Source organism: Bacteroidota bacterium (genome assembly GCA_020402865.1).
Classification (GTDB): Bacteria; Bacteroidota; Bacteroidia; order Palsa-965; family Palsa-965.
On record JADBYT010000036.1, the window covers coordinates 1 to 57,607 of the forward strand.

At 49.7% G+C, this 57,607-nt stretch carries 54 protein-coding genes; 28 read left to right on the forward strand and 26 right to left on the reverse strand.

Features of this window, described 5'->3' with window-relative positions:
* Positions 1-228: 228 nt before the first annotated feature.
* Positions 229-858 (reverse strand): hypothetical protein, encoded by a 630-nt coding sequence (locus tag IM638_18850; protein ID MCA6365097.1) that lies wholly within the window; start codon positions 856-858, stop codon positions 229-231.
* Positions 859-1,001: 143 nt separating this feature from the next.
* Here IM638_18850 and IM638_18855 point away from each other — a divergent pair, with 143 nt between their 5' ends.
* A complete protein-coding gene (locus tag IM638_18855) occupies positions 1,002-2,339 on the forward strand; it encodes an MFS transporter (protein MCA6365098.1) in 1,338 nt (445 codons plus the stop codon).
* Between the two features lies 1 nt (position 2,340).
* Here IM638_18855 and IM638_18860 read toward each other — a convergent pair whose 3' ends face one another.
* The gene (locus IM638_18860) at positions 2,341-2,508 is read right to left on the reverse strand and encodes a hypothetical protein (GenBank protein MCA6365099.1); all 168 of its coding nucleotides are present in this window, start codon (positions 2,506-2,508) and stop codon (positions 2,341-2,343) included.
* A gap of 77 nt (positions 2,509-2,585) precedes the next feature.
* The gene (locus tag IM638_18865) at positions 2,586-3,173 is read right to left on the reverse strand and encodes a DUF479 domain-containing protein (protein MCA6365100.1); all 588 of its coding nucleotides are present in this window, start codon (positions 3,171-3,173) and stop codon (positions 2,586-2,588) included.
* A gap of 126 nt (positions 3,174-3,299) precedes the next feature.
* Between IM638_18865 and IM638_18870 the strand changes: the two genes are divergently transcribed.
* The 13 genes from IM638_18870 to IM638_18930 all read left to right on the forward strand — a co-directional run bounded on the left by IM638_18870 (position 3,300) and on the right by IM638_18930 (position 16,255).
* Complete coding sequence (locus IM638_18870) at positions 3,300-4,736, forward strand: TolC family protein (GenBank protein MCA6365101.1); 1,437 nt, start codon at positions 3,300-3,302, stop codon at positions 4,734-4,736.
* 14 nt (positions 4,737-4,750) lie between these two features.
* Complete coding sequence (locus IM638_18875) at positions 4,751-6,121, forward strand: efflux RND transporter periplasmic adaptor subunit (protein MCA6365102.1); 1,371 nt, start codon at positions 4,751-4,753, stop codon at positions 6,119-6,121.
* A 4-nt stretch (positions 6,122-6,125) separates the two neighbouring features.
* Positions 6,126-6,824, forward strand: coding sequence for a tRNA (adenosine(37)-N6)-threonylcarbamoyltransferase complex dimerization subunit type 1 TsaB (gene tsaB, locus IM638_18880; GenBank protein ID MCA6365103.1), 699 nt, complete (start codon positions 6,126-6,128; stop codon positions 6,822-6,824).
* A 306-nt stretch (positions 6,825-7,130) separates the two neighbouring features.
* Positions 7,131-7,643, forward strand: coding sequence for an RNA polymerase sigma factor (locus tag IM638_18885; protein ID MCA6365104.1), 513 nt, complete (start codon positions 7,131-7,133; stop codon positions 7,641-7,643).
* Between the two features lie 11 nt (positions 7,644-7,654).
* Entirely contained in the window at positions 7,655-7,909 is a 255-nt protein-coding gene (locus IM638_18890; protein ID MCA6365105.1) for a hypothetical protein, read from the forward strand.
* Entirely contained in the window at positions 7,902-8,369 is a 468-nt protein-coding gene (locus IM638_18895) for a periplasmic heavy metal sensor (GenBank protein ID MCA6365106.1), read from the forward strand. The genes IM638_18890 and IM638_18895 overlap by 8 nt, the downstream gene beginning before the upstream one ends.
* The gene (locus IM638_18900; protein MCA6365107.1) at positions 8,366-9,049 is read left to right on the forward strand and encodes a hypothetical protein; all 684 of its coding nucleotides are present in this window, start codon (positions 8,366-8,368) and stop codon (positions 9,047-9,049) included. The genes IM638_18895 and IM638_18900 overlap by 4 nt, the downstream gene beginning before the upstream one ends.
* Positions 9,046-10,101: a c-type cytochrome gene (locus IM638_18905; protein ID MCA6365108.1), complete on the forward strand. Its 1,056-nt coding sequence runs from the start codon at positions 9,046-9,048 to the stop codon at positions 10,099-10,101. Before IM638_18900 ends, IM638_18905 begins: the two co-directional genes overlap by 4 nt.
* 17 nt (positions 10,102-10,118) lie before the next feature.
* A complete protein-coding gene (locus IM638_18910; GenBank protein ID MCA6365109.1) occupies positions 10,119-11,468 on the forward strand; it encodes a YHYH protein in 1,350 nt (449 codons plus the stop codon).
* A 169-nt stretch (positions 11,469-11,637) separates the two neighbouring features.
* On the forward strand, positions 11,638-12,051 hold the full coding sequence (locus IM638_18915; protein MCA6365110.1) for a hypothetical protein: 414 nt from the start codon (positions 11,638-11,640) through the stop codon (positions 12,049-12,051).
* A gap of 27 nt (positions 12,052-12,078) precedes the next feature.
* Positions 12,079-14,445: a TonB-dependent receptor gene (locus tag IM638_18920; protein ID MCA6365111.1), complete on the forward strand. Its 2,367-nt coding sequence runs from the start codon at positions 12,079-12,081 to the stop codon at positions 14,443-14,445.
* On the forward strand, positions 14,445-15,485 hold the full coding sequence (locus tag IM638_18925; GenBank protein ID MCA6365112.1) for a histidine kinase: 1,041 nt from the start codon (positions 14,445-14,447) through the stop codon (positions 15,483-15,485). Before IM638_18920 ends, IM638_18925 begins: the two co-directional genes overlap by 1 nt.
* Positions 15,482-16,255: a response regulator transcription factor gene (locus tag IM638_18930; GenBank protein MCA6365113.1), complete on the forward strand. Its 774-nt coding sequence runs from the start codon at positions 15,482-15,484 to the stop codon at positions 16,253-16,255. Before IM638_18925 ends, IM638_18930 begins: the two co-directional genes overlap by 4 nt.
* Here the strand turns inward: IM638_18930 and IM638_18935 are convergent.
* Together IM638_18935 and IM638_18940 are read right to left on the reverse strand one after the other, a co-directional pair.
* Entirely contained in the window at positions 16,252-17,166 is a 915-nt protein-coding gene (locus IM638_18935) for a hypothetical protein (protein ID MCA6365114.1), read from the reverse strand. The genes IM638_18930 and IM638_18935 overlap by 4 nt on opposite strands.
* Before the next feature lie 209 nt (positions 17,167-17,375).
* Positions 17,376-19,403, reverse strand: a complete 2,028-nt coding sequence (locus IM638_18940; protein ID MCA6365115.1) for a thioredoxin domain-containing protein — start codon at positions 19,401-19,403, stop codon at positions 17,376-17,378.
* 70 nt (positions 19,404-19,473) lie between these two features.
* Here IM638_18940 and IM638_18945 point away from each other — a divergent pair, with 70 nt between their 5' ends.
* From IM638_18945 to IM638_18980, 8 genes are all read left to right on the forward strand, one after another.
* The gene (locus tag IM638_18945) at positions 19,474-20,394 is read left to right on the forward strand and encodes a CPBP family intramembrane metalloprotease (GenBank protein MCA6365116.1); all 921 of its coding nucleotides are present in this window, start codon (positions 19,474-19,476) and stop codon (positions 20,392-20,394) included.
* A 27-nt stretch (positions 20,395-20,421) separates the two neighbouring features.
* Entirely contained in the window at positions 20,422-21,078 is a 657-nt protein-coding gene (locus IM638_18950; protein MCA6365117.1) for a TatD family hydrolase, read from the forward strand.
* Positions 21,079-21,092: 14 nt separating this feature from the next.
* Positions 21,093-21,809 carry a tRNA threonylcarbamoyladenosine dehydratase gene (locus tag IM638_18955; GenBank protein MCA6365118.1) on the forward strand — a complete coding sequence of 239 codons (717 nt, stop codon included), beginning with the start codon at positions 21,093-21,095 and terminating at the stop codon, positions 21,807-21,809.
* A gap of 148 nt (positions 21,810-21,957) precedes the next feature.
* Complete coding sequence (locus tag IM638_18960) at positions 21,958-22,338, forward strand: hypothetical protein (GenBank protein MCA6365119.1); 381 nt, start codon at positions 21,958-21,960, stop codon at positions 22,336-22,338.
* 53 nt (positions 22,339-22,391) lie between these two features.
* The gene (locus IM638_18965) at positions 22,392-22,676 is read left to right on the forward strand and encodes a hypothetical protein (protein ID MCA6365120.1); all 285 of its coding nucleotides are present in this window, start codon (positions 22,392-22,394) and stop codon (positions 22,674-22,676) included.
* Positions 22,677-22,686: 10 nt separating this feature from the next.
* Entirely contained in the window at positions 22,687-23,484 is a 798-nt protein-coding gene (locus tag IM638_18970; GenBank protein ID MCA6365121.1) for a hypothetical protein, read from the forward strand.
* 6 nt (positions 23,485-23,490) lie between these two features.
* Entirely contained in the window at positions 23,491-24,510 is a 1,020-nt protein-coding gene (locus IM638_18975) for a hypothetical protein (protein MCA6365122.1), read from the forward strand.
* A 155-nt stretch (positions 24,511-24,665) separates the two neighbouring features.
* The gene (locus IM638_18980; GenBank protein ID MCA6365123.1) at positions 24,666-25,901 is read left to right on the forward strand and encodes a T9SS type A sorting domain-containing protein; all 1,236 of its coding nucleotides are present in this window, start codon (positions 24,666-24,668) and stop codon (positions 25,899-25,901) included.
* A 56-nt stretch (positions 25,902-25,957) separates the two neighbouring features.
* Here IM638_18980 and IM638_18985 read toward each other — a convergent pair whose 3' ends face one another.
* The 8 genes from IM638_18985 to IM638_19020 form a co-directional block, all read right to left on the reverse strand.
* Positions 25,958-26,686 carry a DUF2807 domain-containing protein gene (locus IM638_18985; protein ID MCA6365124.1) on the reverse strand — a complete coding sequence of 243 codons (729 nt, stop codon included), beginning with the start codon at positions 26,684-26,686 and terminating at the stop codon, positions 25,958-25,960.
* Between the two features lie 55 nt (positions 26,687-26,741).
* Positions 26,742-27,437 (reverse strand): DUF2807 domain-containing protein, encoded by a 696-nt coding sequence (locus IM638_18990; GenBank protein MCA6365125.1) that lies wholly within the window; start codon positions 27,435-27,437, stop codon positions 26,742-26,744.
* Between the two features lie 115 nt (positions 27,438-27,552).
* Entirely contained in the window at positions 27,553-29,376 is a 1,824-nt protein-coding gene (locus IM638_18995; protein MCA6365126.1) for an AAA family ATPase, read from the reverse strand.
* A gap of 71 nt (positions 29,377-29,447) precedes the next feature.
* Positions 29,448-30,704, reverse strand: coding sequence for a 2-oxoglutarate dehydrogenase complex dihydrolipoyllysine-residue succinyltransferase (odhB, locus tag IM638_19000; protein ID MCA6365127.1), 1,257 nt, complete (start codon positions 30,702-30,704; stop codon positions 29,448-29,450).
* Positions 30,705-30,731: 27 nt separating this feature from the next.
* Positions 30,732-33,485: a 2-oxoglutarate dehydrogenase E1 component gene (locus IM638_19005; GenBank protein MCA6365128.1), complete on the reverse strand. Its 2,754-nt coding sequence runs from the start codon at positions 33,483-33,485 to the stop codon at positions 30,732-30,734.
* 86 nt (positions 33,486-33,571) lie between these two features.
* Positions 33,572-33,934: a hypothetical protein gene (locus IM638_19010; GenBank protein ID MCA6365129.1), complete on the reverse strand. Its 363-nt coding sequence runs from the start codon at positions 33,932-33,934 to the stop codon at positions 33,572-33,574.
* Positions 33,934-34,116, reverse strand: a complete 183-nt coding sequence (locus tag IM638_19015; protein MCA6365130.1) for a hypothetical protein — start codon at positions 34,114-34,116, stop codon at positions 33,934-33,936. The genes IM638_19010 and IM638_19015 overlap by 1 nt, the downstream gene beginning before the upstream one ends.
* 3 nt (positions 34,117-34,119) lie before the next feature.
* Positions 34,120-34,461: a (2Fe-2S) ferredoxin domain-containing protein gene (locus IM638_19020; protein MCA6365131.1), complete on the reverse strand. Its 342-nt coding sequence runs from the start codon at positions 34,459-34,461 to the stop codon at positions 34,120-34,122.
* Positions 34,462-34,571: 110 nt separating this feature from the next.
* Between IM638_19020 and IM638_19025 the strand changes: the two genes are divergently transcribed.
* A complete protein-coding gene (locus IM638_19025; protein ID MCA6365132.1) occupies positions 34,572-35,486 on the forward strand; it encodes a TIGR01777 family protein in 915 nt (304 codons plus the stop codon).
* A 110-nt stretch (positions 35,487-35,596) separates the two neighbouring features.
* On the opposite strand, the gene IM638_19030 is transcribed toward IM638_19025, so the two are convergent.
* Together IM638_19030 and IM638_19035 are read right to left on the reverse strand one after the other, a co-directional pair.
* The gene (locus IM638_19030; GenBank protein MCA6365133.1) at positions 35,597-37,765 is read right to left on the reverse strand and encodes a PKD domain-containing protein; all 2,169 of its coding nucleotides are present in this window, start codon (positions 37,763-37,765) and stop codon (positions 35,597-35,599) included.
* A 69-nt stretch (positions 37,766-37,834) separates the two neighbouring features.
* Positions 37,835-39,757: a choice-of-anchor L domain-containing protein gene (locus IM638_19035; GenBank protein ID MCA6365134.1), complete on the reverse strand. Its 1,923-nt coding sequence runs from the start codon at positions 39,755-39,757 to the stop codon at positions 37,835-37,837.
* A 350-nt stretch (positions 39,758-40,107) separates the two neighbouring features.
* Between IM638_19035 and IM638_19040 the strand changes: the two genes are divergently transcribed.
* Entirely contained in the window at positions 40,108-40,620 is a 513-nt protein-coding gene (locus tag IM638_19040) for a gamma carbonic anhydrase family protein (protein ID MCA6365135.1), read from the forward strand.
* A 60-nt stretch (positions 40,621-40,680) separates the two neighbouring features.
* The gene (locus IM638_19045) at positions 40,681-41,094 is read left to right on the forward strand and encodes a hypothetical protein (protein MCA6365136.1); all 414 of its coding nucleotides are present in this window, start codon (positions 40,681-40,683) and stop codon (positions 41,092-41,094) included.
* Between the two features lie 5 nt (positions 41,095-41,099).
* On the opposite strand, the gene IM638_19050 is transcribed toward IM638_19045, so the two are convergent.
* From IM638_19050 to IM638_19095, 10 genes are all read right to left on the reverse strand, one after another.
* Positions 41,100-41,924, reverse strand: coding sequence for a glutamate racemase (locus IM638_19050; protein MCA6365137.1), 825 nt, complete (start codon positions 41,922-41,924; stop codon positions 41,100-41,102).
* A 117-nt stretch (positions 41,925-42,041) separates the two neighbouring features.
* Positions 42,042-42,635 carry an OmpH family outer membrane protein gene (locus tag IM638_19055; GenBank protein ID MCA6365138.1) on the reverse strand — a complete coding sequence of 198 codons (594 nt, stop codon included), beginning with the start codon at positions 42,633-42,635 and terminating at the stop codon, positions 42,042-42,044.
* A 58-nt stretch (positions 42,636-42,693) separates the two neighbouring features.
* The gene (locus tag IM638_19060; GenBank protein ID MCA6365139.1) at positions 42,694-43,230 is read right to left on the reverse strand and encodes an OmpH family outer membrane protein; all 537 of its coding nucleotides are present in this window, start codon (positions 43,228-43,230) and stop codon (positions 42,694-42,696) included.
* A gap of 118 nt (positions 43,231-43,348) precedes the next feature.
* Complete coding sequence (gene bamA / locus IM638_19065; protein ID MCA6365140.1) at positions 43,349-45,838, reverse strand: outer membrane protein assembly factor BamA; 2,490 nt, start codon at positions 45,836-45,838, stop codon at positions 43,349-43,351.
* A gap of 33 nt (positions 45,839-45,871) precedes the next feature.
* Positions 45,872-46,636 carry an isoprenyl transferase gene (locus IM638_19070; protein MCA6365141.1) on the reverse strand — a complete coding sequence of 255 codons (765 nt, stop codon included), beginning with the start codon at positions 46,634-46,636 and terminating at the stop codon, positions 45,872-45,874.
* Positions 46,637-46,658: 22 nt separating this feature from the next.
* Positions 46,659-47,462 (reverse strand): outer membrane beta-barrel protein, encoded by an 804-nt coding sequence (locus tag IM638_19075; protein ID MCA6365142.1) that lies wholly within the window; start codon positions 47,460-47,462, stop codon positions 46,659-46,661.
* A 141-nt stretch (positions 47,463-47,603) separates the two neighbouring features.
* On the reverse strand, positions 47,604-48,479 hold the full coding sequence (locus IM638_19080; protein ID MCA6365143.1) for an NAD kinase: 876 nt from the start codon (positions 48,477-48,479) through the stop codon (positions 47,604-47,606).
* A 1,234-nt stretch (positions 48,480-49,713) separates the two neighbouring features.
* Positions 49,714-51,519: a gliding motility-associated C-terminal domain-containing protein gene (locus tag IM638_19085; GenBank protein MCA6365144.1), complete on the reverse strand. Its 1,806-nt coding sequence runs from the start codon at positions 51,517-51,519 to the stop codon at positions 49,714-49,716.
* Positions 51,520-51,603: 84 nt separating this feature from the next.
* Positions 51,604-51,936, reverse strand: coding sequence for a gliding motility protein GldC (gene gldC, locus IM638_19090; GenBank protein MCA6365145.1), 333 nt, complete (start codon positions 51,934-51,936; stop codon positions 51,604-51,606).
* A 44-nt stretch (positions 51,937-51,980) separates the two neighbouring features.
* Complete coding sequence (locus IM638_19095; GenBank protein MCA6365146.1) at positions 51,981-53,000, reverse strand: hypothetical protein; 1,020 nt, start codon at positions 52,998-53,000, stop codon at positions 51,981-51,983.
* A gap of 54 nt (positions 53,001-53,054) precedes the next feature.
* On the opposite strand from IM638_19095, the gene IM638_19100 reads away from it, so the two are divergent.
* Entirely contained in the window at positions 53,055-53,834 is a 780-nt protein-coding gene (locus tag IM638_19100; GenBank protein ID MCA6365147.1) for an outer membrane beta-barrel protein, read from the forward strand.
* 70 nt (positions 53,835-53,904) lie between these two features.
* Here the strand turns inward: IM638_19100 and IM638_19105 are convergent, their stop codons facing one another.
* Positions 53,905-54,435, reverse strand: a complete 531-nt coding sequence (locus IM638_19105; GenBank protein MCA6365148.1) for a hypothetical protein — start codon at positions 54,433-54,435, stop codon at positions 53,905-53,907.
* A 110-nt stretch (positions 54,436-54,545) separates the two neighbouring features.
* On the opposite strand from IM638_19105, the gene IM638_19110 reads away from it, so the two are divergent.
* Together IM638_19110 and IM638_19115 are read left to right on the forward strand one after the other, a co-directional pair.
* Complete coding sequence (locus IM638_19110; GenBank protein ID MCA6365149.1) at positions 54,546-56,180, forward strand: NAD+ synthase; 1,635 nt, start codon at positions 54,546-54,548, stop codon at positions 56,178-56,180.
* Positions 56,181-56,338: 158 nt separating this feature from the next.
* Positions 56,339-57,397 (forward strand): VOC family protein, encoded by a 1,059-nt coding sequence (locus tag IM638_19115; GenBank protein ID MCA6365150.1) that lies wholly within the window; start codon positions 56,339-56,341, stop codon positions 57,395-57,397.
* Positions 57,398-57,607 lie beyond the last annotated feature (210 nt).

Here is a 57,607-nt window from a genome sequence, read left to right on the forward strand (position 1 = left end):
ATTTTTTCTTACTAATGATTTTGCGTCTTTTTTGACCGCTCTTCGTTGCTTTTTTCGCCAATCCCGACAATACTGTCGGGACAGGTATTGACTCAAAAAGCGCCTCAATCGGCCAAAAAATCCTGTAAAATCAAAGCGCAATAAAAAATCCTAACAAGCTCTTATAGAAAAAGCCCCCGAACGCGCTGCGATGCGAACGGGGGCTTCTACAATTAAAAAAAGGAAACCTTACTTTTTCTTACGATCAAAAATACTACCCATATTATAACTTACCCCGATTTCAACCATAGAAGTGGCACTAAAAACCCTGAAACGCGGAACCGAACCATAAACCGAAAATTTTGAATACACACTAACCGGCAGCGGACGTTTGGCTATTGAAAAATCGCGCCCCACACCGAATGACACACCACTTACCAGACGACGATTTGATGTGCCGGAAAAGAGGCCCGGCCAGTTACTGTTTTCTGTGGAAGCACCAAAGGCCCGGCGCACCCCGAACATAGGTTCAATACTGGTAAACCAGCCACTCTGCCGTGTTTTCTGAAACTGATAACCAATGGTTAGCATGCTGTTTGCCTGATTTAAACGGCGGTAGAAAAGTGAATAATTTAATGTAAGATGTGTGTTCTTGAGCACCGTTTGCGGCAACTTCCCGCGTTTGGTTTGCGTAGCTGTTTTAGCGGTAAGCACATAGTCGCCGCCTATTTTAACACCATTCCAGCCACCGATGCCTATATCGGCAATGTGCAAAATAACATTGCCCGGTTGTGCTGTGGCAATTTCCTGAGCCTGAATGCGAGTAACAATAAGTGATGCTGTAATAAGCGCAAGCGTGAGGGGAAAAGAGGTTTTCATAGCTGTATAATTAACTTGTTTACTGCTATGACCGGAAAAACTAATTACACCCCTATGTATAGTTAGATTTTTTTCAGGTAATGGAATTTATGCGCCGGAAATAATTGAAACACACTATCAAAAGTGTAATCTTGTAAACGCTTATGCAGGCACATGCACATTTTCCGTTAAGGTTACAGCTGGTTTATGCATCGGGTATGACCGGGTGGAGTATTCTGGTTAATCTTATCGGTGTGCTGCTGCCTTATTTTTATTTACCTCCTGACAATGCAGGCTGGCAGCCGCTACTACCTCAGATAATGGTGCTGGGTGTATTCAGTTTGCTGGCGGTAATTACGTCGGCGGGGCGTTTGGGCGATGCGGTGTATGATCCGCTCATCGGGCAGTGGAGCGACCGCAGCACACACCGGCGCGGGCGGCGTATTCCGTTTATGATGTGGAGCATACTGCCTTCGGTGCTGACGTGTGTGCTGGTGTTTACACCGCCTTCCGATGCCGCTTCCAACGCCAATGCGTGGTGGCTGGGCATTTCGCTGGTGCTTTTTTTTGTATCGTCAACCACCTACATCATTCCCTGCAATGCGTTGCTGCCCGAACTGGCTCACACGCCCGAGGCACGGGTGCGGCTTTCGACGTTGCAGCAGGCGGGTTTTACGCTGGGCATTGTGATTTCGGCATTCAGCAACAACCTTGCGGCTTTGCTGTATGATGCATTTAGCCTGAGCAGCCGCCGCGAAGCCCTGCAGGCGGCCATTGCCGTGCTGAGTGTGCTGGCCGGAATTTTCCTGCTGCTGCCCGTGCTGTTTATTAACGAACGCAAATACTGCACCGCACAGCCTGCGCACCAGCCGTTGTTTAAGGCCATACGCTCGGCGCTGAGCAATGCTTCGTTCCGTATATATATTGTGGCCGATTTTGCCTACTACATGGCGCTGTACATAATTACAAGCGGACTGCTGTATTATGTAACCGTGCTTACCGGCCAGCCCGAGTCGTTTGGCGTGGTGCTCATGGCATCTATGGTGGGTGTATCGCTGCTGTTTTACCCGCTCATCAATTGGCTGGCGCGCAGGCTGGGTAAAAAGAAATTAGTGCTGGCGGCTTTTGCCGTGCTGGCAGCAGTGTGCGGCAGTGTGTACGGGCTGGGGCATTTTCCGGCAGCAGCCAAAGTACAGCTCTTTGCCTTTGCGGCTCTGGCGGCTTTTCCGCTTGCCGCGCTGGGCATTTTACCCCCCGCCATACTGGCCGATATTGCCCGCCGCGATGCCGAACTAAGCGGCGAAAACCGGGAAGGACTTTACTTTGCCGTAAAATACTTTGTGGTAAAACTCGGGCAAACGCTGGGCATTGCCGTGTTTGCCACGCTGGCCGTATTGGGTAAAGACCCCGGAAACGACCACGGACTAAGGCTTACCGGCGTGGCCGGCGCCATACTTTGCATTCTTGCCCTGCTGGCATTTTTACGCTTCCGCGAAAAATAACTCAGGCTGCGCTGTGCTGCGGACTTACAAGCGTATCATTAAGCACCGGACAATCGGTTTCCATACCGGCCACATCAGTATAATCTTCCACTTTTACTTCGTAGGGAAGAACCGCAAGCGCCAGCACGGCGAGGCATACAAGAACAAGCGTAAGGGCAGAAACAAACATAGTGACTGAGGTTTGCCTGCAAATTTCATTGCGCAAAATGAAGCCGGTATGAACGGGAGATTATGTTTGCTTTATCCCTACAAACCTTCTTCGCGAAATGCCCGTGTATGCTCAACAAGCGAAGGAAAGAAAATTTCAAAATCCTGTTTGTAAAAACTGTAATCGCGCTCCAGAAATTTTGCGGCTTCTTCCATGTGCGACACAAATGCCGTGCGTTTGGCCATACCGCTGAGGGCGCGGTGAATGCCCTGAATACCGGCATAGCCGAGCAGCCAGTTGTTTTGTTTCATGTAGGGAAACATAAACTGAATGCGTGGCGGAAACAGCAGCCAGTGCCGCTCAAGCAAACCGTAAATGCGGTGGGTGTAAGCTTCAAGCGGCTCGTCGGAGTAATCGCTCCAGTTGGTGGCAAGGATGTGGTCGTAAAACACATCGGTAATTACACCGGCATAGTGGTTGAAATGCGGACGCAGCCTGTTTTTGCTTTTCGAAACAGCCGGATGCGTATCGGTAAAATAGTCGATGGCGCGGTGCATGCGTATTCCCTGCTGCACAGGCTCGGGAAAGGCGGCCAGACTGCGGCCTTTTACGGCATCGCCGATGAGGTTGCCTACCAGTAAAGGTTCGCTGTTGGCTGAAAGATAAAAGTGTGCGAGGAAATTCACTTGTTAAAGGTAAGCAAGAGCTACACATGAATACATGGCGCAATTCAAAACTATCTCATATAAGTGTATTAATCAGGTTTGATTGCCTGCTTTCCTGTACCTTTGCATGTCTCTGAAAATCTACACATGCGCAAACTGCTTTCTTCACTGTGTATCGCGCTGATAACTCCGGCCGTGCTTATGGCACAGGCAGCCACTCCGGCAGCCGGCCAGCCCTGGAATCTTCAACAATGCATTGAATACGCACTGAGCCACAACATACAGGTGCAGCAAACGCGCCTCAATGCCGATCTGGCGCAGGCCAATTTGCAGCAAAGCAAGGCCAATGTGCTGCCCAACCTCAATGCCACGGCCGCGCACAGCTACCAGTTTGGCCGCACGGTTGACCGCTTTACCAACACGTTTGCCGATGGTACCGTGCTTTCGCAAAACTTTTTTGTGAGCAGCAACATTACACTCTTTGCCGGCGGACAGAACTACAACACCATACGCCAGAACCAGTATGCTGTGCAGGCGGGACAGGCGCAGGTGGCACAAACGCAAAACGACATAAGCCTGAACGTAGCTACGGCCTACCTCAATGTGCTTTTTGCCGAAGAGCAGTTTGCCGTGGCCGAAGACCAGGTGGCACTTACACTTACTCAGGTTGAACGACTACGCAAATTAGTGGATGCCGGAGCTAGCGCAAAAGGTCCGTTGCTTGATCTGCAGGCGCAACTTGCGCAGGAAGAACTCACCCGCGTAAATTCGGGCAATAATGTAACGATGGCCTACCTCAGCCTCACCCAGCTCATGAACCTTGACAGCACCGAAGGCTTTCGCATTCTGAAGCCCGACCTGCCGATGCCTTCGGAAAACATTGCAGCCAATTCGCCCGCTCAAATTTACCAGACTGCCATGGGCACCATGCCCATGATTAAGAAAGCACAACTTGACCTGCGCGGCGCCGAGCGCGGACTGAAAATTGCTTATGGCGCGCTGAGTCCGCGTTTAAGTGTGCAGGGCTCGCTCGGAACGGGTTATTCGGGGCTGGCCCGTGATATTTTGAGCACCTCCGTATCGGGCAGCAACGCCATCGGATTTACATCAACCGGCGATATTGTATATGTGCCGCAGCTGAGCTACGAAACGCGTGTAACACCGTTTATGGATCAGTACCGGAACAACGTAAACCGCGTAATCAGTTTCCAGCTTACGGTGCCCATTTTCAACAACCTGCAAACGCACACCGCCATTACACGCGCCCGCATACAGCAGGAAAATGCGCGACTCACACTCGAACAGCAGGAGCAGCAGCTGCGCCAGCAGGTTGACAAAGCCTACACCGATGCGCAGGCTGCGCTGCAACGTGTAAAAGCATCAGAAGCCGCGCTGGGTGCTGCCGAAGAAGCATTCACCTATGCGCAGAGCCGCTTTGAAGCCGGCGCCATCCAGGCCATTGATTACGGCACGGCAAAAAACCGTGTGACACGTGCAAAAGCCGATTTGCTGCAGGCCCGTTTCGATTATATTCTCAAACTTAAAGTCCTCGATTTTTACCAGGGCAAACCACTTACCTTCTGATTCAAATTACGTCTATGAAACGCTTTCTGATAATCAGCGGAATTTTAATCGTCGCCCTCATTGTAGTGGTGATGATTGTAAAAGGCGACGGCAGCAAGGCCATACGCGTGGCTACCGAAAAAGCGTCGCGACGCAGTATTACTGAACTGGTGTCGGCCAGCGGTAAGGTGCAGCCCGAGCAGGAAGTAAAAATTACTTCAGATGTGTCGGGGCAGATAGTAGAACTGCTGGTGAAAGAAGGCGACACGGTAAAGAAAGGTCAGTTGCTGCTGCGTATTAACCCGAACGTTTATGAATCGGCAGTGGAACGCATGCAGGCCACGGTAAACGGCGCACGCGCCAATCAGGCCACCAGCGAAGCCCGCCTTGCCCAGTCGAAAGCGCAGCTTGCCAATGCCGAACTGGCATTTAACCGCAGCAAAAAACTGCACGATCAGAAAGCCATTTCGGATGCCGAGTTTGAAACCGCCAAGGTGCAGTTTGAAACCGCCAAAGCCGATGTGCAGGCAGCAACCGAAAGCGCCCGCAGCGCCGAGTTCAGTGTAAGCAGCAGCGCCGCATCACTCAAGGAAGCCAATGAAAATTTAACGCGCACCAGCATTTACGCACCCGTTTCAGGCACCATTTCAAAACTTGCCAAACGCAAAGGCGAAAGTGTGCTGGGCAACGCACAAATGGCCGGTGAAGTAATTTTAACCATTGCCAACCTGCTTGAAATGGAAGTGCAGGTGGATGTAAACGAAAACGACATTCTGCGCGTACACCTGAACGACACGGCGCTGATTGAAGTGGAAGCGCACGACAACCGCAAGTTTAAAGGCATTGTAACCGAAGTAGCCAACTCGGCCACCTCATCGGGCCTGAACACCGATCAGGTGACCAACTTCTCGGTTAAAATCCGCATCCTGCGCGAGTCGTACAAAGACCTGATGAAAGCCGACCGCCCCAACGATTATCCTTTCCTGCCCGGCATGTCGGCCACGGTGGATATACAAACCCGCTCGGTGCGAAATGCCATAGCGGTGCCCATTCAGGCAGTAACCACACGTACTGACACGGCTGCACAAAAAGGCACTGACGAAGAGCTTGCCAAAGGCAGCGATGCCGGCGGTCCGCCCCCGGCCATGGAAACCGGCGACAAGCGCGAAACAAAAACAGAAACCCGTGAGCCGGTGGAATGTGTGTTTGTGCTGCGCGAAGGAAAAGTGAAGTTAGTGGCCGTAAAAACCGGCGTGCAGGACAATCAGTATATTGAAATAGTTTCGGGATTGAAGGAAGGGGATGAAGTAGTGAGTGCGCCGTTTAGTGCGATACGTACCAAGCTGTTTAACGGAGCGGCGGTGGAAAAGGTATCGAAGAATGAGCTGGTGACGGATACGGAATAAACCCATGCGCATTCTCCACATAGAAACCGCCACCGGCGTATGCTCCGCAGCCCTTTCTGATGGCGAAAAGCTGCTGGCCGAACGTACGGTGAACGAAGCGAACGTGCATGCCGAGCGGCTTACTGTATTTTGCGAAGAAATTATGCAGGAAGCCGGTCTTGCTTTTTCACAACTGGATGCGGTGTGTGTGAGCAAGGGGCCTGGTTCGTACACCGGGTTGCGCATTGGCGTATCAGCCGCAAAAGGTTTTTGTTATGCACTAAACATTCCGCTGCTGGCGGTGAATACGCTTGAAGCACTGGCGCATGGCATGCAGGCCGGGGCTGCGCCGGGCACCTTGCTTTGTCCGATGCTGGATGCGCGGCGTATGGAAGTATATCATGCCATTTACAACTACGATTTACAGGAAGTGCAGCCCACGGCGCCGCTGGTGGTGGATGCCGGCAGTTTTACGGCTGTGCTGGAAAAGCAAACCGTACTTTTTGCCGGTGATGGTATGCCCAAATGCAGGCCGCTGCTGGAGCCGTTTGCCAATGCACAATTCAGCAATGTGCTGCCTGCTGCCCGGCATTTGATTGCCCCCGCACTGAAAAAGCTGGCGGCAGGCGAGGTGGAAGATATTGCGTGGTTTGAGCCTTTTTACCTGAAAACGTTCCAGCCCGGGCCGGTGCGTTCGGGGGGCGGGGGTGCGCAGGTTGTTTGAAACACCTGACGGTTTGAATTTCCAGCCGGGATTGCTCCCGCAGAAATTGCGGGAGGAAAGCGCGCAGGATACAGGATGTTTTTTGTAGAAATTACCGAGCACTTGGAGCGCAAAGCCCGAGCCTAGCGGTTTTTAGATTGCACAACTGATTCGCTCCAGATTATTTTTTGTACTTGAGCTAAATAGGCGAAGGATTACTTTTTGTAAAACGTCTCACCAGTGAGACGAACATTTAATTACCTTTTTACTCCCAAACCACACTGCGCCGCTTTGAATCTGGAAGAGCTTTACGGAGCCTATAAAAACATGGTGTACAACCTGGCGCTTCACTATGTACAAAACGTGGAGGATGCAGAGGAAATTACACAGGATGTGTTTCTGGCGGTGCATCAGTCGATGGACAATTTTGAGCAGCGGGCGGCGGTGAGTACGTGGATGTACCGGATTACGATAAACAAATCGCTTGATTTTATACGAAGCCGGAAGCGGAAAAAGCGGTTTGCTTTTCTTACGGCCTTGTTTGGCGACGACGGGCGGGAAACGGTGCAGCTGCATTCGGAATTTAATCACCCCGGCGCGGCACTGGAGCAGAAAGAAGCCCTGCAGCGCATTTTCGGCTGCATAAATGATTTGCCCGACGGCCAGAAGACGGCGCTGATACTGATGAAAATAGAAGGCCGCAGCCAGCAGGAAACTGCCGAAATAATGAACACCACAGCCAAGGCCGTAGAATCGCTGGTGCAGCGGGCCAAGGTAAATCTTTCAAAAAAACTGGGGCAGGCCGAAGGAACTGCACACGAAAAACGTTCAACTGAATAAGCATACAAGCCATGAAAACCGACCTGGAACTTTTAACCACGCTGCAACGCGCCGAAATATCGCCGTATGTGTGGACACGCATACAGGCCCGCATTGCAACCCGCGTGCAGATGAACATGAAGCCGGCCCTGGCATGGACCATGCTTGGTGCAGCGGTGGTGCTGCTGGCTGTAAATGTGGCGCTGGTGGCTTTCCCCGCACAAAAAAATTACAGCGAAAGCGCAAGCGGACTCTCCTCTACTTCCAATTATCTGTACAATGAATAAGAACCGGCTTTTTATTACCCTCATTGTACTGCTGCTTACTGCGAACGTGGTGCTGCTTGTGTTTGCCTTTGGCGACAGGCGCCACCACCCGCCGCGACACCACGGGCCAAAAGATAAAATTGTGCGCCGCCTGAATTTTGATGAAAAACAGGCCGGACAGTTTGAAATACTCATTCATGAGCACCGCCAGGCGTTGCATGCGCAGGACGATTCTATAATGAACCTGCGCCGCGAATTATACCTGGCACTGAACACACGTGATGCAGTGATGAGCGATTCGCTGCTGAACGAACTGGCAAAGCAGCAAATGCGCATTGAGCGCATTCACTTTCTGCATTTCAAAAGCATTCGCGCATTGTGCAGGCCCGAACAGTTGCCCGCCTTTGATTCGTTCGTACCCGAATTATCGTCGATATTCAACCGCCCCGGCCCGCCACCGCCGCCGCCGCACGAACGATGAAACAAGCAGCACTGCTCATATTCTTTTGCATACTTGCACAAACTGTGCGGGCTGCTGCCACGCTGCTTAATTTTATGCCGGTTTTTGGCAGCGAAAAATTAATACTTGAAAAAACATACTACCACGCCGCCACGCACGACAGCGTACGCATAGATGTGTGCCGGTTTTATGTGTCGCAAATAAAGTTTTTGCGCGATGATAAGGTGACTTTTGATACCGGCAGCAGCGTGTTTCTGATTGATGCCGCCGACAGTGCATCGCAGCAATTACAATTTACTTTGCCCGACAGTGTGACGTGGGATGCCATTACGTTTTGCTTAGGCACCGACAGCATTACAAATACTTCGGGCGCACTGGGCGGATGCCTTGACCCGGCAAACGGCATGTACTGGGCCTGGCAGAGCGGCTACATTAATCTGAAGCTGGAAGGCCGGTCCGCAAACTGCACCACACGAAAAAAGCAGTTTCACTATCACCTGGGCGGCTATACATATCCGTATGCCACCATTAAAGAAGTGTTGTTGCCCTGCGCACAAAGCAGCAACACTACAATTGTGTTTAACGCCGGGCATTTTTTTGAAACTGCCGATGTGAAAAGCAGCCCAACGGTAATGTCGCCCTGCGCGCAGGCAGTGGAGCTGAGTTGGGCGGCAGCGGGCATGTTTACGATAAGGCCATGAGGAGAAGCACGGTTATACTCTGCCTGCTATGCGCAGTGATTGTGGCTTTCCGCAGTTGGGAGCCGGGGCCTGAGTGGCCTGCACACTTTCCGAAGCCGGTGTATGATTTCAGGCACAATGCACTGCGCAGTGAAACCGTGCAGCTTGGCCGTGCGCTGTTTTACGACCCGCTTCTGTCGGCCAGCAATGCGGTGTCATGTGCCTCCTGCCACTCGCAGTACAATGGTTTTGCGCATGCCGACCATGCCCTGAGCCACGGCATTTATGATTCGGTTGGCACACGCAATGCACCTGCGCTGATGAACCTGGCCTGGCAGCGGAGTTTTATGTGGGATGGTGCGGTAAACCATCTCGACGTGCAGGCACTGGCACCCATTACACACCCGAAAGAAATGGGTGAAACGCTGCCGGGTGTAATAAAAAAGCTGAATGCTTCGCCGCTTTATCCCGCCTTGTTTTTTGCAGCTTTCGGCGATTCGGCCATAACCGGCCAGCGCATACTGCTTGCCCTTTCGCAGTTTCAGCTCACACTTATTTCGTCCAATTCGAAATACGACAGTGTGAAAGCCGGCAAAGCGACTTTCAATCCGCAGCAGGCGCGCGGCTATGCGCTGTTTAAAACACATTGCAACACGTGCCACCGCGAGCCGCTTTTTACCACCGGCGCATTCAGCAGCAACGGGCTTCCGGTTGACACCACACTTAACGATTTTGGCCGGGGCGCAATTACGCACCGCAGCAGCGATTCATTGCAATTTAAAATCCCCACACTGCGCAACATCGAGTTTACCTTTCCATACATGCACGACGGGCGATTTACGCGCCTTTCGCAAGTACTTACACATTACACATCGGGCGTCGTTCAGCATAAAAATCTTCCTTCATCACTCCAAAAACCAATAACACTCACACCTGACGAAAAAGTAGATCTCACCGCATTTCTCCTCACCCTTACCGATAAAAAATTCCTTTACAACCCAGCATTTTCCTATCCGAAAGAAATATTCACTTCTCCGCGAAGGATGCCAGAAATTTCATCGTCACAGCAATAAACCAAACCCTGCCACCAATGAAAAGTAAATTCCTTTTTGTTTCGCTTGCCATTACTGCAGTTGCTCAGGCACAAGGGCCCGTAATTACGAGCTGGTTGCAAAACACCACGCTTACGGGCCAGTACTATGTACAGAACAACTCCACACCCATAAACAACAACATTGTAGCCAATGTGCAAAGTGTGCAATATTCCACCAACTGGGTATATGTGAGCACAAACGGCATTCCCGCCTACATTACCGGCCCGTTTCTGGACGGTAATCCGTCGCAGGCAAGCGACCAGAATGCTATTTTCCGCATTCCGCAAAATCCGCAACCCAACACCGGCTCACCGGTGAGCACCACGCCGGGAAATATTGGTGTATTTATTAATGGAGTAGCCTTGTTTGATTACCGCGACGGTGTGTCGTGGCGCAACGCATCGGGCACCGAGCAGGGCGGCCCGATACAAGGCCCGCCGGGCGACGGTGTGTGGAACCGCGATGCCGTGGTGGCCGAACGATCGGGCTTTGACTGTGCAAAAGGGCATCCGGCTATGGGTAACTATCACCATCATCAAAACCCGTCGGCCTTTGATCTTGATCTCAGCGTGCTTTCCACCATTTGCTCCACTTATGATGCCGACGGATTGTATGTAATTGACAGCACTGTTCACGCGCCGCTTATTGGCTATGCGTATGACGGCTATCCGATTTACGGGGCATACGGCTACCTGAACACCAACGGCACAGGAGGCATTGTACGCATGAAATCAGGCTATCAGCTGCGCAACATTACCGTGCGCACACACTATGCCGACGGCAGCGATGTAACCGACGGGCCACCGGTGAACAGCACCTATCCGCTGGGCCGCTACCGCGAAGATTACGAATACATTGCCCATCCGAACGATCCCGATTACTTAGATGAACACAACGGCCGTTTTTGTGTTACCCCCGAATACCCGAACGGCACGTATGCGTACTTCTGCACGGTGGATGCAAACTGGAATTCGGCTTATCCGTACGCGGTAGGACCTACATTTTACGGTACAATAACGGTAACAAAAGTAACCAGCATCAACGAGCCGGTTACAGTGTACAACGCGCCGTCGGGCTTGAATGAAGCCGAATTCGGGCAGCTGGAGTTCAAACTCTTTCCCAACCCGTCGAACGAATTTGCCATTGTACAGGCCGGCAGTCTGGTTACCTCAAACCTGAGTGTAAAAATATTTGACGCTACCGGCCGCATGGTGCAGGAAACACAGCTAAATCAGGGCAGCACGCTGGCCTATATTGATACCCGCACCTTATACAACGGTATGTATTATGCCGAAATTTCGTCGGGCAGCCACAAGGACGTGCTTCAGTTTGTAGTGGCGCATTAACATCATATTACTTACATCCCCCGTTTAAAAACCGGCGGCACAATTATGTGTCGCCGGTTTTTAGTTTTTCGGGAGATGAGCGAACCGATTAAAACGGTTCGGGGTTATTTTTTTACGGTTCGCGCAGCAGGTGGTTGGGGAAGCTGAAATGCCTGTTCATTTTTGCCACATGAATTTAAGCCCAAACACTCAACTCATGTGCGGCATCCTGCTTATTACGGTGCCCACGATAGCTTTCGGAGGCAGTTTTCTGCTTCGCGTACTTTCAGGCTCAATAGCCTTGCCGCTCACGGCATTTCAAAAGTCGATGTTCAGGGCCGGCCATGCGCATGCGGGTGTGCTTGTGCTGCTGGCATTGATTGTACAGCCGCTTATTGAGGCCGTGCAGTATGAAACAGGCATGGAATGGTTTCTGCGCGCATCGTTTGGTGCTTCGGCATTGCTGGTGAGCGGCGGATTTTTTGCCGCTGCAGGGCATAAAAATGCCGAAAAGCCCAATAAGTGGATTGCCCTGCTTTGGGCGGGAGCACTGCTGCTTTCGGGCGCACTTATTACGCTTGGTCTTGGTTTACTGCTTAATTGAAACGCATTTAATAACTTCAAACTCGCAATGAAAACGTTTTTTCACCTTCTGCTTTTCGTTTTTGCACTGCCCCTTTCCGTTGCAGCGCAAACGCCCTCTCAAACCGTTCGTGGAAAAGTAATTGACAACCAAACCAAGGCGGCGTTGCCCGGCGTGGTGGTTATTCTGGGCGACAGTGGTTCTGCGCTGCGCACCACGGCAAGTGATGTGGCGGGAAATTTTCGTTTTGAAAATGTAGAAGTAGGCCGCCGCCTGTTGCGCTTTAAACTGCTTGGTTACCGCGAACGTGCCATGAACATTGTGGTAAGCGCAGGTAAAGAAGTGGTGCTTACCGTGGAACTCGAAGAATCTGTGGTGCAGGCAAAAGAAGTGGTGATTACTGCACAGGACTCCAAAGGAAAGCCCAACAATGAAATGGCGACGGTAAGCTCGCGTTCGTTTTCAATTGAAGAAACACAGCGTTACGCAGGAAGCCTCGGCGACCCGTCGCGCATGGCGGCCAACTACGCCGGTGTGAGTGGTGCGCAGGATTCGCGAAATGATGTAGTGGTGCGCGGAAATTCGCCGCTGGGTGTGCTCTGGCGCCTGAACGGACTGGATATTCCGAACCCGAATCACTTCGGCTCGTTTGGCAGTACCGGCGGACCAGTTAGCATTTTGAACAACAACGTACTCGACAATTCGGATTTCATGTCGGGCGCTTTTCCGGCTGAATACGGCAATGCCACAGCTGCCGCATTTGATCTGAAACTGCGCAACGGCAACAACGAGAAATTTGAATTTCTGGGGCAGGTTGCATTTAATGGATTTGAAGGGGGAATTGAAGGGCCACTGAGCAAAAAGCACAATGCTTCGTTTCTGGTGAACTACCGCTATTCCACACTCGTACTTTTCAAACAGCTGGGCATAAATTTTGGCACCGGCACCGCAGTTCCAAAGTATCAGGATCTTTCGTTCAAGCTGAATTTCCCCACCGAAAAACTCGGTACATTTTCAGTGTGGGGCATTGGCGGCCTCAGCTACATTGAACTGCTCGACAGCCAGCGCGACACCACACAGCTTGACCTTTACACCATTGGCGGATTTGACACTTATTTCCGTACCAATATGGGTGTAGGTGGTTTTACTCACATCATTTCTTTCGGCGAGCGTTCCTACGGCCGACTGAATATTGGTGTAACACTGCAGCAAAACAAAGTGCGCCTTGATTCGGTTTCGTTTTCCGACAATTCCTTCTGGCCAAGCTATGGCAGTAAATTCAGCCAGACACGCATTACGGGCAATTACACGGTAGTCACTAAATTCAACGCACGCAACACACTTAAATCCGGCGTATATGCTGATCTGTTGAATTTCATACTGCTTGACAGCACCAACATTACAGCCACTACATTTCGCCGCCTGCGCGATACGGAAGACGGCACTGCACTTATACAGGCTTATACACAGTGGCAGCACAAGTTTACCGATTTACTTACCCTCAACACAGGCGTTCACTACCAGCAGCTGCTGCTCAACAATTCGGTGAGCATTGAGCCGCGTGTGGGATTGCGCTGGCAATACAACGAGAAAAATGCGTTCAGTTTCGGCTCAGGCCTGCACAGCCAGATGCAAACCATTTTCACGTACTTCAACCAGACTTATCTGCCAGATGGCAGTTACCTGCGCACTAACGAAGCACTCGGCTTTACCCGAAGCATTCATGCGGTGCTGGCCTGGGACAGAACGTTAGGAAAAAATGCACGCATCAAAGTAGAAACCTACTACCAGCATTTGTATGAAGTACCCGGTCTTGAGCGCGTATCAATTTACTCTGGCTTAAACGAAGGTGCCGACTTCAACGCACCCAACACTGACAGTCTCGTAAACAACGGCACAGGCCGCAACTACGGCATTGAACTCACTGCCGAGCGTTTTTACAACAAAGGCTGGTATTTCCTCACCACCGTTTCGCTCTTCGAATCGAAATACACGAGTTTTGGCAGCAGCGAACGAAATACAGCATTTAACGGCAACTACGTAGTGAACCTGCTGGGCGGAAAAGAATTTAAGTTCGGAGCAAAAAATATGCTTTCACTTGATTTGCGCACCAATGCCGCCGGTGGAAAACGTTACATCCCTATCGACCTGAATGCCTCATCGCTTGCCGGAGAAGCAGTGTATGATAATAGCCGAGCTTATGAACTGCGATACACCGACTATTTCCGTATAGACCTGCGCGTTGGGTACACACGCAACGGAAAACACATTACCCAAACCTGGGCCATTGACCTGTTGAATATTACCGACAACAAAAACGTATTTACTCAGGAATATAATGCAGCCAGCAACAGTATAAAAACCAATTACCAGACCGGTTTTTTGGTAATTCCTCAATACAAAATCACATTTTAATGAGTACCACGGAAAATAAAACATCGGAAAAAATCAATGATCTGCGCGAGCGGATCATTGGTATTCCGCTGGTAGGTTTGCTGGGCATGCTGATGAGCCGGGGAGGAAATATGGTGAGCTATCTCGAATCGTTTCTGCTCTCCCTGTTTTTCACCTTTTCGCTCTGGCATCTTATCCGGTATCTGGTAATAAAATTGCGCACTAAATTCCCGGGGTTGCCGAATACACGAAAACGAATCATTTATCAGCTGGGGGTTGGCATTCCGCTCACAATTCTCTTTATGTCGGGCTTTTGCATTAACTACGGCTTATTCAAATATGGCGCTCAGTTTCCGCTGAAACCCGTAATTATCAATACCATTATCGGATTGGCAATTACGCTTTTCATCTCAACGATTTACGAATGTGTTTATTTTTTCCAGCAATGGAGACTTAGTCTTCTGGAAGCACAGGAGTTGAAACGTCAGAATATCCTTTCGCAGTTTGAAACATTGAAAAGTCAGGTCAATCCGCATTTTTTGTTCAACAGTTTAAATACGCTAACCGCATTAATTGAGGAGTCGCCACCGCAGGCTGTGCAGTTTGTACAGCAACTATCACAGGTGTACCGTTATGTGCTTCAGGCACGCGAAAAAAACACGGTGGCGCTTTCGGAAGAGCTGGATTTCATCAGGGCGTATTTATATCTGCAACAAATCAGGTTTGGCGATCATCTGAAAGCCGAAATACATACCGACCTGCATTCAGAACAGCTTCACCTTCCTCCGCTGGCATTGCAACTGCTGGTGGAAAATGCCATTAAACACAATGTAATTTCCTCGGCACAACCACTTCGACTGATTATCAGCAGTGATTCATCGGGTGAACTTACCGTGAAAAATGTACTTCAGAAAAAGAGCACACCGGAAATACCGGGCGGATTCGGACTGAGTAGTATTACACAGCGTTACCTGCTGCTTGGCGCCAAACCGGTGCGTATTAATCAGGACAATGACTTTTTCAGTGTAGTGCTTCCCTTACTTCAACCTGCACAACGATGAATATTTTCATACTTGAAGACGAAGCGCCGGCGCTACGACGTATCACCAAATTAGTACAAGAAATACTACCGCAGGCCGTAATTACAGGGACTGCCGACAGTGTAAGCGAAGCCATTCAACGACTGGAACGGATTGCGGAACCGGATCTGATTCTTGCCGATATTCAACTTGCAGACGGGCTCAGCTTTGACTTATTTGAGCAGAAAACACTAAGCTGTCCGGTAATTTTCACCACTGCATTTGATGAATACGCCATTCGCGCATTTAAACTCAACAGTATCGACTATCTGCTCAAGCCCATTGACAGAGCGGCATTGAATAAAGCTCTGGAAAAACACCAGCGGCTTTTCAGTTCAGGCAACAATGGAATTCAGATGCCGCAATGGCAAGACATTATCAGACAAATCCGTTCGGGAAATATCTCCTATAAAAATCGTTTTCTGGTAACCAAAGGAGCGCAGCTTTTACCGGTTTCCGGCGACGACATTGCGTGGTTTGTGACCGAAGACAGACTCGTGTTTCTGCACACGCTTCAAAACCAGCGATACATTTGTGACCATACGCTTGATGAACTGGAAACACTGCTTAATCCCGAACAGTTTTACCGTGCCAACCGCCAGTATATTATCGGTATAAAAACAGTGAAGGTCGCTGAAAACGGTTTTAACGGGAAACTGCATCTTCACCTCCACCCCGCTCCTCCCGAACAGGTAATTGTAAGCCGCGAAAAAGCATCACAGTTCAAAGAATGGCTTGCCGGCGAACGTTAATTCCGGGAGCGTGTTTCTTCTGCGGGCTCGTTGTAAAACAACTTCACAATATCAATCCCCTGCTGCTGATGGCGCCGGTTGATAAATGCATACGGTAATGACGAAACCGACTGATAGAGATATGTGTATTCGTCATGCAACACCGCATTCTGATACAACCTTACATGTTCAAGCCGTCCGAGACTGTCTCTCGTGTATTTAAGCAATTCTTCACCGGAATTTATACCCGTCATTGAAAACAGCCGGCTGCTCAAACGTCCAAGACTGTCATACACATACCTGTACGTATTGTAATGTCCGCCTACAATAAACGACAATCGTTCTTCGAGCACACGGCCAGCCTCGTCGTAATCTGAAATCATTTGCCGGTAGGGCTTACCTTCGTCGTTAAGTGCAATTTGTGTAAGCTGACGCGGCGAATAACGTTCATACCGGAACTGTTCTTCGGAGATTACGGTTTGCACACCAAGCACAAAATTGGCGTGATTGCGGCCTGTATTTGTTTCACGCACGTGTATGCGTACTGCCAGTGTGTTGTCTTTGTTCCACGTATAATACCATGTATTGTAATAATCACCATCGCAGAGGCGGCGCATGTTCAGGCGGTTAAGGCTATCGTATGCGTAGTGAACAAATATGGTATCATATACATAGAAGTTTTTATACTCAATACGTTCCGGACGGATGCGGCGGCCACGGCGGTAAATGGCAGGAATAACAATTTCTTCGGTGCGGGTGGTGCGCACACGATTGCGCCAGTATAGTTTCAGATTGCCGAGTGAATCGAACTGATAATACTCGCGCAGCCCTTTATCGCTGATGAGCTGCTGATCAGGTTTGTATTGAATGGCAATATTGATGAACCTGATTTTATTGGCTACAATGCTATCGCGGTTAAATGCAAAAGGCACGGCAAAAGGATCATCGCTGACAGGGATGAATAACTGCGCCGATGCCTGAAAAAAGCAACAGAGCGTAAAAACGAGAAGCCGCAAAATTCTGAAACCCATACACACGCAGCCATGCAAACACCACAGTTTGCATCACTTTACAAAGATTGCCCATGGCAGCCGGAAGCACATCATTCCGGTTGATGTTTTATTAACAGGCACCTGTGTATTTAACCGTTGCGTAGTAGGGCTAATGCTTCTTCCAGGGTATTCACAGGTTGCAGGCAGGCGTTATTTTCGCACACGTAGGCCTTTTTCTGTTGCGGCTTTACACGCCCTTCGAGCAACGGAAGAGCAGAGGGCGAAAGGCTTCCGGCGGCAAGCATATTGGGCTGATACTGTAAACGCAAAGCCACGCAGGTTTCGGAAGCGGTAAAACCGGCCACTGCCAGCTCACGGAAGGGGAAGCAGAAATGTAACTGCAACAGCATCCAGTTTGAATGGCCTGCACCGTAGCCGATAATTTCGCGCTGCATCATGCGCAGCATATCAGCTGCCCGATTTGTCCATGTAGCATTACCGAAGTAATGCCCGAGGTAAAACAGGTTGCGCGCCATTACCGAATTGGAAGCCGGAATTACATTGTCGGAAATTTCCTGCTTGCGCGCAATCAGCGCCGGATCTTCGTTTGAAGTAAACCAGAACAGGTTGTTTTCATCGTCGCTGAAATGTGCAAGCGTATATTCGGTAAGCTGTTTGGCCAGTTGCAGCCAGTCTTCATCAAACGTTACCTGATACAGTGCGGTAAAAGCATCAATAACAAACGCATAATCTTCGAGAAAGCCGTTTACCGTGCTGCGGCCGTTTTTCCAGCTGTGCCACAAACCACCATCGGTACGGAGCTGTGCCGAGCGGATAAAACGCGCATTGCGCAATGCCGTGAGCAGATATTCCTCATCGCCTGTAGCTGCATATGCATCCACACAGCCGCGCAGCATCATGGCATTCCACGATGTAAGCGATTTATCGTCGAGCCCCGGACGCACACGTCGGTTGCGCACATCAAGCAACATGGCATTTACTGTTTTGCTTTTTGCATGCAACTCATGCACGGTCATTGCATGCCGCGCCGCAACAGCCTCCATGCGTTCGCGGCGAAGCAAAATATAATTGCCATGCTCCCAATGGCCAATGCTGTTTACATTATACAAATCAGCATACCATCCAAAATCTGCACCCAGCAGCTGTTTCAGCTCGTCTTCGCGCCACACGTAAAACTTCCCCTCCTCACCTTCCGAGTCGGCATCGAGCGCCGAGAAAAATGCTCCGCTTTCATGGGTAAGTTCACGGCGAACAAAAGCAAGTGTTTCTTCGGCCACCTCGCGGTAACGCATGTGGCCAGTCATACGGTAAGCCTCACTGTAAAGCGATACAAGCTGCGCATTGTCGTACAGCATTTTTTCAAAATGCGGCACTTTCCAAAGCAGATCAGTTGAATAACGCGCAAAACCGCCACCCACCTGATCGTAAATACCACCATCGGCCATTTTATCGAGTGTGAGCAACGTATGGCGCAATACATCTTCGCGCCCGGTATGATGCGCATAACGCAGCAGAAAAAGATAATTGTTCGGCAACGGAAATTTGGGCGCGCGGTTAGGTCCGCCTTCACCATTGTCCACACGCAGCAACCACTGCTCCACCGAAAGCCCGAGCCGCTCGGCGGTAATTTCCTTTTCGCCGTCTTCCGGCAACAACCGCTCCACACGTCGCACACCGGCTGTTAATTCTTCGGCGTACTGAAAACACTTTTCGCGTTCATTCTTCCACAGTTCGGCCAGATTGATCAGTACATTCACCCAGCGTTCTTTCGGAAAATAAGTACCGCCGTAAAGCGGCCTGCCATCGGGCAAAGCAAAACAGTTGAGCGGCCAGCCTCCGTGTCCGGTCATAAGCTGCACAGCCGTCATATACACCTGATCAATATCCGGGCGCTCTTCACGATCAACCTTGATACAGATGAAATGTTCGTTCATCAGCTTCGCCACTTTTTCATCTTCAAATGATTCGTGCTCCATTACATGGCACCAGTGGCAGGCCGAATAACCCACACTCACCAGCATGAGTTTGTTTTCGGCTTCAGCTTTGGCAAGCGTTTCGGCATTCCACGGCATCCAGTTTACCGGGTTATGCGCATGCTGAAGCAGATAAGGGCTGGTTTCGTGAATAAGTGCGTTGGTGTATGCGTGCTGTGTCATGTATGCAAAGTTAGGATTGCGTTTTACACACCGTGTTAAAACCAGCCGAAAAGCAATATCTTCACCACACATGAAAGATATTGCTGCATACTTCCGCAGGTATTTCGGAACCGGATTCAGCTGGACATACTTTACACTGCTTACGCTGCTGCTGGGCGGTTTCACGGCTTTTGTGTATGCCGATAAAGCGCGGCTGCAATGGACAGGCGGCGGCGCAATTGACGCGTGGCGTTTTGCACAAAATTTTGCCGTGTTTGGCGGCGTGCTTATCAGCGCCATATTGCTTTGGTATCCGTTTGCAAAAGACAAAACCTGGATTCGTTCGCCAAAATTCTGGCTCGCCGTATGCGTGGGTGCGGGCGCATTTTCGCTGGCTACATTTTTTTACTGGCACAAGGAATGGATCAAGCAGATTACCGACGGGCCGGTGGAAATATTTTTGCTGCGCATAAGCAGGTATCCGGCCAACCTGATACTGCTTATGTTGCCGGTGTTTGCCTGGTGGTGGATTGAAGACCGCAAGCGCGAACCGTTTTACGGATTTAAGAAAACCAATCTGAAGCCGTATATTATTTTACTGCTTATGATGGTGCCCCTTATTGTGGCTGCCACGTTTTCATCAGGTTTTCTGAAACAATATCCGCAAGCCATACGCATGCTTAACGCCGCACAGCTAACGGAAAACCGGCTGGGTTACGGATTAGTGTTTGAGGGATTTTACGGCGTAAATTTTGTGGTGACGGAAATTTTCTTTCGTGGTTTTTTATTGTTTGTATTAAGCCGGTGGCTGGGCTATGGAGCGGTGTTGCCGGTGGCCGCGTTTTATGTGACGATCCATTACGGAAAGCCGCTTGGCGAAACGATAAGTTCATTTTTTGGCGGGATAGTTCTTGGGGTAATTGCGCTGGAAACGCGTTCGGTGTGGGGCGGTGTACTGATTCACCTCGGCATTGCGTGGGGAATGGAAATTGCGGCGGCGCTGGCGCGATAATTGGCGGCTGTTTACGAACTTAGCGGCATGCCGTTGCCCTATACCGATGCACATACGCATTTCCGCTACCGCCCGCCGCAGCAGGTGAAGTTTGTGCGCAATGCGTTTTTGCTGAAATCGGCCGGAACGCTTGCCTACCCGGTTTGCTGCGGGCTGCATCCGTGGCTGGTTGAGGCAAACTGGAGCAAACAGATTGATTTGCTTGCGCAGCTTGTGAAACAGCCAAACGTAGTGGCCGTGGGCGAATGCGGCTTAGACTATGCACACGGCAACGACCGCCGGCTCCAGCACGAAGCCTTCAGTGCGCAGCTTGCATTGGCCAACGAAGCAAAAAAGCCGCTGGTGCTGCACGTGGTGAAAGCACTGCACGATTTGCCGCCGTTTCTGAAAACAGCACAGGTAACAGCAGTGTTGCACGGCTACCGGGGAAATGCGCAGCAAACGGCACAACTGCTTGAATTTGACGTGATGTTCAGCATCGGTACCCGCATGCTGCGCCAGCCTGAGCAATTGAAACAACTTGTGCAGCACATTCCAACCCACAAACTCCTGCTCGAAACCGACACCACGCCGCACCTGCTGCCCGAATTGTATAACCAAACCGCCACGCTGCTTAACATCTCCGAAGATGCGCTGCGTATGCAGGTGTTTAGTAATTTTGCCCGCACATTTTCCATTGAATGAATCAGCCTGATACAATTCCTTACTGGATGTCGCGCACGCAACTGCTGCTGGGCGACGAACCTGTGAAAAAACTCATGACCGCCAATGTGCTCGTGGTGGGCCTCGGCGGTGTAGGCGGCATTTGTGCCGAAATGATTGCGCGCGCAGGCGTAGGCCGTATGACAATTGTGGACGGCGACACGGTGGATCCGAGCAACGGAAACCGGCAAATACCCGCCCTGTTCAGCACACACAAACAAGCCAAAGCCACCGTAATGCAGCAACGCCTGCTCGACATCAACCCCGATCTCGAACTTACGGTTATCAATGATTTCATCCGCGACGAAAAAACAAGTGCGCTCCTCGACAACGGCAATTTCGATTATGTAGTTGACTGCATCGACACGCTTTCGCCTAAAGTATTTCTGATTGCCGCATGCAGACAACGCGGCATTCCCATTGTAAGCTCAATGGGTGCCGGCGGAAAAGTTGATCCCTCGCGCATTGTAGTGTGCGATATTTCGGAAACCTACTATTGCAACCTCGCCCGCTATGTGCGCAAAAGGCTGTATAAACTTGGCATACGAAAAGGAGTTACTGTAGTTTTTTCCGACGAAGAAGTTGATCAGTCGAAAATTATTGTGACCGAAAAAGCCTATCCGAAAAAATCAATTATTGGTACAATGTCTTATTTGCCTGCTATATTTGGGTGTACAGCGGCAAGTGTGGTTATAAGGGATTTGATGAAATAGTATTTTGGGGGATTCTAACTACTTACGGGTTCTTTCGGTAAATTATATTCTCCACAGAAAGAATTCAACACCCTGATTTCCCTCAGTTTACTGTATGGTTTTTCACAATTAACAGAAAGGGAAATAAATTCCTTCTACCTTTGCACGCATGATGCGTCAGGTAATATCAATCCTGTTCATAGCTGTTTTTCTCGTTCAACTGATGGGAAAAACACTGGTTACGGCGCATTACCTCATTCACAAAGAAAAAATTACCCGCACACTTTGTGAGAATAAAACAAAGCCTTCGAAAAAATGTCACGGCAAATGCCAGCTCATTAAAAAACTTCGTCAGCAGAAACAGGCCGAAGGCAATGCCCCGGTTTCACTGCCCGAAGTACTTAAAGGCAAAACCGAATTCCCGGCCGAACTGCATGAAATAGCGGTTTCACTGATTACGCCCGTAGAAACGCGCACCCTTTACCCTGTTTACATTCCTTCCCGATCTTCCGTTCAGCACACCGATATTTTCCATCCGCCCTGTTGCTGATTGCCGTTGAGGTAAAAATTCTTTTCTTATTTCTTACTCATTTCAGCACTCAAATGACAGAAACCATTTCTGAGTGGCTGGATACTTACCCTGCGGAAATTACTGTGCTGATTTCCGGCCTGCTGGCTATTGCCGTGCTTCACGAAATACTGTGGATACAGTTTTATTCGATCAAGCTCCGGCTGCATACGCAGGGTGAACTTCCGGGTACCACTCCCGCAACAGGCGGCGAACAACAGCTCACAGGGCTGGTTCAACGCTTTGCAAAACTAATTACCTGGTTTTCGGCAGCCGCCGTGGTGGCGTTGCTGCTGGCAATCGTCAAACTCATTTTCTAACACAATCAGCATGAACTCATTTCTTTCAACTACAACACATATCGTTCTCTTTACCGCTGTAGCCGGCATGTTCACCTTCTCAGCGTGCGACCGCGACGATGATGATGATGTAACACCGACACCTACAGGAACAACCGGTTCACTGAAAATTCACGTGGAAAACCTGTTCGACACACTGCCGTTTGAACTGGGCAGCACAAACTACATTACGGCCAACAACGATACCGTGAATTTTTCGATGTACAAATACTACATCTCCAACATCAAACTCATCCGCCCCGACGGCAGCCGCTATGCCGAAACGGAAAGCTATCACCTCATTAATGCAGCTGATACAAACACGCTTGAGTTTACCATTGCCAACGTGCCCAACGGCGCATACAGCGGTATTGAATTTATGATTGGTGTGGACAGCCTGCGCAACGTATCGGGCTCGCAAACCGGCGCGCTTGATCCGGCAAACGGCATGTTCTGGACATGGAGCACCGGCTACATCATGGCTAAAATGGAAGGCTCATCGCCGCAGTCGGGTGCTGCAAACAACAGCATTGTATATCACATTGGCGGCTTTACCGGTGCAAACTCCTCGCTGCGCATTGTATCACCTTCGTTCAATGGCGATCAGGCCACAGTAAGCTCAACTGCTACACCCGAAATACACCTTGCCTGCAACGTGGCCGAGTGGTTCCGCAATCCGGTTACCATTAACGTGGGCACCACATTCTTCCAGATGGCTGTAAATGCCAATTCATCAATGATTGCTACCAATTATGCCGACATGTTTACGGTTGAGCATATCCATAACTAAGCACAAATGAGCAGCTACATAGTAAAAAGCAGCATGGTTGTAATGACCATGCTGCTGCTGCCACTGGCCGCTGCGGCATGCGATATCTGCGGTGCATTTATAGGTATTACGCCGTACGACAATCAGAGCAATATTCAATTCTTGCATCGTTACCGCAGTTTCAACGGCTATGCAGCGGCCAACCAGCAGCCGCAGCTATTTCCGCAGGGAGTCTGGCGCACGCCCGCTGCATACTCGCCGCTGCATACCACGCATGGCAACGGAACCGCGCAGCCGGTGTACAGCAATACCGATTTTGAAGTATTCCGCAGTTACGAACTTCGCCTGAAATACTTCATCCACCGCCGCATCGAACTCAATGCCTTCATACCGTTTAATCAAAACATGACCCGCAGCGGCGATGAAAAAGATGTGCTTACCGACATGGGCGATCCTACGGTTTATGCCGCCTGGCATGCCATCCGTAAACTGGAAGATGTAAAAATCCAGCAGCGGCTCATCATCGGTATAGGCTCCAAACTGCAGTTTGGCCGCACGGCACTGCGCAATGAAAAAGGACAACGCTACCACCTCATGCTGCAACCCGGCACCGGCAGCACCGATTTGTTTTTGTACACCAGCTACACCGCCGGCTACAAAAAATTTGGCCTTAATCTCAATGCCATGGGCAAAATAAACGGCACCAATAAATTCAACGAACGTATTGGAAACAGTGTGGTAAGTTCGGTGAATGTATTTGCACGTTTCAAGCTGAACAACAATCTCGTTCTCATGCCCTCGCTGCAATCGTATTACGAATATTCAAAAGGTATTTATGTAAACGATGTGCTTGAATACGGATCAGGAATGAATGTAGCTATGGCCGGCGCAGGTGCCGAACTGGTGTGGAAAAATATAAGTTTTCAACTTGCTGCACATATTCCTGTACATGAGCATGCTCCGGCAGAAAACCTGTCGAGTGCCGGAAGAATTGTAGCCGGGGTTACATTTAACTTTAACCAACAGCACTATCTGTTTGGTAAATAGGTTAAACGCCTGAACCAATTAACTATTAGTTTAGGCCAATTATCAAGCCGTGTGGTGATTAAATTGGTTTATACTTGTAGCAGAGCAGATTATAAAATCATATTTGTCTGATAATAATCAGAATAGTTAAACCTGTTTATCAGTATAATTCAGCCATGATAAAAAAATACATACTTCCTTTTGCCATCTTGCTGTTTACCGGCTTAAGCCTGAAAGCGCAGGATACACTGTGGACGCGCATTGCTCAGCCCGACAGCTTACAGGTAAACGGTGTGGGCTTTTCGGCAAACGGTACGCAGATTGTATCAGGCACAAATTGCCATCCGGCGCATCTGCGTTTGTGGCAAACGACTTCGGGCAGTCTGATGTGGGATTATGAAGTACCCTCAAGCCTGATGTGCCTGATGGGGGTAGGAATAAGTGCAAACAGCAACTACATTGCCACCATCGAAGAATTCGGGAACATTATCATATTCGACAATACACAATTTCCTCCCGATTCAATGACCACGATTACCACCGGAACTGCGTATGCGTTTTCAATGGCTTTCTCGCCCAACAGTGCCAAGATTGCGGCGGGCGGATCGGCCGGTAAACTCAAGACCTATAATATCGCCACCGGCACACCCGACCTGAATGTAACCGCGCATACGGGTTTTGTGTATGATGTGGCCTACTCGCCCGACGGTACGCGCATTGCCACCTGCGCCGGCGACAACAAAATTAAAATCTGGGATACGCTTGGCACCTTGCTGCACACCTTTACCAATCATACCGACGATGTGCTTGGCGTGGAATTTACGCCTGACAATGCGAGGCTGGTAAGTTGCAGCAAAGACAATACAGTGAAAGTGTTCGATGTAATCAACTTCCAGTTTCTGCAAAGCATATCGCCTTCCAGTGCCGATGTAAACTGCATTGCTATTTCCCCCGATGGCGCTTATTTCGCCTCCGGTTCGGGTGATGCGTATGTACGCATTTATAACCTTTCTACCTATCAGCTTATTCAGCAACTGCCCTACTCTTCGGGTGGTGTAGTGTCTTTGGCCTGGTCGCCGATGGGAGGGAAAGTTGTTTCCGGCACCAAAAGCGGAAAGGTAGTTTTATATGATGTGTCACTCATTGCCGGTATAGAAACAACGCAGGAAAATACGTTTACGGCATATCCCAATCCGTTTACCAACTCGCTGCAAATAATTACCGGAAATTACGAAGTAAATACACTTTCGATAAGTGATGCAGCGGGGCGTACAGTGTATGAGGAAAATACTACATACCTCGCCGGAAGCACCATTCACATTAACGGCGAATCGTTGGCAACGGGTTTATATTTCATTACACTCGCCACTTCCGACGGAAGCAGAATTGTACAGCGAATCATACATCAGTAATAACAGAAAGGCCGGTACACAATGCACCGGCCTTTTGTTTAATACAGGGATGTGAATTACTCGCTTTCTATTGATGAAGCCCCCGAAGTGGAACGGTTTACGTTGCCAGGAGTGCCCGAATACACAAAATGAGATGCACCTGACGATTGTGCATTAAGTTTGCGGTTTACACGCATACGGGCTTCTGAAGCACCGGAAAGTGTAATGGTGAGATCATCCGCTGTAAATGCATCACCGTAAAGTTCTGATGCACCGCAGAGAATTACAGTAGCCTTATCAGCACGGCCTCTGATTTTGGCTTCAGAAGCACCATTGAGATTGAGTTCAATATTGGATGATTTCAGATTACCGTCAAACTCAGAGGCTCCGGAAAGCATAAGATCAATGGGTGCAGATGGAAACTCACCCACGAGTTTAAGCTCGGCAGCCCCGCTCAGGTCGCCACCTTTAAACTGCGGACCGGTAAGGCGTACTTTAAGCGGTTCGCTGTCGTGATTATGAAAAGTACCGTTGAGCGAAAACACTAATACCTCACCCGACACTTTAGCCTTGGCGGCTTTCACCATTTCTTCGGGCCCTTCAATTTCGCACGATACAGTAGATGAATAACGGTATTCAATATCAAACACACTGGCAGCCTCGATTTTAGAAAAAGCACTTATTGTACGCTTCTGTTTAATCACAGGGCCATCACAAACAATTGGTGTGGCAAAACTGAAATCAACAGCTTTAATCCAGAAAACAGCCACCAGGGCGATCAGAATGAGAGGAAATGCTTTTTTCATTGTCAGGCGTTTTTGGTGTGGTGTGAATAATGCAATATAGCGTGGTTTGGAAGTGCTACTTGTGATTTATTTCTGAAAGGCCGCTCACGGTTTTTGCTACCGTTTTCGGTGAACCCCAATAGGTAAGTTCGCCGAGGCCGGTTGTAGTTGCATCAAGTTTACCGGTAACGCTTATTTTGGCTGTGGCTACTCCAGAAACAGTTACCAGATAATCTTCCACAATAAGCTCACGTGCCTTAAGATCAACCGTTCCGCAAACGGATACATCTGCTCTGTCGGCCGTTCCTTCAAGTTTCACTTCGGCCACTCCACTGAAATTACCGCTGAGTACAGTGGCATTTATTTTACCGGTGAATTGCGAAACACCGGAAACGTTAAGGTCGATCGGACTTTTGGGGAAATCGCCGGCAATTTTGAGCGATGATACACCAGATAAGGTTGCTCCTTTAAACTCAGGCCCGGTAACAATTACTTTCACCTTAAAATTATTGTTCGCTACACAATTTTCATTCTCCAGAGAAATACGCAACACCTCGTCTTTTACTTCAACTACAGTTTGCTTTACCATTTTTTCATCACCGGTAATTGTACAACTGAGTTCCGACGATTGTGTGTAAATGACATCAAATATCGAGCTTACCTGTATTTTACTAAACGGCTCAATGGTTCGGTTTACACGCGTTTCGGCAAAAACCGAGGTGGTTAGTGTAAGCAAAACGGCGATGAACAGAAAGTGCATGTTTCTTTTCATAACAGAATGTGTTGGGTGTGATGGTGTGATTATCTGCTATGACGGATAACCGGGACTAAAAGTAACAGCTAATGCAAAAAATCAATCAAAATGACTGATTTTCAGCACAATAAAATCAAACGAAATTTTGAAAATAAAAATCAACAAGGCGTTGATCGAGGAGAATATCGGCTTCGCGAAGCGGTTGTTTGAGGAACAATCCGTTGAGTGTACGGCAACGGCTGAGGGCCGTGTACACCTGTCCGCTGGCAAATGCTTTTCCGCCGGTATCGAGGATTACGCGGTCGAAGGTTAAGCCCTGACTTTTGTGAATGGTTACTGCCCAGGCAAGTTTGATGGGGTATTGCGTAAATGTGCCGCGAATGCGTGTTTTTACACGGCGCTCAATCGGGTTCCAGCGGTTTTCGGTGAGTTCCCACGTTTCTTTGTACACGCGGTGTACTTCGCCCGACTGCAGCTGTACTTCAATGGCTTCGTCGGAAATGAAGACTATTTTGCCGATGGTGCCGTTTACCCATCTGCGCCCTTCGGCGCCGGAATCGTTGCGGACGAAAATTACCTGCGCGTGTTTTTTGAGTTTGAGGAAGCGTTGTGTGGGGTGATCTTTCTCCGGGAAGTCGCCTTCGACGTAGGCTTCAAAGGTGTATTCTTCGTCGGGAAGTCCTGCGAGGCGGCGTTCGTTTTCGGCTTCGGCGGTGCGCAGGTAAGAAGTAAGCGTAATTACGAATTCATCGGCAGCGGGTGTATAGCCGGGTATGCAGCGTTCGTTTATTTGCGAAAGTGTGGCAGTGTCGCCCCGGCGGAAAGTGCGGATGCGGTTGAGCAGATCGGCAAAAGCGGCGTCGCCTTTCTGGCGGTATATGGTTTTCAGCTCTACCCGCATCGGGTTGAGCTGTTTGTATGCGGGCGCATCAAAAAAATAACCGCCTGCATATTCGTTGCCGAAAATATGCCGGTCGAATTCATTGTCGTTGCGCACCACCGGAGGCAGCTGAAACAAATCGCCCACGAGCACAAGCTGTTTGCCGCCGAAAGGAATTTCGGGCGAATCGCTGTTGATACGCAGTGAGCGTTCGATGGCCTGAAAAATATCCGAGCGCAGCATGGATACTTCATCAATGATGAATACATCGGTGCTGCGGATCATTTCTGCACGCGGTGAGCCGGGTGTGAATTTTTCGATGGCTTCATCGTCGGGCAGCAAAGGCCGCAGCGGCAAACGGAAAAACGAATGAATGGTATTGCCGCCTACATTGGTGGCCGCAATGCCGGTAAAGGAAAGCACCACAAATTTCTTGCGCGTGTGCTGGCAGAAATAATGAATGAAGGTGGATTTGCCCGTACCTGCTTTACCAATGATGAGAAAGCTGGCGGGCGTCTGCTCAATCTCATCATACAGCGGCCCGATTACGGGATCATTGAGATAATCGGCCGGCAGTTCGAAATTTCGGCGGTAAAAATCAGGCAAACTGATTTCCTGATCAAATACCGACACCTGCATGCTGCCGCTTTCAATCATACCAAAGAAATACAACTCACTGCCGCACCCGCGAAACGGATCATTCATATTAAAGTCCTGCGCGCTGCTGTGCGCAAGCACTTTCAGTATATAATCGGCCTGCCGGAGCATCCAGCCAATGCCGCCCGGATTTTGTTTCACATAACGCTGCGCATACTCCGCATTCAGCGTAATGCCCACGGCAGCCAGAAAATCAAGTATGCGCTGCGTGAGTTCACTTTCTTTCAGATAACTCCGTTTATCGGGCAGCGCCTGAAAATTATCCGGCAAATTTTCATCGTAGCCTTCCGGCCAGTGCTCCTCATCGCGCCCGTAGTAAAGCTGATACGCCAAAGCCTTCTGAAACCGGCCTTCACGCACCATGGGCGAGAAGCGAAACTGATCAATCCAGACGGCCAGAAGTTTTTTGCTGATTTTCATGCGATACTACAAAGCTAAAACGTCCGGCACTGGTTTGTACCGGACGTTCAAAAAAGTATCAAAATATTACCTTACAAACCCAGCACCACTTCGTCGGGATCTTTACCGCCGAAGATAAGCTTGTGCGGATTTTCAATCATCTGTTTTACGGCCACGAGGAAACTCACGGAGTCTTTACCGTCGATGATGCGGTGATCGTAGCTGAGTGCGATGTACATCATGGGGCGAATTACCACCTGTCCGTTTACTGCAACCGGACGATCAACCACATTGTGCATGCCGAGGATGGCGCTTTGCGGCGGATTGATGATGGGTGTACTCATGAGCGAACCGAACACACCGCCGTTGGTGATGGTGAATGTACCACCTGTCATATCATCCACGGTAATTTTTCCGTCGCGTGCTTTAATGGCAAGGCGTTTGATTTCGGCTTCAATCTGTGCAAGGGTCATTGCTTCGGCATTACGCACAACGGGCACCATGAGGCCTTTGGGCGCGCTTACGGCAATGCCCACATCGCAGTAATCGTGATAAACAATTTCTTCGCCGTCAATCTGTGCATTCACGCCCGGGAACTGGCGCAGGGCTTCGCACACGGCTTTGGTGAAGAACGACATGAAGCCGAGGTTTACGCCATGCTTCTCTTTAAATACGTCTTTGTATTTGTTGCGCAGTGTCATTACCGCACTCATGTCAACTTCGTTGAAGGTGGTGAGCATGGCGGTTTCCTGCTTCACGGCCACAAGGCGCTGCGCGAGTTTTTTGCGCAGGCTGGTCATTTTATCGCGGCGCTGGTTGCGTGTGCCGCCCCAGCCCTGCGCGGCAGATGCATCAAAGCCGTTGGCAATGGCGTTGAGTACATCGCCCTTGGTAATGCGTCCGTCTTTGCCGGTGCCGTTAAGCTTTGCGGCGGGTATGCCGTTTTCGGCCATCAGTTTCTGCGCAGCAGGCGAAGGATGTCCGGTGGCGTAGGTAGCTGTTTCGGCAGCCGCTGTTTTAGCGGGCTCGGTTTTCACGGCAGCCGGCTCGGCTTTTTGGGCTTCTTCTTTTTTGGCCGCAGGTTCGGCTTTGGGCTTGGCCGAGGGCTGCACCGATGTGTCAATGGTACACACCACATCGCCCACTTTCACCGTAGTGCCTTCGGGCACCACAATTTTAATGGCTCCGGCTTCTTCGGCATTGATGGTGAGGGTGGCTTTGTCTGAATCTACTTCGCAAAGCTCTTCGTCTTTTTCCACCACATCGCCGTTTTGCTTGAGCCAACGGGCAATGGTTACTTCGGTGATTGATTCGCCGGGGCTGGGTACTTTGAGATCAATGATGGCCATAATCGGATGCGCTCGGATGTGTGTGAATTATACTTTTTCGGGTGTGGTTGCGGCCACGCCCATTACTGATTCAATAATTTCCTGTTGCTCGCGGTTGTGCATTTTGGCAAAACCGGTGGCCGGACTGGCTGCTTCCTCGCGGCCTGCGTAAGTGAGCTGAATGCCGTTGTTGCGCCCGTTCAGATCGCGGAAACGACGGTCAACAAACGTCCACGGCCCCATGTTCTCAGGCTCTTCCTGTGCCCAGATAAACTCAGTGGCTTTGCTGTATTTTTTCAGCAATGCGTTTATCTGTGCCGCGGGGAACGGATAGAGCTGTTCGAGACGCACAATGGCCGTGTCGGTGCGGCCTGTTTTGGTGCGCTGTTCATCGAGATCGTAATAAATTTTGCCGGAGCAGAACACCACGCGTTTTACCGAAGCCGCTTTCACGCTGTCATCAGCAAGCACTTCCATAAATCCGCCTTCGGTAAAATCAGCCAGTTTCGATACACAGGCCGGATACCGCAGCAGTTTCTTGGGTGTAAAACACACCAGCGGCTTGCGGAAATCGCGCTTGAGCTGGCGGCGCAGCACGTGAAACTGCTGGGCCGGTGTAGTGGTGTTTACCACCTGAATATTGTTCTCGGCACAGAGCTGCAGGAATCGCTCAATGCGCGCACTCGAGTGCTCAGGCCCCTGGCCTTCGTAGCCATGCGGAAACAGCATTACCAGACCATTCATGCGGCGCCACTTGTACTCGGCACTGCTCAGGAACTGATCGAAAATAATCTGTGCGCCGTTGTTGAAATCGCCGAACTGTGCCTCCCAGATGGTCAGTGCGCCCGGTGCAGCCATGGCATAGCCATACTCAAAACCAAGCACGCCGTATTCCGAAAGGTGCGAGTTGTATATATCAAGACGCTTTGCTGCACCAATGTTGTTGAGCGGCAAATACTCTTCTTCCGAATCCTCCACTTTCACCACTGCATGGCGGTGCGAGAACGTACCACGCTCCACATCCTGACCACTGAAGCGGATGAAATGTCCTTCGTTCATCAACGTAGCGTAAGCCATAAGCTCACCCATTGCCCAATCGTAAGCATCTTTCTCAATCATCGACTGACGGTCTTTGAAGATGTTTTCGATTTTGTTGAAGAACTTTTTATCGGCCGGAAGCTGTGTGGTTTTCTTAGCAAGGTTGAGGAACAATGTTTTCTCCACCGCTGTTGCCGGCGACTTCTCAAAATCTTCTGCAGTAGCCATGCGCATACCTTTCCAGACCCCGTCGAGGAACGAAGTAATTTTGGCTTTGTTGGTCTGCTTGGCCATGTTGAGTTTATCCTGAAGCTCGTCTTTGAAGGCTTTTTCCATGGCTTTGGCCATTTCGGCTTCAATAGCTCCCTGCTCGGTAAGTTGCTTTACATAAATCTCGCGCGGGTTGGGATGCTTGGCAATGGCTTTGTAAAGCAGCGGCTGTGTAAAGCGCGGCTCATCGCCTTCGTTGTGCCCGTATTTGCGGTAACCGAGCAAATCAATAAACACATCGCGGCCAAAGGTCTGGCGGAATTCGATGGCCAGTTTCGATACGAAAGCCACAGCTTCCACATCGTCGCCGTTTACGTGAAACACCGGCGAAAGCACCACTTTGGCCACATCGGTGCAGTAAGTGCTCGAACGCGCATCGAGATAGTTTGTGGTAAAACCAACCTGGTTGTTGGTTACAATATGTACAGTGCCGCCGGTTTTGTAACCGTCCAGCAAACTCATCTGAATTACTTCATACACAATTCCCTGACCGGCAATAGCGGCATCGCCATGCAGCAGAATCGGACAAATGCGTTTCAGGTCGCCGTCGTACTTCTGGTCGATTTTAGCGCGCACAATACCTTCCACAACCGGGTCAACCGCTTCGAGGTGCGACGGGTTGGGTGTAAGGCTGATGTGTACGGGCTTGCCGCTGTTTGAAGTCTGGTCGCTGCTGTAGCCCATGTGATACTTCACGTCGCCGTCGTAGGCCGCATCTTCGGTAAGCGCGCCCTCAAACTCGGTGAAAATATCTTCGTAGGTTTTATTGAGAATATTGGCAAGCACGTTGAGGCGGCCACGGTGTGCCATACCCATTACGTATTCCGAAATACCCAGATCGGCGCCGTGTTCCATCAGTGTATCGAGGGCGGGAATGAGTGTTTCACTGCCTTCGAGCGAGAAACGTTTCTGGCCTACAAACTTGGTGTGCAGGAAGTTTTCGAACACCACCGCCTGATTGAGTTTGGTGAGAATATCTTTTTTCTCCTCAATGCTGAAATTGGGGGTGTTTCGTGTGCCTTCCATTTTTTCCTGGAGCCATTTAATGATTTCCGGGTTGCGGATATACATGTATTCGGCGCCAATGGAATGGCAGTAGGTTTGTTTGAGATGCGCGATGATATCGCTGAGTTTTGCAGGACCGATACCGATTTGTGTGCCGGCCTGAAACACGGTTCCGAGGTCGGCCTGCTCGAGACCGAAGTTTTCGATATCGAGTGTGGGCAGGTATTTGCGGCGTTCGCGCACCGGGTTTGTTTGCGTAAACAGGTGGCCGCGTGTACGGTAGCCGTTTATGAGGTTAATTACATTAAACTCTTTACGCACCTGCGAAGGAATTTCGCCGGTGTCTTCGAAGTTTTTCCGGGCAAATTCAAAGCCCTCGAAAAAACGTTGCCAGCTGATATCAACCGAAGTTTTATCGGTGAGATAGTGCTGATAGAGTGATTCAACGGCAACTATTTCGGCGTTGCCCAGATAAGATTGTTCGCTCATGCCTGCTTGCGTTCAAAAACGGTGTGGCAAAGTTAACGGTTTCGGGCAATTTGAGCGGGCTGAAACGGGGGAAATACACTGACCGGCTATTTCCCGTAGTTGCAGCGCAGCCAAACCTTCTGCAAGGCGCGTATAATCATAAGTTCGGCCAGTACAGCTTCAGGAGAAACAGCTTTAGCGAGTGCAGATTTAATGTTTTTTTCAGGTACGTCAACCCGGTAAAGCAGTTGCTGAAGATGCGGGCTTACACTTGGGTGACCAAGCCGGGCAGCCACTGCATCGCGGAAATCGAATACATTGATAAAGTGTACACCTTCAAAACCTGCTTCGCAGCCGGCTCCGGCAAAATCGCGGGCCAGCTGGGCCACGGCATCGGGCAGCAGGGCTTCCAGCAAGGGATCGGCAGCCAAAGGTGCGCCAAATTGCAAGGCGGGATGCAGCTCACTCATCAGGAAGCGCGTGTGAAGGTTATTGCTGTGATATCAACTAAGCCGTAATGCGCCAGCTGCTCATGCACCGACCATTTCCCATGTATTACAGGCTGCCGCAACTGCCTACCTGTGGCGTGCTGCAGCAAACCGTTGAGCATAAGCTGCTGTGTGGCAAAACGGTTATACTGGTGCAGCGGCATGGTTTAAGGGTTGGGAGCCGTGCGTTTTAGCTTAAGCCGTTCTACCGGGCGGTTGTTGAGTATGTGCTCGTACACAATTTCAGGCACGTCGGCCGGCTGCACGTTTACATAAAAAATACCGTCGGGATATACAGCTACTGTGGGGCCGAAATCGCAGATATCGAGGCACCCGGCTTTTTGTGCGCGCACGCGGAGTTCGGCAGGCTTGTCTTTAAGGTGTTCTTTAAATGCAGCCACCAGTTCAAGCCCGTGTGCTTCGCCGCAGCTAAGCCTTGCCGCGCCTTCTTTGCGCTGGTTGGTGCATACAAAAATATGTTTGTGGTAAACCGGTTCTTCGTGGTTCATAGCAATAATTTTCAACGGTAAAGTTACACAAACATCAATGCCGGTTTGCCAGCAGAAAAGCGATTCGCGGCACAACATTTGTGCATCCGGGCTGTTTTGAAAGGGCATTTATGAAGAAACACGTACTTATTACCGGCGGCTCCGGACTGGTGGGCACACACCTGAGCAGGCTTTTACTGCAAAAAGGCTACAGCGTTTCGCATTTGGGCAGGGGCAAAAAAAACGCGGCGCAGGGCATTTCGTTTTTCGGGTGGGATCCTGCACGCGGCTACATGGAGCCCGGCGCATTGGATAATGCAGATTATATCATTCACCTTGCCGGTGCCGGCGTGGCCGATGAGAAGTGGACTGCCGCGCGCAAAAAGCTAATCATCGACAGCCGCGTGCAATCGGCACAGCTGCTGGTAAACGAATTGCAGAAAGCCGGTAAAAAGCCCGAAGCCTTTATTTCTGCCTCCGCCATTGGCTGGTATGGCATGACCACCACCGAACGCATTTGCGAAGAAACCGACACCGCCCACAGCGATTTCTTCGGCGAGTGCTGCCGCCTCTGGGAAGAAAGCGTTGAGCCGGTTTCGGCAATGCACATACGTCTGGTGAAACTACGTATCGGCATTGTGCTTGCCCGCGAAAGCGGCTTTCTGCCCAAAGTATCGGCACCCGTAAAATGGCTGGCCGGCTCACCGCTTGGCAGCGGCAAACAATGGGTGCCGTGGATACACATAGATGATCTTTGCCGCATGTTTCTGCAAGCCATTGAACAACCTGCCATGCAAGGAGTGTATAATGCCGCAGGTCCGCAACACCTTACCAATAAAGAAATCACCAAAGCCATTGGCAAAGCCCTGCGAAAACCGGTTTTTCTGCCTGCCGTACCCGCATTCGCCCTCAAACTCGCCCTCGGCGAAATGGCGCAAATGATTCTCAACGGCAACCGCATTTCCAATCAGAAAATACTACGCACAGGCTTTACCTACAAATACAACACGATCGAAAAAGCACTGCACAATTTGTTGCAGAAATAACAACTGCGCCAACCCGTCAATTACGTATAAACAAATCAATACTTTTTCAATAAACAAATAAGAGCACACCCAATGGTATGCTCTTATTTGTTTAAAGTATTTTAAGTGAATTATCTAATCAGATTCACGTGCCCGATATGGCTCATGCCCTCTCCTGTGGCGGCGTTGGTGTATTCCACTTTCCACACATACACATCCTGCTGGCACTTATCGCCCTTATAGCGTCCGTCCCAACCCTGATCAGCATCCTGCGTATCAAAAATCAATTCGCCCCAGCGGTCGAAAATCAGGAAACGATAGTCTTCGGCGCCCATAATGGCGGGCATAAACACGTCGTTCAGTCCGTCGCCGTTTGGTGTAAATGTATTGGGAATGTAAAACCGGTGCTCGGGTCTCACTTCTACGCGGAGTTGTGCCGTGTCGGGGCAACCGTACTCGTTCCACACAATCTGCGTAATGGTATATTCGCCATAATTCCAGTAGGCATGCGTTTCATTACACATGTTTGTTGACACATAGCCGTCGCCCCAGTTGAGCTGGCACGAATCGGCTCCGGTGCTGAGATCGGTGGCCGTAATAAACGGATCGAAAATAGAAACGCTCAAACTGTCAACCGTAAATGCCGCCGTAGGCACCGGATTCACAACCACAAGGCCGGGCATAAAGAAGGTATCAGTAGCTACACAACCAGAAGTGGCACTAATAATGAGCATTACATCATATACCCCTACCTGTGTGTACGTATGCGACGGGTTGGGCAGTGTAGAAGTGTTCCCGTCGCCGAAATCCCAGAAATAGGTAAGCGGCACACCGGTAATAGAGGCATCATTAAATTGTACGGTAAATGGTACACAGCCTTCCGCATCGGGTGTATTGAACATCGCATCGGGCATTGGATATACGATTACATTTTGTGTAGCCGTACTGGTGCATCCGTTTTCGGTTATGGTTAGTGTAACCGGATAAGTTCCTGGTGCATTAAAAATGATGCCGGAGGGATTGGGTTGTGTGGATGTGGGAATATTGGCATTGGGGCCAAAGTTCCAGTTTAATGTAGCTGATGGCCCATACGTGCCGCCGGCCACAAAACTGAAATTGTTGGTTTCTATACATTGTGGCGGTGGTGCTGCAAACTGTGCGAGTGGTGGTTGTGTAACTGTAATTACAACCTGATCGGTATCCGAACAATCGGTATAAGGATTAATCACGAGTGTAACAGTGTACGTGCCGTTTGCAGGATACGTATAGGTAGGATTGGCCACGTTGGATGTATCGGCCTGTGTGGTGGGATCGCCGAAATTCCAGAGGAAAATGGAGGCGTTAGTGCTTTGCTGCTGAAACGGTATGGTGAGGCCGGTACAGTTTAAAGCAGCCACATTGATATTAATATTACCGGTAACCGGAATTGGCGTACAGGGCAACACGGTAAACTGAAAATCACGCATACTCACATTGAGCAGCTGTCCGTTTCGGTATTCCTTGCAACACACGGCCACAACCCAGGTACCCAGCATGGTGGGTGTGCCATAGAGGAAGCCGCTGTTTACATTGCAGCTTAATGCCGGGTTGCTTGCCATGGGGGCACTGCCGGTGTAGGGCGCCACATAAGTTACGGGCACATACGGCGGCGGGTTGGGCGGCTGCGGCATAGGTACGTTCTGATCAGCACCATTGTAGGGCGCGCAAAGCTCATAGGCCAGCGAATCGCCATCGGGGTCAGTGGCCGAATGGTCGAAAATGAGCGGAATACCAATGCAGAGATAAATAGGCGGATAGTTGTTATAGCGGGCACTGCTGTTGCACACAGCCACCGATGCCGGCGGAATGTAGGTAACAATTGACGAGCCTTGCCCGCCCGGATTCACCAGATTCACAATGGTGGCATTGCGGCAGCAACGCTGATACACCATCATATACCCGTTTGTGTTAGGCGGCAGAAAACATTGCGTAGTGTATATGGCTTCTTCCTCACACACCGAACCCGGTGCAGGCACATAACACGGCACACTGATGGTGGATGTAATGGTGTTGATTATTGGCTGTGTGAGCACAAGATCTGTAACAAGTGCTCCGGTTACTGCATCAAAAATGCCTATCGATGCCGGATCGTCAAACGGGGGAATACCATTGATACAATCACGGTACACCTTAAGTGTTACCTGATAGTTGTTATTGCCCAAACAATCATAATACAACTCTCCCCCTACAATATGCGTAGCCCTGAGTGGCGCAAACCACAGCAGTGCAAAGCAACTCAGTATGTACAAACGCCATCTCATGGCTTATCAATTAATGTCCTGCTCAAAAATTACTACGTAATTCCGGGAGAATGAGATTCAGAACGATGATTACTTTTGAGTTAAAACGGAAATAAACCCACTATAGTTTTTGCCGTCGGAAGTATTTAATATGTAGTAATAAGTTCCGTCTGATACACCACCACCATTCCAGTCGTTGCGGTAATCCGAGCTTTCGTAAATTTTATTTCCCCAGCGGTTATAAATCAACAACTGGCTCTGCGGAAAGTTCTCCAAACCGTCAAACACCAGTAAGTCATTAATTCCGTCGCTGTTGGGTGTGAAAACATTGGGAGGAATTACATCGCATTCGCGGTAGCTTACCTGAATGGTGTCTATTTCCACATCGCCGCAACCTTCACGCACCAGTACCACAAACGTGCCATTTCCGGTGGGTGTAAATACGTTTACCGCCCCGGAAGGATTGGGAAGTACATCATTTCCCGCAAAGGTGGTCCAGGTAAAGGTGTAAGGACTTGAACCTCCTGTGGGCGCTGCCGCCAGAGTAACCTGATCGCCGTCGCAGATGTCCCAGTCGGGAATTGCGGGCAGTGCAAGCGGGCCACCTGTGGGAAGGTAAACAGTAACGGTATCCACAGCAACGGGAGTGCCGCAGGGGTCGGCCATGGTTACAATGTAGCTTGTGGTGGCAGTGGGCGAAACGTTTATGCTTTGCGTGGTTTGCCCCGAGCTCCAGGAGTAGGTATATGGCTGTGCCCCGCCCGAACCGATGGCAGTAAGCGTAAGTGGCTGCGTGTTGCAAAGCGCCGTATCGGGCCCGGCATCCACATCAAGCGGCAGGAAATCGCCGATATACAATGTGACAGAATTTGACGACGAGGCTACACATGGCCCCTGCACAATTGCCGTAATGGTAAGTGTATCAAGCCCTTCGGGCACGCCATCCTGCACGGCTGAAATACAAAATGTAGCCGAATCCTGCCCGGGCAGGAAGATAATCTGCGGCGGCAATGCCGGGGTAAAATCAATACCGGAAAGCGCATTACCGGTAAAGCTGAGTTGCACAGTATCTGCAGCGGCCAGTGAACCCTGACGCGTAAACGTAAGGCAGGCCTGTCCGCAACCTTCAAACAAGGTTGAATCGTTGGGGCCGCCGTAACTGATTTCAGACGACACATTTACATTGCCGGCCGAGAAACTGCCTGCTTCGAGAAATACGCCTGAGTCGAATGAACCATCGCCGGCATCGGCAATGGCAATTTTAATGTGATAGGTTTCTCCGCAAATTACCGGATAGATGGCCTGAAGCACTGTGGTCTGCCCGTCGTACTGAATATCAATCAGGTTTGATCCCTGAAAATTATCGCGGAAATAGGCGCAGTTGGTGCAAGGACCAGGAGCAGGCGCAGTGGTCGTACCCTGAAAACCATTGTTCACGTTGTTGATGCTAACAACGGTGGTAGTAGTGGGAATAAGCGCAATGTTGGTAACCGGAAGCGGTGTGGTTACACCACTCAGGAAAAAGCCGAACACATCGTTAAATGTGGAGTTTACAAACTCGCTGTATTCCTCCGAGCCAAAACTGTAATTGAACTTTACAGTATCAGCAAGCGGAATAAAGTCGAACTCAAGCACGGCTGCATTAAACAACTGGGCTGTGGCAATAGCGGCAAGATCAGGATCGCCGCCTGCCCCATTGTCGCCGCCGGCACTTGAAGCTGTATTGTTCCCATGCGGACCAGTCCCCGGCCCGAGCTGGGGGTCGTTTGCAAGCACAGTCCCGGTGGTAAGTACCAGGCCGCTGTCAATACCCAGATTGGTATTCAGCGCAGTAAACTGACCTATGGCATTCGCATAGCCTGTGAAGGTAATGTTAAATGCCTGAATCCCCTGCCCAAGAAGTACATTTTGCACCAACTGGGCCGGGGTGAGCGCATTATTGGTAATTAGCTGGGAATAGGCTGTTAAGGGGGATAGAAAGAATAGGAAAAGGAGTATCCGGAGATGCTTCATATGTTAATTTTTATGTTTGCCATGCGAAATATACGCAAATACCCCTAAACAGGGGATATTTTTGATAAGTGGTTTTCTGAAGTTCAAAACCGGACTATCTTCCTAAGAATCCGGCCATTGGTTTCCGTTTAGACAACCCGATCAACACCTGCCCCTATTTGTTCCCGGAGTGGTTATTCAGATTTTTCTTAATAACGATTTTGTGTCTTTGTTTACCCGATTTCGGGCTTTTTTTTACCGATTCTTCCCATAAATCAGAAAAAAGCAGGCTTAATGCGATAAAAAAACAAAAAAACCCGAACAGCCTCTCTGATTGTAAAAACAAGTCTTTTGAAACCTATCTTTATCCCATGCCACTCATCCTACCCGTAAACGGAAAATCTCCCCAATTCGGCAACGATTGCTTTATTGCCGAAAACGCAACCATTGTTGGTGACGTTATTGCCGGCGACCAATGCAGTTTCTGGTTTACCGCTGTTGTGCGCGGAGATGTAAACGGAATTCGAATGGGGAATAAGGTAAATGTGCAGGATGGGGCAATTATTCACTGCACCTACCAGAAAGCAGCTACCACAATTGGTAATAATGTGTCAATTGGTCATCGTGCCATTGTACATGGCTGTACCCTGCATGACAATGTGCTGGTAGGTATGGGTGCCGTTGTAATGGACAATGTAGTGGTGGGAAGCAACACCATTATTGCCGCAGGCGCCGTAGTAACCGAAGGCACACAGGTACTTCCCAACAGCATTTACGCCGGTGTTCCGGCAAAGAAAATAAAAGACATTAGTCCCGAATTAACCAAAGGGGAAATTGAACGTATTGCCAATAATTACATTATGTATTCCGGCTGGTTCAAATAAACCAAAAAGACAAAAGCATCCCCGATTTCTATTGTATTAATCTTATACTGTATTGAGGGCATGCTATTTAGAAAATTCGTATTTACCACTTTGATACTTGTACTTGCCGGCGCTGCTTTATATCTTTTTGGCGGTGTACAACTTGATATTGTTTCACATGATACCTATTATGCAGTTGATTTGGCCCAGCTGTTTTTTTCTGCTGCCATTTCCATGATTCCGTCTTCCCTTCTTCTTCTTTATATCGAACTAATCCAAAAGAAATCAGCACCGCAAAAACTCACACAGATAAGCTATTTACTTCATTTGGCAGGCATTCTTGTATTGCTAACCACAATTGCAGCTTCTTTTGCTTTTGGCGAAAGAGAATATCTTATGCTCACTACCATTTTTGTGTACACCGGCCTGTTTCTGGCTGTAGCCGGAATGTCGCTGATACCGGCAATTCTACTAATCGCAATGCGCAAAAAATAATTCGCTTAGCTACTCAATACGGTTCCGGCAGTATTCCAAATCAATTGTTCAATCACAGCTGTTTCGCCGGTAAGTTTATGAAGCGTTTGTGCGAAAATCATTGTGCTGCCGGTGGTGAAATACGTTAATGTGCCAGACATTTGAGTGTCATTCAGCCAATTTGCATTGGCCAATATGCGCTGTGTTTGCCGGGCCACTGCGGGTGCGGGATCAATCACATTCACCTCAGGCCCGCAAATACGCCTCAGCAGGGGCAGCACAAATGGATAATGTGTACAGCCCAGCACCAGTTCATCCATTCCTTTCTCCAACATCGGTTCGAGCCAGCCGCGCAGCATTTTTTCGGTAGCGGGCGTATCCAGGTCACCGGCTTCTATTTGCTGTACCAGCCCCGGACAGGGTTGCTTTATCACATTTACATTTCCCGCAAAGCGCGCTACTACTGAAGCAAACAACTGCCCCTGAAAGGTGGCAGTAGTGGCAATTACACCTACTACTCCACTGCGGGTATGTTCGGCTGCAGGTTTTACAGCCGGCTCCATACCTACAACCGGCAGCTGCGGAAATTTTTCGCGCACATGATTAAGCGCGGCGGCACTTGCCGTGTTGCAGGCAATAACCACCAGCTTACAGCCCTGTTGAATCAGGTAATGTACCACTGCCTCCGTGTAACGCCGTATTTCCTCCAACGATTTTTCGCCGTAAGGCAAATGCGCACTGTCGCCCACATAAATCAAGTCCTCTGCCGGCAGCAACCTGCGAATTTCCCGAAGTACACTTACGCCGCCAATGCCTGAATCGAATACGCCTATGGGTGATTTGGATGACATTGCATACAAAGTAAACGGATTGTATCGACCCGGCAATCGACATCTTATCAAATTCACTCCATAAAAAAACATCCGCCCTTACAGACGGATGTTTTTGAAAATAATTTGCTGTAAATATTACTTACCACCGCCGGCAGGAGCTGTACCACCGGGTGCAGGCGTAGTAGGCGCAGGCAGGGTGATGCCAAGTTCTTTAAGCATATCCATGAAAATATCATCAGCCGGAGATGCATAAATTACAATAGCCGATGATTTGCTGCTGTCGATTACGTATTTGTAACCACGGCGGGCAGCCACAGCTTTCGCGGCATTACGGATTTTCTCGTAAATGGGCTTAAGCAGATCAGCACGCTTGTTCGAGAATTCGGTTTGTGCGCTTACCTGAAAGGTTTGCATGTTTTGCTGAAGATCCACAATTTCTTTTTCCTTGAGACCTTTGATGAGCGGGCTCCAGGTTTTATTGAGTGAATCATACTCGTTCATTTTCAGATCAAGCTGGTTCTGCATCTGAACAAGCTGACCTTCGAGCATTTTATAGTATGCAGCAGCATCTTCGCTGGCTTTCTTGAAGTCGGGCATCACGTTAAGCAGTGAATCGAGATCAAAATGAGCAACTGCTGCGGGTGTAGCTTTAGCTTGAGCGTGCAATGCAACAGGGGCTGCAACAAAAAGAATAAGTGCCGCAATGGCCGCTTTGAGGAGATTTTTCATGTGTGAAATGGAGTGTATTCGAGAATTGAAGATTTACGGATGAATGGTTATTTACAAATTACTTGCCAGAACCTCCGGCCTTTTTCCAGCCGAGAATTTCAAGCACATCGTCACTCTTGTCGTATTTCGGATTGGAATACAACATGGTCATATCACTGGCTTTATCGAACACGATGCCGTAGCCTCCGCGTTCAGCCATTTCCTTAACCGCATTGTACACCTGATCCTGAATCGGTTTTACGAGTTCCTGACGTTTTTTGAAGAGCTCACCGTCAACTCCGAACTTCTGCTTCTGAAACTCTTTTGCTTCTTTTTCTTTCTGAATAATCTCGGCTTCACGTTTTTTGCGAAGCTCCTCAGTTAATAACAACTGTTCTTGCTGAAAGTTTTTATAAAGTTTATCAATTTCAGCATATTTTGCCTCCACTTCTTTCTGCCACTGCATGGAAAGCTGGTTGAGCTGGTCCTGCGCCTGCTGGTAAGAAGGGCTTTGAGCAAGGATATATTCAGTATCTACATAACAGAATTTTTGGGCCGAAGCCATGCCGCTAAGTCCCAGAATTGCGATAAAAAGGAGAATTATGCGTTGTTTCATGGTAAATTGATGGTTTTATTTAAACCTTGTGAGGCGAAAGTACAAATTTCATTGCACTGAATCAGTGCTTCTGCTCACGTGCTGATTTTGTTATTAACGGATCTTGTTGTTTACAAACCTACAACTCTCCCAGATTCATGCCAATTGTGAAGTGAATCTGCGAACGCTGCATGGTGGGGCGACTTTCCACATTATCGAAACGATAGCCCCAATCGAGACCAAGCAGGCCAAACATGGGCAGGAACACCCGCACACCTACACCACCTGAACGGTACACATCGAACGGATTGAAGCTGCGGAAATTCGACCAGGTATTACCAGCCTCCACAAATGCCAGTCCGAAAACCGTGGCACTGGGATTGAGTGTTACCGGATAACGGAGTTCCCAAGTGTATTTAGCAATGATAGGGCCACCGGTTTGCGGTGAAAGCGACTGATCGTCGTAACCGCGCAGGGCAATGATTTCGCGGCCGTCGAGTGCAAAACCGGTAAGACCGCTGCCGCCAAGATAAAAACGTTCAAACGAAGCGCGGCCCACATCGCTGCGGTACATGCCCAGATAACCAAAGCCAATGCGTGTATTCAACACCAAATTACCGGCAAGGCGGGTGAACCAGGATGAAGTGAATTTCCACTTGTAATACTCCACCCATTTGTTGCGCTGCTGCACCGAGGCCGTGCTGTAATCAATTTTATTAAACAACGAATACGGCGGGGTAAACTGACCGATGATCTTAATATCGGCGCCACTGCGCGGATAAATAGCCTGGTCGGTTGAATTGCGGCTTAAGGTAATGCGATAATTCAGGTTGTTGGCATAACCGTCGCTGAATGCAAACACACGGCCAAAATCCTGAAGCTGATAGTACTGATAGTTGAGTTCCTGATACAACGTAAAGAAATCATCAGGACGACGTAAACGCATACCGAAACCAACTGTAGCACCCGAAATCTTTACAAAGTTGCGGGCAGGATCCGTTGCTCTCAAACCGTTTGACTGAACCGAATGAAACACGGTTACCGATAGTGAATTGGGTTTCTTGCCACCCAGCCAGGGCTCCGTGAACGAAGCATTGTACGACTGGAAGAAAAGACCGTTTGACTGCGCGCGGATGCTCAGCTTTTGTCCGTCGCCCGAGGGAAGCGGACGCCAGGCCGACTTGTTAAGAATGTTGCGCGCCGAAAAATTATTGAAAGAAAGCCCCAGCGTACCTACAATACGGCCGGCTCCGAAACCACCCGAAAGTTCCACCTGATCAGACGGACGTTCTTCTACAATGTACTCAATATCCACTGTTCCTGTGGTGGGATCGGGCTTGGGATTGATCTGTATTTTCTCGGGATCAAAATAACCAAGCGAGGCCAGTTCACGCTGCGAACGGATTACATCCGAGCGACGGAACAACTGGCCGGGCCGCGTACGAATTTCGCGCATAATTACATGGTCATTTGTTTTCGTATTTCCCATCACCACTACATTCCTGATCGTAGCCTGACGACCTTCATATACGCGCATTTCAAAGTCAATCGAGTCGCCTTCTACATTTACCTCCACCGGATTGATGTTGAAAAACAAATAACCATCATCCATATACAACGAACTGATGTCGTTGCCCTGCTGGCTCATGTAAAGCCGCGACTCAAGCAGCTCCTGGTTATATACATCTCCACGATTAATACCAAGCTGCCGCGACAGTTTTTCCGACGAATACTTGGTATTGCCTACCCATGTAATGTGGCGGAAATAATATTTGTGGCCTTCATCAATGCGCATATTAATTACCACACGGCTGTCGCTCACACGCTGCACGGTATCGGTTACGATCTTCGCATCGCGATATCCTTTTTTGCGGTATTTGGCCAGAATTTTCTCCTGATCTTTTTCGTAATTGTCTTCGAGGTATTTGGCTGATTTAAACCACTGATACCAGCGTTTTTGCTTGGTATCTTTCATCATAAAACGGATGCGCCACGTGGGATAAAGTGTATTTCCCGAAATATTCAGGTCTTTGATTTTTACTTTTTCGCCTTTGGTAATCAGGAAATCAAGGTTCACAAAGCTGGGTGATGAGCTGTCCTTAGTGACAATTACTTCTGTACGGCAGTTCAGATAACCATCGGCGCGGTAATGTTCATTTACAGTTTCCTTTATCGCGCGCAAACGATAATCGGTAAGTACCATACCACGAGAAATATTGAGCTTTTCACGCAGGTCATCGGCCTGATTTTTATTAATCCGGCTCGGTGAATTTTTAAATGAGAATTTGTTGATCCGCGGTTTTTCCACCACCACGATATCAATCCAGATATAATCGCCTTCTGTTTTATTTACTAACAGCTGAACATCATCAAAAAGCCCCTCACGCCAGAGATTGTCAATGGCTTCAGCCGTTTTATCACCCGGCACCATTATTTTATCCTGAATAGGCAGGCCTGAAAGCAGCACCACCACATTCGGATCTACCATCTGGGTGCCAATCACATTCACTTTTACCAGCGTGTATTCTCGCGGAGTGGAGTAATTGATAAGTTGTGAATTACCAGACGGTGTTTGGGCATGGAGTGTGAATAACAGCACCAGACAGAGCGTCGTTAATATAGATTTCATAGTCATTACAATGGAATAGTCGGAAAAAACAGTTTAAGGTTGTGTGGAATCGGCAGATTTCAGGAGTTGATCGCTGGTTTTTCCGAATCGACGTTCGCGCGACTGATAGTCGAGAATGGCTTTATAAAATTCTTCCCGGTCAAAATCGGGCCAGAGTGTTTCGGTGAAATAGAATTCGGCATAGGCAATTTGCCAGAGCAAAAAGTTACTTACACGTAGTTCGCCACTGGTACGGATAAGGAGTTCGGGGTCAGGGAAACGCGAAGTAGTGAGCTGGCGGCCAAACACATCCGCATTTATTTCTTCTGGCTTAAGTTGTCCTTTTGCGGTAAGTAAGGCAAGCCGGCGGGCGGCCTCTACAATTTCCCAGCGCGAACTGTAGCTAAGCGCCAGCACCAGTGTCATACGCTTGTTACCCGATGTTTTCTGTATGGCTTCGGCAAGTTCGCGACGACAGCCGGGAGGCAGACTTTCGGTATCGCCGATGGTTTCCAGACGGATATCGTTCTTCATGAGCGTTTCCGTTTCGGCATGTATGGTATGCACCAGCAGCTCCATCAAGGCTTCTACCTCTTCTACCGGACGGTTCCAGTTTTCGGTAGAGAATGCGTAGAGTGTAAGTACCTCAATACCCAGTTCTGCGGCCGCTTCCGACACTTCGCGCACAGAATTTACGCCGCTCTGGTGACCGAAAACACGCATCTGCCCCTGCTGTTTGGCCCAGCGGCCATTGCCGTCCATAATTACAGCTACATGCCTCGGCAGACGGGTGCTATCTATTTCAGTTTTTAAACTCATTCTTTTGTATAATCCATATTCCTCATATTCCCACGCCCGAACACTGCACCGGCTTATCCACCAGTCTGAACGTCAGGGTGAGCCCTACGAATGAATACCAGTCTTTATTTCTCGGATTGCCTCGCTGGCTGCCGATATTGTCTCCGGCGGTGCCCCGGTCGGCAAGTGTAACAGCCAATGGGCCGCTGTTTGCAAGCAGCAATGCCGGATCAGCATACACGGTGCTTACATCGTCAATATAATCGGTAAACGTTTTGCGCAGTCCCCAGTCGGCCACAAGGCCAATGCGTTTGGCGAGGTTGAATTTAACACCGGCACCAAACGGAATTGAGAGCTGGGTAAGCATGTATCCTTTGCTTTGGCCTTCGGTACGAAGCGGCTGCAGCGCAATCCATTCATTCCCCAACGCGGCTTTGGGATTGAAATTAAATACGCCCACACCCACAAACATAAACGGGGTAAACTGGTATTTGTCGTTACCTATGGCGTATTCAATAAAATTAAACTCAGCCCTTGCCGAAAGCTCAAACATACGCGAACGGAAGCTCAGGTTGCGGCGCTGCTGCTCCAGTTGGCCGGAGCGCGAATCAATGCCTTGCACACTGCCAAAAAGCAAACTGCCGGCTACCGCAAACCGGTAGTTGAAATTATGACGGTAAACCAGCCCGGCTGCAGGCCGGGTAAGGCTGTTCAGATGACCGGCCGGATTCAGTTCTCCGGTGTAATACGAGCCGCCAAGAAACAGGCCAATTTCATTGCTGCTCTGTGCGGCCGAGGGTAAGGCTGCGCAAAGCAGAAAGAAACAAAACAGGGTCTTTTTAATCATGAGTTCTTATTTAACACACATTAGGGCAAACGGGCCTGCCCCTATTTTTCGTGTGCATGTGTTTTTGTTCAGCGGCGCAAAGATAACGTATTTAAGCGAGAATTCCGCACCGGAGGAAATGTTCAAGACACTGAATAACAATCAATTACGCCTATCCTGCCCCCAGTGAAGTTTCTCACGTATGGTTTGAAAGAAATGTTGTTCATGAAAACGTATCAGACTGATTTTGAAATCCTCACGCCGGATAATCAGTTCTGTCTCCGGGCCAAATGAACGCTCACGGGCGTCAAGTGTGGCCAGAAACTGCGGACTACGCCCCTCTACTTTCAGGCGAATCACGGAATCATCGGGGATGATTAGCGGACACACATTCAGGTTGTGTGGCGATAGCGGTGTAATTACAAAGCTTTTTGCATCTGGAATCATTAGCGGCCCGCCACAGCTTAACGAATAAGCGGTTGAACCGGTGGGCGTGGAAATGATCAGTCCGTCGGCCCAGTAGGCATTTAAAAACTCACCGTTTACCCATGTGTTTATAGTAAGCATTGCCGATGACTCCTTGCGCTGAACGGTAAACTCATTCAAGGCATAGTTCACATCGCCAAAAAGCTCCGAAGGCCTGTCCAAACGAAGCAACGCCCGCTTATCCAGTGCAAATTCCCGCTTCAGCAAACGTATGGCATAACCGGAAGCCTCCTCCGGCGACACAGCCGCCAGAAAACCAAGCCTGCCGGTATTGATTCCCAATACCGGTATGCCCGAATTTTGAATAAACGCTATGGTCTCCAATAAAGTACCATCGCCACCCAAACTGAGCAGCACATCGGCACGACCGCGTATTTCATTGTAATCGGAAATAACTTCCACGCGCCCCCGGAGCGAGACAAATTGTGAGAAATAGGCCAGATAGTCGTGCTCCGCAATAATTACGGCTTCTGCGCTAAGCTGGTCAAAAAACGACTGCAAGGCCTTTGGCAGTGGCTTTTCGGTGATACGTCCGTATAGTGCAATCTTCATCGCATCAGTTTTTTGCCAGTCTTTCGCGTTTAATTAATAGTCGCTAGCCCTGCAAAACAGTTGCCAAGATAGCTAAGGTTTGCCGCATTTCAGATCAGGTGTTAATAATACGCCGCTCAAACACCATATATCAACAAACCCGCCAATTCTGCCAGAGCAAAATCAGCGGGTTTGAAGCTTTTTTGTGCCTGCCGGCTATCGCCTTCCCCTCCAGTACTTCTCTGCACAGTAACAGCCCCCCTGCAAAATGCCAAATAGCAAAATACAGGCCCCGGCAGGCAAACACTTAAATCACCAAACAAACCACCCCATGCAGCCCCAACGCCCCTCACACAACCACACTACGCTACTTTCTTCCGCCTCTTTTACCACATGAACCGAACAAGCTGTTGTTACTGACAGTCTGGCTTACGGGCCATATCCGTGAGTGTAAACAGACAATCGGAACAAACACAATCACTCGCAGTCTTGACCTCCGACCTCAATTCCCCCCTGATAAACATGCACATCAAAAACACCCCCCACTTTCTCCCCCTCACTTAGTAAGGCATCTCTAACAGGTAGTGTATCATCAAACTTTGTCAAACAACCGGCATGCTTCAGAAAAGAACAATTACCGTTTTCAACAAACAGACTGAAAGACACCCAACAACATACTTAACACAACGCATTCAGCAAAGGGCTTACGGGCCCAGTTACCTCCTGCTCAACTTTAGAATTATATACAGCAAAACTTACGGGCCTTGCTGTACAAATTCTGTCCAACTGCCAATCGAAAAGCTTACGGGCTTAACAATTAACAGCTACTCCTACGGAAAATACAGGCAATAACATACCAGTCGGGCTTACGGGCCTTACCTGATTGCTGAAAAATGCCTCTAACGGATTGTCTTCTTTCTCAGGCTTACGGGCCTTGCAAAAAAAGTAAACTTAACACGGGGTTAGTGGAAGAATTCCTTTTCAAAGAATAGGCTAAACTACTTTTTCATTAACAATAACTATCCCTTATTAACAATACAAATATACATCATCCCATCGCCCTTGTCAAGTTCCCACCTCATTTTTTTGCGCTGATTGTCAGTTACTTGGAATTATTTTCGCTGCTCTGAATTTCTCTATATACAGGCCTTTCAGGCAGTCTGTAAACCGTTGCCGGCGCGACTTTGCAGACTTTGATCTGCGAAACCGCGCCGGACAAGCGTTTGGAGTTGGCAATAACTATTTCAGACGGTATTTACTGCTTTTGAGTACCGATCAATGTAAGATAGCCTGTGGTGCTGTAATCTTGTGTGGGCGAAATAGCCTTTAATACAAAATAGTAAGTCCCGTCGCTGCAAGGCAAGCCGGAAGTAGTGCGGCCGTCCCAACGAATTTCCGGAGCAGTGGCCGAAAATACCATTACGCCCCAGCGGTTATAGATTTCAATGGAATATTCAAGCAGCCCGCTGCTGCTGATGTAAAACTCATCATTGGTTCCATCAGCATTGGGGGTGAAAACGTTTGGTATAAAAATACCTTCTTCCACCTGAATGATGCGCGTTATGGTATCGGTACAGCCCGAAGAATTGGTAACCAGTAGTGTAATGGTATATGTGCCGGCTGTAGTGTAATTATGCTGCGGATTCTGCAGGTTGGATGTAGTGCCATCGCCAAAATCCCAGCTCCAGGTGGTGGCTCCGCCCGAAGCATCGGTAAATATCCAGTTGTTCCCCCAAGGCCCGCTGCTCGAATCGGCAAAATTGGCGTTAGGCGCTGGTGATACTGAAGGGGCACAACTATCGGGCAGCGAGTTACAGCCCGAAGCTGTTAATTCGGTCACACTCACATACCCCGTGCCGGTTGCCCAGTTTACATAAAGCGTATCACTGCCCTGTCCACCAGCTATCACTCCGTTGCCCGGCACTGTCCACTGGTAGTTGCCGCTTCCGTTTTGTACAATGAATAAATTGCCTTGTGAATTTTCGCAAATGGTGGGGCATACAATGGCCGGTGCTGCCGGACGAAGTTCACTCAGCACATAAGGTTCTCCGGCATTTGCAAAGGCCCAGCCAGCACGGGTTAGGGTGCTGAATACGCCTGAAACGCCCGGTGCGGTAGTTTGCATGTCATTCCACTGTACATTGGACGTGCGCCAGTGTGCCAGTGCATTCCAGCTGCCATCTGTGGCCGGAATGTAAAACAGGCGCACATCAGCAGCCGTAGTGCCTGATGTACGTTGTATCGCATGATAAAATGTATCGTTTGCAGTGCAAATCATGCCATCGTTCTGTGTGCGCAAAAAACCATCGTTGTCAGGGTTGTAATTATGAAAACGTACCGTGTACACATCTGTGCTGGCGGCATTGGGTACAAGTTCAACTGGCCGGTAACGGGTAACCCCGTTGCTCGAACCCGTAGGAAAAAGATAGGTGCCCGTGCTGTTTGCCGCACGCGAAAATGTGCCGGGGGCCGTGCTGCTTACAAAACCTTCCGAACCGGGTGTTGTAGTATTCGTAACCGAGCCGGTGGCGGGATCTAACACAAAAAACGTGTTTGTTTGCGTAAAAAGCTCACGGTCGTTTATATTCAGCACGCCACCCACACCTACACGGGCATTAACAGCCTGAAGAGTTTTCCGACGATTGTTTCCTGTTCCCGTTCCCGAAAGAGAAAGGGTATTAAACGTGGTAACAGTGCCGTTTCCGCTGGTAATAAACTGCTCAAGGTTGCCATTGAGCAAAACCGTGCTGCTGCCTGCCGTAAACGTGGCATCATTTACCCAGTCCTGCTCCACACGGTAAGTACCGTTGCCCTGCACGGCAGCCGCATTCAATATCGAAAAAGTACCGGGAAGTGTAAAGGTGGAATTCCGGGTAATGGTAATGTCACCTTCGTTGGTAAAGCTGGTTGAATTATCAACAGTTACTCCGCCATTGGAAATCACCACCGAACCCGGTGCCATATAAATTGTTGCACCGGTTGAATAAACAAGCTGTGCTTCCAGCAGCAGCGGACACAATGCAGGGGCAGTAAACAGTATTACTTTGTGCAGGGGATTCATAAGGGATATACTGGTTAATAACCAAATAACGAAAAATCCTGCTGACAAAAAAAAACCGGAAAACAGCCCGGTTTCAGATGCTTGCTACTGAGTGGGTGCCGAAAGCTGCATTTTCTCAGCAAAATAGGCGCAGAAATCGCGCATATCGCCCACCATTTTTTCCTCGCCGGTGGCCCGCTGAAACGTGTCGGTCATTGTGACAAGCGTTTGGTGGAAAAACTTTTTCATATCGTCCACCAGCATGTCTTTTGTCCATAAATCAATACGCATGGTATTTTGTTCGTCCTCATCCCACATAGCCAGCATAATGGCTTTACAGCGTCCTTCGCCACCGTTGTCGCTGGCATTCCAGCTTATTTTGTCGGGTATATTGTTCTCGTCAAGAACAATCGAATAGTTGATATCAGCTTTGCGCATGATGCAAAGGTAAGCAGTTCAACCGCAAAAACGGCCCGCACGGCCTACAGTTTGGGCTTATACTTCGATTTATTAAGGATGACCTGCGCATCATTGATCGCCATTAGCTGTTCCAAAGTGGTTTGCGGATTGCGCTCCATATACGCCTGCACAATGCGCCAGCCTGTCCACCGCCCCACCGCCCCCGGCGATTCGCGCGGGAAACCGGCTGTAAACGGGGCTTCGGCAGTCATGTGGTTCAGATCGTCTTCTGTTTCCGAATAAATGAGTTTTTCCTCAATCATCGCCGCCCAGATCGAACCTTCGCTCGCCTCACACCAATCGAGCTGACGCTGACTGTAACCCGTAAGCACCGAATCAGGCGTATCGCGCAGCAGGGCCCGGCTTACATAAAGTAACTTCCCTTCATAAATGATGCGGTTCAGCACATCATTCTTTTCCGAATTGTACGGAAACTCCGTAAGCAGCCAGCCTCGCACAAACCCGGCCGGAATGTATTCTGGATTGTAGCGCACACGCTTAAACATCGGTTGCTGAATAGCATCATACCACTTGCTTTTTGTGCCCAGAAAATAATCCAGACTGATTCCGTACACGCCTTCCGTATGCACAAAACTGTAATTAAAATTGGTGGTCATTGCACATACTTTGCGGGGCAGTGGCCGCTTCGGAAAATGGTAGCGGAAGTAACGGAAAGCCTGCGTAAGCTCTTTTTCCGTGGCCGATAAATCAGTGAAACGGCTCAGGCATTCTTTCCGCAACTCGCGCAGGTCCTTGTCGCTCAGCACACGCCGCAACTCGGCATCACACATCAGCGAATCGGGGTAGCTGCCGCAAATTACATGCTGAAAAAACGCATCCGAAAAACCACCATACTCCTTACGCAACCGCGCACGCAATGCAGCCACATCATTCGTATCGGCAAGCGCCAGTACCGAGTCAAAACGGGTGATCTGCAGCTCCGGCACATCTATCTTGGACACATCCACATCAAGCGGGTCCGACGAACAGGAAACCATTGTTAACAATAAAAGAAAACTCAGCAAGGCAAAAAGACGCTTCATTGGCTCTGTTGAAAAAGTTGTATAATTGTATTGGATAACACCAACCTCAAAAGTATGAAAAAGGTATTGATGCTTCTTTTAGCCACTGCATTCTCAGGCACCGTGGCGTTTGCCCAGGATGGCGAAAACGATCTAAAAAACTTCCGTTTCGGGCTCAAAGCCATTCCAATGATTACCTGGTATAAGCCCGATGATGCTGCAAAATTTGAAAGCGGCGGCGCTATGCTCAAATTCGGCTATGGTCTTTCTACCGAATTCCGCCTCAATAAAGTAGCCGTTATTGCTACCGGCCTTCAGGTTGATTATGACGGCGGCCGTATCAATTTAAAAGACACCGCTTACTATTTCCTCTCGCGCGATAACGAACTGATTGAACCCGGCGATACCGCAAACTTCACCGGCGAAAGCACGTTCCGTCTCAACAAGCGTACATACAACACCACCTACGTGACCATTCCGCTTACGCTCAAACTCAAAACCAACGAAATCGGTTACATGACCTACTACGGCCAGTTTGGTGTAAACGCATCTGTACGCGCACGTAGCCGGGCAAACGACGAAGTGACCCCTGTTCCTACTGATGCGCATGAAAAACTGCTCAACAGCAGCGATATGCAGTTCATGAAACTGGCGCTAAACGTAGGCCTCGGTGCCGAATACAACATTCAGGGTTCAACATCACTGGTGTTTGGTGTCAACTACATCAACGGTTTCACCAACGTAGCCAGAAAAGAATCGCGCTACCTGTTCCGCACAGCGTCAAACAACAACAACGCACTCAAGCAGGACTTCCGCGCAAACGCCGTTCAGATTACAGTAGGCGTGTTGTTCTAAACACACACCAATCCATAAAAAACGGCTGTACCCCAAAAGGTGCAGCCGTTTCTTATATCAGCCTGCTTTGTTACAAAATACGTACATACGATTTCACGAGCGAAGGTACACGGCTTTTCTCCCACACCCCATCGCCGCTGGTACTGTCGCGCTGGCCTTTGTTGTTGGTGTTGCCTTCAATGGTTTGTATCGCATCCGTAATTTTTTTCTGATCGGCAGCCACCATGCCAATGTGCGAGAAATCAAAAATCACAAAATCACCGCGCCGCGCCAAGTCTTTTTCGGTAAGTACTTTCAGCTTCTTTCCCTTAGCCCACTTCTCCCAGCCAAAAGCCGATGCATCCAGACAACGCCAGCGTTCAACCGATGCCGTGTCCGAGAGTTTCAGTGCCGTACGCACATCCGTATCATTCAGCCATTCGCGCAGCACCCACGCAGTAAACGCCGCGCACCACGGCCACGGACCCGGCGCCAGCCAGGTTGACTGCTGATACACTTCTATGCGCTGCCCGCGGTTGTTGCCGCCGCTTTCGCGCGTGCCTACTTCTTTTTTGGCTATTGCCACCAATTTATCAAGTAACTGATCCTGTGTAACCGGCATATGGGTAGTGGTTTTATTATTTCTGAAAGTTAGCCATTCTCGCGGCTTAATTCAAAGCCGGCAACTTTCATCTGCATAAATAAACACGCATAACTTCTACCTTTACGGTTATGAAAATTGCTCTCGCCCAACTCAATTACCACATCGGTAACTTTGATGCAAACACGACGCAAATCTGCCAGCACATCCGCAAAGCCAAATCCCAAGGCGCCGATCTGGTGGTGTTTGCCGAACTCAGTGTGTGTGGCTATCCCCCGCGCGATTTTCTCGAATTCCCCGACTTTATCCGCCGCTGCAACGAAGCACTCGAAACTATCGCCGCCGAATGCACCGGCATTGCCGCTATTGTAGGCGCACCCGCCATAAACGAACGCGTTGAAGGCAAAAACCTGTTCAATGCCGCGTGGTTTCTGGCCGATCAAAAAGTGCAAAGCTTCCACGCAAAAGCCCTGCTTCCTACCTACGATGTGTTCGACGAATACCGCTATTTCGAACCGGCTTTCTCATTCAACTGCATCGACTACAAAGGCCAGCGTATTGCCCTCACCGTGTGCGAAGACTTGTGGGATGTGGAAGACGATCTCATGTACACACGCTGGCCCATGGAAGAACTCATCGGCATGCAGCCTACGGTGATGATTAACATTGCCGCCTCGCCGTTTAACTACAACCATGCCGCCAACCGCCGCAAGGTTCTCGCACGCAATGTGCAGAAATACGGCATCCCGCTCGTGTATGTGCAGCAGGTAGGCGCACAAACCGAAATTGTGTTCGACGGCGGCTCGCTTGTGCTCAACCGCAACGCTCAGGTGGTACACGAACTCGCCTACTTCCGCGAAGATTTCCAAATCGTTGATCTTGCTCAAGTGGACACACTTCCTCCTGTGCCCGACAATGGCAGCACCGCCATTTCACGCATTCACGATGCACTTGTGCTTGGCATTGGCGACTATTTCCGCAAAATGGGTTTCAAACGCGCCATTCTCGGCCTCTCCGGCGGCATCGACTCAGCCATGGTGCTCGTACTTGCCGCCCGCGCACTCGGCCCCGAAAATGTGCTGCCCGTGCTCCTGCCGTCTGAATATTCTACCACACATTCGGTTGACGATTCAGTGAAACTTTGCGAAATTCTCGGCATTACATACGATACCATTCCCATTCGCAAAGGCTACGAAGCCGTGCTCGAAATGCTGCAGCCGCAGTTTACCGGCACATCCTTCAACGTGGCCGAAGAAAATATCCAGGCCCGCATCCGCGCCATCACCCTCATGGGCATTGCAAACAAACACGGCTACATCCTGCTCAACACCACCAACAAAAGCGAAGCCGCCGTGGGCTACGGCACACTCTACGGCGATATGTGCGGCGGCATTGCCGTGCTGGGCGATGTGTATAAAACCAAAGTCTATGAACTCGCCCGCTGGATAAACCGTGAGCAGGAAATCATCCCCGAAAACATTATCCGCAAAGCCCCTTCCGCCGAACTCCGCCCCGGACAAAAAGACAGCGATTCATTGCCCGAATACGATGTGCTCGATCAGGTACTTTATCAATACATCGAACTCCGCCAGGGCCCGCGTGAACTGGTGGCTATGGGCTTCGACGAGGTACTCGTAAACCGTGTACTCAAACTCGTAAACAGCAACGAGTGGAAACGCGCACAGTTTGCGCCAATCCTCCGTGTTACGCCAAAAGCCTTCGGCAGCGGACGGCGCATGCCCATTGTGGGAAAATATCTGGGATAAGAATAATCAGGAACGAACCTGCGAAGCAATAAAAAACCATCCGCTCCGGCCCTTCTATTGCAAGGCAAAGCGTGCGGTCCGGGTTAACAGTTCATTCCGCTTTCCTTCCACAATTACATATCCAAACCATCGCCACAGATTTTTACCTTTGCCACACTATGCAAGCACCCATCATTTCCGGCATACAGCAAATCGGCATCGGCATTCCCGATGTGCATGCAGCTTTCAAATGGTACCGCGAAAACTTCGGCATGGATATTCCCGTGTTTGAAGAAGCGGCCGAAGCCAATCTCATGCTGCCCTACACCGGCGGCAAACCGCATCAGCGGCACGCCATTCTCGCCATCAACATGAAAGGCGGCGGCGGTTTCGAAATCTGGCAATACACAAGCCGCACACCCGTGCCCGTGAGCTTCGAATTGCAGCTTGCCGACATCGGCCATTTCGTGACCCGCATGAAATCGGCCGATGTGAAAGGCTCGCACGCTTTCCTAAAAAGCAAAGGTGCCGATGTGCTCAGCGATGTACTCACCTCGCCCGACGGGCAGCCGCACTTTTTCGTGCGCGACCCCTGGGGCAATATCTTTCAGGTTGTGCCCGGCACCGACTGGTTTGGCTCAGGCAGGCAACTTACCGGCGGCCCCGCAGGCGCCCTGCTCGGCGTGAGCAACATGGAAAAATCCATGCAGTTCTATGCCGGCATTCTCGGCTACGATACCGTGGTTTACGATAAAACCGGCAGCTTCGACGATCTAAAAAACCTGCCGGGCGGCAGCACCGAAGTGCGCCGCGTTTTGCTTCGTCATTCAAAGCCCCGCGCCGGTGCGTTTTCGCGCCTGCTCGGCTCCAGCATGATTGAGCTCGTAGAAGCAAAAAACCGCACACCCCGCAAAATTTTTGAAGGCCGCTGGTGGGGCGACCGTGGCTTCATTCACCTCTGCTTCGACATTGTGGGCATGGATAAACTCAAGGCGCTCTGCGAAAGCAAAGGACATCCGTTTACCGTTGACAGCGCCAACAGTTTCGACATGGGCGAAGCAGCAGGCCATTTCAGCTACATCGAAGATCCAGACGGCACACTCATTGAGTTTGTAGAAACTCACAAAGTCCCCGTCCTCAAAAAACTCGGCTGGTACATCAACCTCCGCAAACGCCCCGCCAACAAACCCCTCCCCGACTGGATGCTCAAAACAATGGCCATGAACCGCGTGAAATGATGCGAGAGTTTCGATGTCGAAGACATCAAAACTCGATGCAGAGGAGTGAATCAAGTTTGTAACTTGATTCACTTATTTGCTTTAGCGCAGCACAGTGAGCGCAGCGAACAACCAATCACAGTGAGCGCAGCGAACAACCAATCACAGTGAGCGCAGCGAACAACCAATCACAGTGAGCGCAGCGAACAACCAAGCACAGTGAGCGCAGCG

What these genes read in the sequence shown, in the direction of transcription:
- IM638_18980 (MCA6365123.1), top strand. Translation starts at nt 24,666, where the DNA reads ATGATAAAAAAATACATACTTCCTTTTGCCATCTTGCTGTTTACCGGC.
- IM638_18875 (MCA6365102.1), top strand. Translation starts at nt 4,751, where the DNA reads ATGAAACGCTTTCTGATAATCAGCGGAATTTTAATCGTCGCCCTCATT.
- IM638_18945 (MCA6365116.1), top strand. Translation starts at nt 19,474, where the DNA reads ATGAAAGATATTGCTGCATACTTCCGCAGGTATTTCGGAACCGGATTC.
- IM638_18870 (MCA6365101.1), top strand. Translation starts at nt 3,300, where the DNA reads ATGCGCAAACTGCTTTCTTCACTGTGTATCGCGCTGATAACTCCGGCC.
- IM638_18890 (MCA6365105.1), top strand. Translation starts at nt 7,655, where the DNA reads ATGAAAACCGACCTGGAACTTTTAACCACGCTGCAACGCGCCGAAATA.
- IM638_19030 (MCA6365133.1), bottom strand. Translation starts at nt 37,765, where the DNA reads ATGAGATGGCGTTTGTACATACTGAGTTGCTTTGCACTGCTGTGGTTT.
- IM638_18860 (MCA6365099.1), bottom strand. Translation starts at nt 2,508, where the DNA reads ATGTTTGTTTCTGCCCTTACGCTTGTTCTTGTATGCCTCGCCGTGCTG.
- IM638_19005 (MCA6365128.1), bottom strand. Translation starts at nt 33,485, where the DNA reads ATGAGCGAACAATCTTATCTGGGCAACGCCGAAATAGTTGCCGTTGAA.
- IM638_19110 (MCA6365149.1), top strand. Translation starts at nt 54,546, where the DNA reads ATGAAAATTGCTCTCGCCCAACTCAATTACCACATCGGTAACTTTGAT.
- IM638_19055 (MCA6365138.1), bottom strand. Translation starts at nt 42,635, where the DNA reads ATGAAAAATCTCCTCAAAGCGGCCATTGCGGCACTTATTCTTTTTGTT.
- IM638_18995 (MCA6365126.1), bottom strand. Translation starts at nt 29,376, where the DNA reads ATGAAAATCAGCAAAAAACTTCTGGCCGTCTGGATTGATCAGTTTCGC.
- gldC (MCA6365145.1), bottom strand. Translation starts at nt 51,936, where the DNA reads ATGCGCAAAGCTGATATCAACTATTCGATTGTTCTTGACGAGAACAAT.
- IM638_19075 (MCA6365142.1), bottom strand. Translation starts at nt 47,462, where the DNA reads ATGATTAAAAAGACCCTGTTTTGTTTCTTTCTGCTTTGCGCAGCCTTA.
- IM638_18885 (MCA6365104.1), top strand. Translation starts at nt 7,131, where the DNA reads ATGGTGTACAACCTGGCGCTTCACTATGTACAAAACGTGGAGGATGCA.
- IM638_18930 (MCA6365113.1), top strand. Translation starts at nt 15,482, where the DNA reads ATGAATATTTTCATACTTGAAGACGAAGCGCCGGCGCTACGACGTATC.
- IM638_19040 (MCA6365135.1), top strand. Translation starts at nt 40,108, where the DNA reads ATGCCACTCATCCTACCCGTAAACGGAAAATCTCCCCAATTCGGCAAC.
- IM638_19025 (MCA6365132.1), top strand. Translation starts at nt 34,572, where the DNA reads ATGAAGAAACACGTACTTATTACCGGCGGCTCCGGACTGGTGGGCACA.
- IM638_18990 (MCA6365125.1), bottom strand. Translation starts at nt 27,437, where the DNA reads ATGAAAAGAAACATGCACTTTCTGTTCATCGCCGTTTTGCTTACACTA.
- IM638_19105 (MCA6365148.1), bottom strand. Translation starts at nt 54,435, where the DNA reads ATGCCGGTTACACAGGATCAGTTACTTGATAAATTGGTGGCAATAGCC.
- IM638_18940 (MCA6365115.1), bottom strand. Translation starts at nt 19,403, where the DNA reads ATGACACAGCACGCATACACCAACGCACTTATTCACGAAACCAGCCCT.
- IM638_18975 (MCA6365122.1), top strand. Translation starts at nt 23,491, where the DNA reads ATGAGCAGCTACATAGTAAAAAGCAGCATGGTTGTAATGACCATGCTG.
- IM638_19085 (MCA6365144.1), bottom strand. Translation starts at nt 51,519, where the DNA reads ATGAATCCCCTGCACAAAGTAATACTGTTTACTGCCCCTGCATTGTGT.
- tsaB (MCA6365103.1), top strand. Translation starts at nt 6,126, where the DNA reads ATGCGCATTCTCCACATAGAAACCGCCACCGGCGTATGCTCCGCAGCC.
- IM638_18905 (MCA6365108.1), top strand. Translation starts at nt 9,046, where the DNA reads ATGAGGAGAAGCACGGTTATACTCTGCCTGCTATGCGCAGTGATTGTG.
- IM638_18960 (MCA6365119.1), top strand. Translation starts at nt 21,958, where the DNA reads ATGATGCGTCAGGTAATATCAATCCTGTTCATAGCTGTTTTTCTCGTT.
- IM638_18985 (MCA6365124.1), bottom strand. Translation starts at nt 26,686, where the DNA reads ATGAAAAAAGCATTTCCTCTCATTCTGATCGCCCTGGTGGCTGTTTTC.
- IM638_19080 (MCA6365143.1), bottom strand. Translation starts at nt 48,479, where the DNA reads ATGAAGATTGCACTATACGGACGTATCACCGAAAAGCCACTGCCAAAG.
- IM638_18855 (MCA6365098.1), top strand. Translation starts at nt 1,002, where the DNA reads ATGCAGGCACATGCACATTTTCCGTTAAGGTTACAGCTGGTTTATGCA.
- IM638_19095 (MCA6365146.1), bottom strand. Translation starts at nt 53,000, where the DNA reads ATGAAGCGTCTTTTTGCCTTGCTGAGTTTTCTTTTATTGTTAACAATG.
- IM638_19100 (MCA6365147.1), top strand. Translation starts at nt 53,055, where the DNA reads ATGAAAAAGGTATTGATGCTTCTTTTAGCCACTGCATTCTCAGGCACC.
- IM638_19070 (MCA6365141.1), bottom strand. Translation starts at nt 46,636, where the DNA reads ATGAGTTTAAAAACTGAAATAGATAGCACCCGTCTGCCGAGGCATGTA.
- IM638_19045 (MCA6365136.1), top strand. Translation starts at nt 40,681, where the DNA reads ATGCTATTTAGAAAATTCGTATTTACCACTTTGATACTTGTACTTGCC.
- IM638_18850 (MCA6365097.1), bottom strand. Translation starts at nt 858, where the DNA reads ATGAAAACCTCTTTTCCCCTCACGCTTGCGCTTATTACAGCATCACTT.
- IM638_19035 (MCA6365134.1), bottom strand. Translation starts at nt 39,757, where the DNA reads ATGAAGCATCTCCGGATACTCCTTTTCCTATTCTTTCTATCCCCCTTA.
- IM638_19015 (MCA6365130.1), bottom strand. Translation starts at nt 34,116, where the DNA reads ATGCCGCTGCACCAGTATAACCGTTTTGCCACACAGCAGCTTATGCTC.
- bamA (MCA6365140.1), bottom strand. Translation starts at nt 45,838, where the DNA reads ATGAAATCTATATTAACGACGCTCTGTCTGGTGCTGTTATTCACACTC.
- IM638_19050 (MCA6365137.1), bottom strand. Translation starts at nt 41,924, where the DNA reads ATGTCATCCAAATCACCCATAGGCGTATTCGATTCAGGCATTGGCGGC.
- IM638_18915 (MCA6365110.1), top strand. Translation starts at nt 11,638, where the DNA reads ATGAATTTAAGCCCAAACACTCAACTCATGTGCGGCATCCTGCTTATT.
- odhB (MCA6365127.1), bottom strand. Translation starts at nt 30,704, where the DNA reads ATGGCCATCATTGATCTCAAAGTACCCAGCCCCGGCGAATCAATCACC.
- IM638_18895 (MCA6365106.1), top strand. Translation starts at nt 7,902, where the DNA reads ATGAATAAGAACCGGCTTTTTATTACCCTCATTGTACTGCTGCTTACT.
- IM638_18965 (MCA6365120.1), top strand. Translation starts at nt 22,392, where the DNA reads ATGACAGAAACCATTTCTGAGTGGCTGGATACTTACCCTGCGGAAATT.
- IM638_18920 (MCA6365111.1), top strand. Translation starts at nt 12,079, where the DNA reads ATGAAAACGTTTTTTCACCTTCTGCTTTTCGTTTTTGCACTGCCCCTT.
- IM638_18950 (MCA6365117.1), top strand. Translation starts at nt 20,422, where the DNA reads ATGCCGTTGCCCTATACCGATGCACATACGCATTTCCGCTACCGCCCG.
- IM638_19020 (MCA6365131.1), bottom strand. Translation starts at nt 34,461, where the DNA reads ATGAACCACGAAGAACCGGTTTACCACAAACATATTTTTGTATGCACC.
- IM638_18900 (MCA6365107.1), top strand. Translation starts at nt 8,366, where the DNA reads ATGAAACAAGCAGCACTGCTCATATTCTTTTGCATACTTGCACAAACT.
- IM638_19010 (MCA6365129.1), bottom strand. Translation starts at nt 33,934, where the DNA reads ATGAGTGAGCTGCATCCCGCCTTGCAATTTGGCGCACCTTTGGCTGCC.
- IM638_19115 (MCA6365150.1), top strand. Translation starts at nt 56,339, where the DNA reads ATGCAAGCACCCATCATTTCCGGCATACAGCAAATCGGCATCGGCATT.
- IM638_18910 (MCA6365109.1), top strand. Translation starts at nt 10,119, where the DNA reads ATGAAAAGTAAATTCCTTTTTGTTTCGCTTGCCATTACTGCAGTTGCT.
- IM638_18970 (MCA6365121.1), top strand. Translation starts at nt 22,687, where the DNA reads ATGAACTCATTTCTTTCAACTACAACACATATCGTTCTCTTTACCGCT.
- IM638_19060 (MCA6365139.1), bottom strand. Translation starts at nt 43,230, where the DNA reads ATGAAACAACGCATAATTCTCCTTTTTATCGCAATTCTGGGACTTAGC.
- IM638_18925 (MCA6365112.1), top strand. Translation starts at nt 14,445, where the DNA reads ATGAGTACCACGGAAAATAAAACATCGGAAAAAATCAATGATCTGCGC.